This window comes from Paenibacillus algorifonticola, from assembly GCF_000971975.1.
Classification (GTDB): Bacteria; Bacillota; Bacilli; order Paenibacillales; family Paenibacillaceae; genus Pristimantibacillus; species Pristimantibacillus algorifonticola.
The window spans coordinates 173,015-230,685 of the sequence record NZ_LAQO01000003.1 but is presented as its reverse complement, the minus strand read 5'-3'; the positions used below and the strand labels follow the sequence as shown (position 1 = coordinate 230,685).

Genomic DNA, 57,671 nt, shown 5'->3' with positions numbered 1-57,671 from the left:
CGGCTGTCCAGCAAGCGATTAACGCGCTGGTAGCGGATAAAACGGTGATTTTGATCGCCCATCGCCTAAAGACGATTCAAAACGCAGATAACATTATCGTGCTTGATCAAGGGCGATTGGTCGAGGAAGGAACGCATGACAAGCTGCTGAACGGGCAGGGCATCTACTCCCGTCTGTGGCATTTGCAGCAGCAGGCCGAAGGCTGGCAGGTTAAAACTTAAGCTAAGCCATTAAATGATACATTTTGAGAGGGGAAACAACGATGAAAAAGGCAGTTATGATGTTAGTGTTAAGTTGTATGATCGTATTGGCGGGCTGTGGCAGCCAGCCAACGAATGGGCTGGAGGCGACTAGCAAGCCTGAAGCGACAGCAAGCAATGAAGCGGTAAACGCAACGAAAACGGTAAAAAACCCGAATGGGGAAGAGGTTGTTATTCCGCTCAAGCCCCGGCGCATTGCTGATCTTTCTGGGGCAACCGAGGAGCTGCTGCTGCTGGGCATTGAACCTATTGCTAGCGCAAATGCAGATTATGGCAATCAAAGCGAGCTGTCGCCGACCATTAAGGATCATATGAGCAAGGATACCATTAATCTGGACTGGTATGCAGAGCCCATTAATATTGAAACAGTAACAGCTGCAGATCCGGATTTAATTATTTTGGGTGCAACGTTTAATACCGAAATGTACGAGCAGCTCAGCCAAATTGCCCCTACCATTATTATTCCGCATGCCTATTATGAATGGAGAGAGCGCTTCAGTTTCCTGGCCGAGCTGTTTAATGAAGAGGAAAAAATGAAGCAATGGATAGCCGATTATGATGCAGCAGCAACGGAATGGAAAGAAAAATTAGCGCCGGTCATCAAGGATGAATCCTTCGGGATGGTTGAAACGTATCCGAACAACATCGTTATTTACTCTACTACGGGATCGGCGGAGCTCATTTATAAAGATCTAGGATTTAAACGTACGGAAGGCATACCTGATCCCGAAGATTGGGGTGGCAAGGAAATCAGCCTGGAGGGCTTGTCCACGATCAATCCGGATAATATGCTTATAATGGAAAATGCTGAAAATAAAATGGCAAACAGCAACGTTTGGAACAATATAACGGCTGTCCAAAAAGGAAACATTTATAAAATTACGAATGTCGATAACTATAACTATTCCTATACGGCCATTGGCCGACTGGAACTGCTTAACCGAGTGGGCCAGCTTATTTTGGACAATCATAAAGATTCGTAATAGCAGGCATAAAACAAAATACGAAGAAGCAAAATACTCCTTTAAACAGATAGATGTAAAGGAGGAGAATGCTGAAATGAAAGCCGATGCTGTTTTTGAAGGCGGTGGCGTGAAGGGCATCGCTTTTGTAGGCGCAATTGAAGCAATGGAGGCTAAGGGTTATACGTGGAACAAGCTAGCGGGAACCTCAGCTGGAGCGATCATCGCAGCTTTATTAGCCTGTAATTACACGAGTTCCGAAATTAAGCAATTGATGCAATCTCTAGATTACCTAAAATTACTCGGGCGCACAGGAATGAACAACTTGCCCATTTTAAACAAGACGCTTCCATTGATGGTGAAGTCCGGTATCTATAGCAACCATATTTTGGAGCAGATTATGACGGAGTGGTTGAAGAAAAAGGGAATTGAAACGTTTGGGGATCTTCCTGATGGAAAGCTGTCCATACTTGCATCAAATATCAGCAATGGAAAGATCGTTGTGTTTCCTAATGATTTGCCCCATTATGGCTTATCAGCTGCTACTTTTCCGATAGCGGCGGCTGTAAGAATGAGTACTACGCTGCCTTTCTTTTTTCAGCCTTATTTGTGGCAAACACCCATTAATAAGAAGCCGTATTATTTGCTTGATGGCGGCATGCTCAGTAATTATCCAATTTGGCTGTTTGATGTGCAGGGAATTCCGCGGTGGCCAACTTTTGGTTTCCGTTTATCGGAGAAACGCACCTATGCGCAATCCCAGAACATAAACGGCCCGGTATCGATGCTCAAAGCTATATTTAAAACGATGCTGCAGGCACATGACCAGCGGCATGTGGACGAGCATTCGGAAGAGCGAACGATTTTCATACCAACCGGAACGATAACGACGACAAAGTTTGATCTAACGGAAAGCGATAAGCAAGCGTTATTAGTGTTTGGTCAAGAAGCGGCGGAGAAATTTTTAGGAAAATGGGATTTTGAACAATATAAACATAAGTTTAGAGAGAAAGAAAATGCGGCTGCTATTTCGCTGCTGCCAGATGACAGCCAGCGACATGGTGAAACAACTGTGTACCACTAAAAAGCAAATGACGACAAGCAGGCTGTTGCTGCTGCAGATCCTTATTCTGTGGCAGCAACAGCCTGTTTTTTTGGAAAGCTAGCAGGGTTGTTTGGCAGGTTATAAAAATAAATAATTAAGCTGGAATTAAGCTACTGTTTTCTCTTACATAAGATTGAGAAACTATAATGAGGGGGTGATAAGGGGGATTCTATGTTTGTCATTCAATCATTGGATCATTTTGTATTGACCGTACAGGACATCGAGAAAACGGCATACTTCTATCAGAGGGCGCTGGGCATGAGGCTGATTGAGTTCGGAGATCACCGAAAAGCGCTTGTTTTCGGTCAGCAAAAAATTAATTTACATAAAGCGGGCCATGAATTCGAGCCAAAAGCGAAATCGCCGTTGCCCGGATCGGCCGATTTTTGTCTAATTACTGACTCGCCGATCGAACAGGTTATCGAGCATCTGGCGACCTGCAACGTTCCAATCGAGGAGGGGCCAATCGTTCGTACGGGTGCCGTTGGGCCAATTTTATCTGTATATGTACGTGATCCTGATGAAAAATCTAAAGGAGATCGCCTTGGATCGGGCAATCTCTTTTCCGCATTTATCGAGAAGAGCGAGTCCTCTTGTCAGTTTCAAATCAAGTTTAAAATAATTGCGGCTTGTGAGCAATGAGCATCGATTTTGTTTCACTATAGTTAAAGGATTATAGGGTGAATAAGAGTAATTCAATTTTACTTATAGTATAATGGTTACTTCAATAGGAGATGGAAAATAGGAAAAGAGGAAAAGAGGGACCGAATGCTTACTATATTGGTTGCTGACGACGATGCGAACATTCGCGAACTCGTCTGTTTATTTCTACGCAACGATGGATTCGCGACAGCCGAAGCTGCGGACGGCAAGGAAGCACTGACCGTCTATGCCTCAACGCATATCGATCTTGTCGTGCTCGATATTATGATGCCGATTATGGATGGTTGGACGTTATGCAAGGAGCTTAGAAGAGCCAATCCTGATCTTCCGTTACTTATGCTGACTGCGCGAGGCGAAACATGGGAGAAAGTGAAGGGTTTCGAGCTTGGGACGGATGATTATTTGACGAAACCATTCGATCCGTTGGAGTTGACGGCTCGTGTTAGGGCATTACTGAAACGATACCGGATTGGCACCACGCAGACGATCCAGTTCGGCAACGTCATCCTTGATCGGCAGTCCTATAAGGTGATGAGAGGATCGGAGTCGCTCACGTTGCCGCTCAAGGAGTTCGAATTGCTGTATAAGCTCGCTGGAACTCCCGGACAAGTCTATACGCGCGAGCAGTTGATTGATCAAATTTGGGGGATCAATTACGCCGGAGATGATCGAACGATAGACGTACATATTAAACGCCTGCGCGAACGGTTCGGGACAACAGCCGAATTTCGTATCGAGACAGTGCGCGGACTTGGCTACCGGCTTGAGGTTTACGAATGATCAGCTCCTTATATACACGTGTCGTACTCATATTTCTAGTCTCCGTAATCGGGGGCACGATCATTTCTTTTTATGTGGCAACTTGGGTATTTAAAGATAAATTGAACGAAAACTTGAAAATCCCCTTACTTTACTTCGGACAGGACATCGCCAGAATTTATGAGTCATTCCCGTTAGAAGAAGCAGAGACGTTCGTTAGTGGAATGAATCAGCTCAAATCTTATCATATTCGAATTTACGATGAAACGGGACAGTTCCAGACCTACGGAACACTTAACGGACATAATCCTGTGACTGTAACGATGGAACAAGTAAAAAAAGTACTCAGCGGAGAAGTTATTCAAGCTAATCCGACGGGTGTTTCTACTATTCTATTAGGATTGTCGTTGACAACTGACAAGGGAACAAAGGCGATGTTTATAGAACCGATCGCTCCTCCTTCCACCCCTTTTGTAATAAAATGGATTTTAAACTTTTCAACCTATTCGTTAATAGCAGGAAGCCTGTTGGTTCTGGTTGCTGCCATGTTCCTCGTCAGACCGATCAAGAAGCTGACACAAGCGACCAGACGTATCGCAGCTGGAGATTTCAACGTCAAGCTGAATATTAAGCAAAAAGGTGAGTTAGGCACTTTGGCTCGCAGCTTTGAAGACATGATGCACGATCTACAGCAACTTGAACAGATGCGTAGGGAGTTCGTAACGAACGTGTCGCACGAGGTTCAGTCGCCGCTCACCTCGATATCGGGTTACGCTATAGCGCTCAAGCAAGTAGACATCGCAGATAACGAGCGAAGCCGGTATCTCGATATTATCATCGCAGAAGCAGATCGGATGTCCAAGATGAGCGATAGCCTGCTCAAGCTGAGCTTGCTTGAATCGCAATCACAGCAACTGCGGCTCGACACGTTCAGCCTTGATGAACAGATCAGACGAGTCATCGTCGCGATCCAGCCGCAATGGTCAGCTCGCAGCATCCGTTTCGAGCTCAATTTGAAAGCCAATCGACTAATGGCTGATCATGATCTATTAAACCAAGTATGGACGAACATACTCGGCAATAGCATCAAATTTTCTATGGACGGCGGCGTTATTAACGTCAGCATCAAACAAGATATCAAAAATGTGATAGTCCGCATATCAGACACGGGCATTGGTATTTCCCTCGAGGATCAGAAGCGTATATTCGACCGTTTTTTTAAGGCCGATCGTTCCCATAGTCGTAAGTATGCCGGTAGCGGTATGGGACTTGCCATCGTTAAACAAATCGTATCGCTTCATCAAGGCGATATCCGAGTGGAAAGTGAGCCCGGCCGAGGAACGACCGTCATTGTCACCTTGCCAATCACAACGCCAACAGATTAGTTAAATTCACAAGATATCATTCGGACTGTCTAAACCGTATTTTCCATGCTGCCGCGCCACATGCAAGAAAGCTTGCATGTGGCGCGGCAGCATTTTTTTGCTTGCACATACTCAGGTCATATTGTCGTCATAGGGATTACATCTTCGACGTATAAGCTTTCCTTAACGGCTCGTTAAGGAAACCGAAATAAACCGATTAGGACAGGAGAAGATGCGAGTGGAACAAAGAGAGGTAATGAAAATGAGGATGGCTATGAGAATGAAAAAACGCTCATCATTATACTTAAATCAAGAGGAGAAGTACATAAGTCCTTTAAAAAGAGCCTAAAGCGAAAAGCTGGTTTTCCAGGACCGGGTTGCGAGAATCCAGACGATGAAACGTTTTTATGGCAAGCCTATTTTCGTAAAGATAGGTTTCCGTCTACTATTTATTGGACAAAAGTCCATTCTTCTAATTGTTTGATGACATAATATAGGCAAGAGTAATTAAATACGGTTCGACATAGATTTTAAGTAAATTCCTTACGAATACAAAAAAATGGGCACTGTACAAAGTGAAAGGAAAACGGAGGTGTTATTATATGTATTGCTTAAAGACCGCTAAAATAAAACGAAATAAATCTCTCCGAAAAACAAGAAAAAAAGTAGCAATCACAAATAAAAAGATGAATACTTTTCCTTCGAAAAGAAAAAATACAATAAAAAAATGCAAGCTAATACGAAGAAAGTCACGTATCCGAAAAAAAGTTCCTGTTCTAGTACCCTCAGGATTGCAAGGGCCATCTGGGTCTGAAGGTGAACAAGGGCTTATTGGATTGCAAGGGCCGCCGGGGCCTCATGGTGAACAAGGGCTTATTGGACTGCAAGGGCCGCCGGGACCTCATGGTGAACTAGGGCTTATTGGACTACAAGGGCCGCCGGGGCCTCAAGGTGAACAAGGGCTTATTGGACTGCAAGGGCCGCCGGGACCTCAGGGTGAACAAGGGCTTATTGGACTGCAAGGGCCGCCAGGGCCTCAAGGTGCACAAGGGCCGCCCGGCCCACTCCCCGAAGTCACCATCATACCTTCGGTAAATAGATACTTTTATACTCCGAGCTCAGACTTGGTTTTATCTGTCCCTGTAGCTATTCCAGCCAATCTGTTCACAGATGATGCTAATAACCTCATTGCTCTTTTTCCAACTCTCGGCATAAATAGTTATAGTAATCTTTTTATTAACGGGATATTGCAAGAAGGCGGCATGTATAGTGTAAGTACAGGTGCATTGAATTTTAACCCCCAGGGCGGCATTATTTATGGAGGCACACCGATAATTCTAGAGATCATGCAGTTCTTTGCTCTAGTCTCGTAAAATTGAGCTATTTTATCAATTGATTCGCCCTAGCAGTTCTCTATTATAAGCATAAGATAATAATGAAGAAAGGGGGGGATATCATGGCTATTGTTAAACCATTTATGGCTGCTAGAAGATTTACCGCCACCATTGCAGACGGTACAGGTACAGGCGCTACCTTTAATATTCTTGCTACAGCTACTACAAATGACGCCGGTGCCGCTGCCACTGCATTTCCGTCATTACCTGCGTATTACAATCTTTATATTAATGGGCAGCTCCAAACAGGTGATACTTCAACTGCTACTACTACTGCAATCACCATTCCTGATGGTGATGCACTCGATGCAGCGACTCCAATTCTCATTGAATTTGTTGTAAACTAATTGAATGACGAAAATGACGACAAATATTATAGTTTCTTAATAGCTATGGTTTGTCGTCATTTTTTCATTAAACATTTTTGTATTTTAATGTTATGATAACCATTCATAGAAGGAGTAGGCTTGTGTCTAATCATGTATGGGCTTACGCCAACAAAATGCAAATACCATACGCTAAGGAAAAATGAGTATGATCGCTGATTTTCGTTCGCCAAGGAATGCAGCACAATATTATCAAAAAATGACTAGACTCAAGAGAAAATGCCTTACATAATTTTAAAAAAGAACTTCGTGCGAAAATTAGAATTTGCGGAGACGATATGAAATATATAGCTGGCAATATGATGGAGACGCCCGTAGAGGAATTGTTACTTACTTTGGAGGAGTTGGGTATAGGCTTTGTTCCTTTCAGCCCATTGGGAAAAGGGGATACCTAACAGGATCTTTTGAAGCAAATCAAGTGTTGATTGATTTACTTCAAGAGTTATCAGAAAAAAAGGCGACTCTTGCTCAAGCTGCACTTGCATGGCTGCTTGCTCAAAAACCATGGATTGTTCCAATCCCGGGTACGCGGAAATTAAATCGTCTAGAAGAAAACTTGGGAGCAGCTAATGTTGAACTGACACCTGAGATTGGAGACATTGAACTAAGGACCACTGGACCAGTGGTCCTTTTCAGTCGAACGCTATTAAAACTTAAGGAGAATACGTCTTCGACAGGCATTAGGAAAGACTTATGTGACGGCTAGGTGTTTCGTACTCTACGTGTGAAAAATAACATAGGATAGACTTGCTGTAATCATGAAGTAGCCGTTTCCAGCATGCCTTCAAGATCCTTTTTGGTAAGATGGTAATGCTCGTTGCACAAATGGCAATGTGCTTCAGCATGTCCATCGGTATGGATCATATCTGCTATTTCCTCACTGCCTAAGCTGATAATGGCATTCGAAACTCGTTCCTCTGAGCAGGGGCAATAGAATTGCACAGGCATGGTTTCCAATATTTTAATATTGTCTTCTCCCAAAATCTGTCCAAGTATCTGCTCTGGCGTCAGTCCTTGCGTGACCATAGAAGAAATACTCGGAATGGCCTCAAGGCGTCTCTCAATAAAATGGATCACCTCTTCCGGCGTACCCGGCATTAGCTGAATAATAAATCCGCCAGCTGCCTGAATGGAGTTATCAGGATTGACAATCACTCCAGCTCCAACGGAAGAAGGGATTTGTTCGGATTGAACAAGATAGGAGGTGAAGTCCTCACCCAGCTCACCCGATATAAGAGGGACTTGTCCAACAAAAGGCTGCTTTAATCCGATATCCTTGGATACAATCAGTGATCCATCTGTTCCAACTGCTCTGGCAACATCTAACTTCCCGATACGATTAAGATCAAAATGAGTTTGTGGATTTTTTACATACCCTCTAACTTCTCCTTTGGCATTGGTATCAACAAGAATAGTGCCAATGGGGCCGCCGCCATTAATCCTGATCGTCAATTTGTCCTCATCTTTAAGCATGGCTCCGAGCATGACGCCGACCGTCATCGATCGTCCCAATGCAGCCGATGCTGTTGGCCATGTATGATGACGTCGTTGTGCTTCACTTACCGTCTCCGTTGTTCTGACGGCGTAAGCCCGTACCTGGTTATTGTAGGCAAGAGCTTTTACTAAATAATCATTCATGTTTATGATCCTTTCTGCTATTTCAAATGTTTTACAAAACCATGTGTTCCTGAATCCAGTTCTCCAAAGAAGTAATTTTGGAAGCATAACCTTCTTTATAAAAGTTAGCGTATACTGATGCGATGGTTTCCCTTTGCAGAACTGCCTTCCAGGACGCTTCCGCCTCTTCCATCAAATTTGTTAGCAGGCAGCACCCATCTTCTTCCTTTAATTCAAGCATATCGTTGTAAATACCGCTGGGGGAATAAAGAGTCTGTTGTCCTTCGATCGCAAGATAAATATCAAATACCCGAATATCCTCAGGTTTTTTCTTTAATTTAAACCCGCCTTTGACCCCGGGTACAGAAGTAATTAAATCGGAGTTGACTAATTTTCGTAACAGTTTATGAAAATAAGTTGGCGAAGCACCTAATTGCTTGCTGATCGCTTCTCCTGGCAAAACAGCTTTGTCTGGCAGCATTCTGAGTAGCAGAAGGGCGTAGACAGATTGTTCGATGCCTGTTTTCATATGCATTCGTATCACCTCTATACATTCAAAATCTATAATCAGGATAACGTGGATAATGATTATCCATTTAAGTGCATAATAAAGGATCTTCTCGTAAAAGTAAATTATTTTCTTGATGGTCTGTAAAGCCATGATCGGTCACAAAAGCGGAATTTATGAAGCTGATTAGGGGAGGCTCATAAACTCATGATATTCGTGGCTATTTTGGTATAAACGATGATCGAATCCAACTCCATGAGCAGGACCTGAAGCTATTACAAAAATGAACTTTCAAATCGAACAGATATTTTAATTATATATTCCTCATAACCCTTAACTGAAAGATCATCTAACAAGACATCTTCATAGAAAAATCCATGTAGATTTAAACCTTCATCATTAGCAAATTTCAACATTCGATTATAGGTTTCACTTATAGTGGAGTATCCGTTTGTATGATAAGCAATCAAGTACCTTCCTTTGTCTCGTTTAAAATTAGAAAAATTGGATTCTTTACTCACGCGAGTATAAAGATAATCATAATGGAACGCTTCATTAGCTAATACTCTTTTAGTGTCTCTCATCCAGCCTATGGTATGAGAAGCATCTATGCTGTAAATGTTCAAGTATTTTTCGTGTTTAATCATGGAATCGTAAATACTCTCATCATTTGTGTAAGGATCGGCTTCTGTTAAGACCAAAAATTCCTCATGCTTCTCCTCATAACCCATTTGAGTTGGTATTATTTCAATTGATGCTTTTGTAATTCGTTTTTTCTCTGATATAATCTTTTTCATTTTATTTAGTTTTTTAATTTTTGCATCTAGAAGTGCCTCTTCTTTTTCAAGCAGCACAATAAGTTTCTGGGGGGATCTTTTATTTAGATATTCCTTTATTTCTTTTAATGGCATATCTAATTCTTTTAGGATTGAAATCACTTTAAACACATCCATTTGATTCATTGAATAGTATCTATATCCATTTTCAGCTTTAATTTCAGGAGAAAGAATCCCGAGTCGCTCATAGTGGAATAACGTATCTTTGCTGATCCCCATTAGTTTTGCAAATTGCCCTGAAGACAGATGTGCTTGAAACTTCTCCATAAAAATCCCTCCTTGACTATGGTCTTACACCATACTTTATTATAACTGAGTCAACCTTAATTGAAAGTTGTTCTAATCGAATTAAGGTGATTCATATCGGATGCGATCCAGAAAGTTAGCCTGTCCGTTATGCAGACATTTATTTTTTATCTTAAGGAGGATAGCACTAATGAGAGTTTTAGTCACAGGAGCAACAGGAAGTGTAGGGAGGCATATTGTTGAACAACTACTGGCAAAAGGAATAGAAGTTAGAGCATTGTCAAGGAAGGAAGGGAACTTGCCCACAGGAGCGCAAGCAGTACTAGGAGACCTTGACATTCCCGTGACTATTGAGTCATACCTTCAAGATGTAGACAGCTTATTCCTGATCACTCAAAGTGACCAATCTGACTCCAAGTTTTTAAAAAACCAAAGCATAATTCAAATGGCAAAAAAAGCAAACGTCAAAAAAATTGTAGCTTTGATAGATTTTTTTAACAATCCAATTGAAGAGGTTATTCAAAATAGTGAAATGGAATGGACCATTCTAAGACCGATTGAGTTTATGAAGAATTCACTTTACGGATGGGCTGAATCTATTCAAAAAGAAGGTAAGGTTCGTCATGCTTTCCCTGACAGTTTGAGTGCCCGAATTCATGAAAATGACATTGCTAGTGTTGCTGTTAGAGCCCTTATAGAACAGGGACATCATAATAAAGTTTATAATTTGACGGGGCCGGAAGCCTTATCTATTAGAAGTATGGTTAAACAAATTTCTGAAGTCATCGGTAAACCTATAGATCTTATTGAACTGACTGAAGAACAAGCAAGACAAGAGTGGAAGGAACAAGGTTATGACGATGAATTCATTAATTACTTCATTATAGAAATGGGTAAAAACCCACCGATGGAGACTTATACCGTTCTGCCGACAGTAGAAGAAGTGACTGGAAAACCAGCCAGAACGTTTGCCCAATGGGTCAATGAGAACAAACAAAATTTTATCTAATACCAATTAGATAAAAAAAGTGTACATTAATTAATTTTAGGGAGATCCGAGAGATTAAAATTGGTTCTTGGATTTCCCTTATTTAAACTGAACTAGTGAGGTACTTAATCAAACAAGGCACTGCGCAAGTCCGTACATACATCATAGCACCAACCAATCTAAAAGCCTTCACATCCGTGGGGGCTTCTTGTTGTCTGGCTGCAATTTGCTAATGTCGAAGAGATTGCCGGAAAGAGTCATTCTAGCGTTAAAGTAGTGTCAAAGTAGTCATTCCAGCATTAGCGCTTTTTGCCATATTAAAGTAGGATAATTTATAGACAGATATTAGCAACATCGTGTTGGTCACTACATATGAGGAGTGATTAAATGCAAGCAAGAGGCTTGATTCACCAGTTGTTCGAGCAGCAAGCAGAACGCACGCCCAATCGTGAAGCCGTTAGATTCGAGGAGGAGTCGGTGACGTACGCCGAGTTGAACCGCCGCGCGAATCGGCTAGCGTATCGCTTGCGTGCGATCTGTGTCCGACCTGACGTACTGGTAGGAATCTGTATGGAGCGTTCGATTGAACTGGTTGTCGCCCTATACGGCGTCCTTAAGGCCGGGGGCGCATACGTGCCGCTGGATCCGGATTATCCGAAGGATCGGCTAGCCTACATGATCAAGGACAGCAAGGTAAAACGAATCATTACGCTGCGTCAATTCGCAGAACAGTTCGATGGGGTCGACGGTGATGTACTGATCTTAGACGAGTCAGAGCCATTGGACGGATACGGAGAAGAGGAGGGAAATCCGAATATTGCCTTGCATGAGAGCCACCTGGCTTACATGTTCTACACCTCTGGATCGACGGGGAGGCCGAAGGGCGCGATGAATACGCACGCTGCCATTCGCAATCGGGTGCTCTGGCTGCAGCACACTTTCGAAATGGGGGAAAATGATAAACTTCTTCAGAAATCTCCTTACAGCTTCGACGTATCGGTATGGGAATTTTTCTGGCCGCACATATGCGGAGCATGTCTCGTCATGGCCAAGCCCAAAGGCCATCTTGAAAACGCATACATGTGGGAGGTCATCAAGCGCGAATGTATCACGTTCGTGCAGTTCGTCCCGACGATGCTCCAGACGTTCTTGAGAGCGGAGCAGGCTGAGGACCTCCCCTTTCTGAAGCATGTTTTCTTATGCGGGGAGCCGTTGTCTGCCGCGCTGAACGAACGGTTCTGCCGCACGATGTCTGCGCAGCTTCACAACCTATATGGTCCGACCGAGGCAGCAGTGTTCATTACCTATTGGACCAGCGATCGCAGCCTAGATCGTTCGGTCATTCCAATTGGCAAGGCTGTCCCTGAAAATGCCATGTACGTCTTAAACGACCGCTATGAACCGGTCGCACCCGGTGAGATCGGTGAGCTCTTCATCAGCGGCATCGGGCTCGCGCGCGGATATTACGGCAGGCCGGACCTCACGGCCGAGCGATTCGTGCCCGATCCGTACAGCAAGGAACCGGGAGCACGCATGTACCATACCGGAGATCTTGGACGCTGGCTCACGGACGGGAATCTGGAATGTCTGGGCCGCAACGACGATCAGGTAAAGGTACGGGGCTTCCGTATCGAGCTGGGCGAAATTAGCACGGTGCTTGAACAGCATCCAGGCGTCCATCAAGCCGTAACGGTTGTCAACGAGGATCAGCCCGGAGACCAGCGTATTACCGCCTATTTCATTCCCAGCTCAGTATTCTCTCCTTCGATCAGCGAGCTGAGGAGCCATCTGCAGCAGCATTTGCCGGACTATATGGTCCCTTCTTATTTCGTCGAGATGGAGGCTTTCCCGCTGACGCCTAGCGGCAAGACGGACCGGAAACTCCTGCCGAGTCCGACGCTGTCCCGCCTGATGATTGGGCAGGCGTACGTTCCGCCGGAGACCTATATTCAGAAGGAGCTTGCCCTGATCTGGTCAGGCTTCTTCAGTTTCGATCAGATCGGGCTTGACGACGATTTCATCGACTTGGGCGGTCATTCGCTCGTCGCTACTCAAATTGTTGTCCGGTGCGAGCATGCATTCGGCGTGAAGGTATCGCTGAAGGATATGCTCACGCAAGGAACGACGATTCGCGCCCTCGCGTCGATTATCGAAGCCAAGCTGCTTGCGGAGACCGACGATGCCGAAATTGAAGCATTGCTGAGCGAGATGGAGCATCTGTCGGAAGAGGAAATTGAGGCGCTGCTGAAGTAACAGTCAGCAGACGTTCAGGAGGAGACGATTCGTGGCAAATTTCGTTCTTAGCACGCATATGACGAACGGAGATGTGCTGCCGTTTCTGCGGTTAGCGTCTGCACTTCGCCGGCGCGGTCACCAGGCGACCTTGGTGACGCACGGCGTATTTGCGCCGTTGGCCGAGAAGTCCGGCATCGCGTTTCGCGGCATCGATAAACCAGAGGAATATACCGAAATCATGAAGGATCTCTACATGATGGAGGATCCGCTGAACAAGCCCGACCTCTATGAAGATTACCAACGCAAGTATTATTCGAAAGAGAAATTTCAGCAGGAGTACGACATCCTGACGGAGTTGTGCCAAGAGGAGGGTTCCGTGCTTATCTGCAAAGAGCGTGACGGCTTTGTCGCGATGATCGTGTCTGAGATGATGCAGGTGCCGATTGTCACCGGCGTGCTTGCGCCCAGCTATGTGACACAGCTGCATATCTGGGAAGAGCTGGGACTGGACTTTGCGATATCACTTATTAACACATTCCGCAGCGATCTTGGACTTTCGCCGGTCTCGAGCTGGACGTCGTGGATGGGCGCCGTGAAAAAAAACATCGGTTTCTGGCATGAGAGCTTCGATGCTGCCGTCGAAGCTCCAGAATGGGCGCTGAAGGTGGATACCGTCGGATTCCCGCTCGCGGATGCGATCGAATACGAGCCTTTGCCAATCGATCTGCTAGATTTTATCCACGCAGGCGAACCGCCTCTCTTGATTACGGGCGGGACGGGGAAAATGATTAAGCCGAGCTTCTACCAAGCGGCGATCGAAGGCGTCAAGCTGCTGGGTCAGCGAACCATACTTGTTACGAGGCATGAAGAATTCATTCACGGGGAGCTGCCGGATCATATCCGCTGGTACAGGATCCTGCCGCTCGCCAGTGTCTATCCGCTAGTCGGCGGCGTCATCCATCACGGCGGGATCGGTACGATCACGGGAGCCATGACCGCGGCTGTGCCGCAGCTTGCCCTCGCGGCCGATACGGATCGGCCGGATAACGGAATGCGGATCAAGCATCTCGGCATCGGTGATTATCTGCCGCCGCTGCAGTGGGAGCCTACGCTGATTGCAAATGCCATGAAAGGCATTCAGACCAGCGCGGTGAAGGAGCGCTGCCGCCAGTTAGCGAAGGTCATGGAAGATCATGATACGATGGCAGCGGCCTGCACAGCCATGGAATCGGTAATCGGCAAGCCGGACTACGCCATTGCCTCGGATCAGCTTAGTGCTGATTACGTAGCAGCGCAGTTTCAGCAGTCCTCGCGGAGCGTAGTGACTGAGCCCGATCATCGCCTGGACGCGATAAATCAGTCACTATCAGCAGGCAAACGTTCACTGCTCTCGCAGTGGCTGGTGCAGCGCCAACTCGGAAATCATCCTCTGCCTTTGAAGGAGGCGCTCTATGAGTAAAACGATTGATCGAATCGAGCAGCTGTCGCCCGAACGACGGGCGCTCCTCGCACTGAAGGCCAAACAGAAGAAGGCAAAGGCCGCCGCAGCTTCGTCCGTTATTCCGCAGCTTCCTAGGCAAGCAGGAGAAAACAAGTTCCCTCTATCTTTCCCGCAGCAGCGAATTATGTTCTTCGAAGAGTATATGCCCGGGACGAAGCGGTACAATTTTGCCAACGGCTACAAGTTGATCGGGAAGCTGAACGTCACTGCTTTGCATCGCACACTGAACGAGATGGTCAAGCGCCATGAAATCATGCGCGCTGTTATTGCTTATGAGAACGACGATTACGTGCAGATCATTCGTCCCGAGCTGAAGATCGACCTCCCAGTTATCGAGCTCTCCGATGAAAACAAGGTCTATGAGCGTATGGAGAAGGAAGCCACGGCACAATATGATTTTCTGAACGGACCGCTTGTGAAGGCGATGCTCTTCCGCCTGGATCCCGAAAAGCATGTTCTCGTCTGGATGACGCATCACTTGATCTATGATGGCTGGTCGGCGGATGTGTTCGACGAAGAGCTTGCCGCGATCTATCGTTCCTTCGCGCTGGAAGAGCCGCTTTCTCTTCCAGAACTGCCGATTCAATATCCGGACTTTGCCGTTTGGCAGAGGCAGTGGATGACAGGATCGGCATACGAAGATCAGCTGCGCTACTGGACAAAGAAGCTGACGCCAGCACCGGCGACGCTGGATCTGCCGACGGATTATCCGCGCCCCTCGATTCAATTTGAGTGCGAACCTGGTTTCTTCAGCCTGACGCTCGATCCATCATTCTCGCAGCGTATCCGCGAAGCGAGCAAGCAGCTCGGCTGCACGTCATTCGTCCTGCTGCTAGCCGCTTACAAGGTGCTTCTCGCAAGCTATAACGGCAAGCAGGAGATTGTTGTCGGGACGCCCATGGCGAATCGAGGCAAGCAGGAAATCGAGAAGCTTGCGGGCTTCTTCGCGAATACGGTCGCCCTTCGCTCCCCGATTGACATGGGGGATACTTTCAGCGACTTTATCGCAGCAGTCCGCATGACGGTGCTGGAGGCGAATGATCATCAGGATTTGCCGTTTGACCGGATCGTCGAAGAGATGAATCCAGAGCGTATTATAGGCCATTCGCTTTTCTTCGATACCATGTTCCTGTTCGAACGGCATGGTCAGGCGCTGGTTGACCTGCCTGACCTCGAGATTGTACCGTTCGTGGGTGATCGCACGCGGGGCGGGATGCTGGACTTGACGATGACGGTATTCGAGAATCACAAGTTAGGCATGGAAGTCACTTTGACGTATCGCCTAGATCTATTCCGCGAGTCGACCATTCGGCAGATGGCAGACCATTACTGCATGATTCTGGAGCGCGTAATGGACAATTCCGCATTGCCGCTATATGCCGTTGCGGCGCTCTCGGGCGAACAGCTGCGGAAGGTACTGGTTGACTGGAATGCCGACGAGTCTACCGAGGCAAAGCTCCAATTGCCGCATCTCCTCGTGGAGCGCCAGGCGGCCCTTACACCTACGGCCGCGGCCGTATGCTCGGAGGGGCATATGCTTACCTACCGAGAACTAAATGAACGGGCTAATCGCTTGGCGCACTATTTGCGCGATCTGCAGGTTGGACCTAATACAACAGTCGGTCTCTATATGGAGCGCACCGTCGATATCATCGTCGGCTTGCTCGGCATCTTGAAGGCGGGCGGCGCATATGTACCGCTTGATCCTAAGCTGCCAGTGGAGCGTTTGCGAATGATTGCGCAGGAGGCTGAGGTGTCCGTCATCGTGACCGAGGAATCGTTCGCCGATCTGCTGCTGCAAAACGGCGAGAGTGAATCTAAGCCCATACCCATGGTTTCTCTCGACGGCGATTGGGATACGATAGCGCAAGAAGATGCGGGTAATCCCGAAGTCGTCTCGAAGCCGGGCGATCTTATGTATGTGCTGTTCACGTCCGGCTCGACGGGAAAACCGAAGGGCGTGGCGGTCGAGCACCGGAGTTATGCCAACTATTTGGAAGGCATCATGCAGCGTTTGGCGCTGCGGCAAGGCCTCCGTTTCGCCATCGTCAGCACGCTTGCTGCCGATCTCGGAACGCCGATGATCTGGGGGGCGTTCGGAACAGGAGGCACCCTGCATGTAATCCCGTACGAGCGGGCCGCTGATCCCGATGCTTTCGCCGCTTATTGCGAGGCGAATCCGATCGACGTCATGAAGATCGTTCCAAGCCATATGGAGGTGCTGCTCGGCGTATCAAACCCGAGCGTCATCGTACCGCGCGAATGCTTGATTCTTGCAGGAGAAGCCTCGCATTGGGGGACAATTGCAGACATTCGACGCCTTCGTCCGGGCTGTCGGATCCAGAATCATTATGGTCCTACGGAGACGACCGTTTCGGTGCTCGCCTATGAGGTTCCAGATGACGGAAGCGAGCAAGATCATCATGCGGTGCTTCCGCTTGGACGTCCGATACCGAACGCACCGGTCTATGTGCTTAACGCTAATCAGCAGCTGGTTCCTGCTGGCGCCATCGGCGAGTTGTACATCGGCGGTAGCGCCGTGACGCGCGGCTATTACGGCAGGCCGGACCTGACGGCCGAGCGATTCGTGCCGAATCCGTTCACAGACCAGCCGGGAGAAAGGATGTACCGTACGGGCGACCTCGTTCGCCATTTGCCTAACGGTACCATTCAGTTTATCGGACGAATGGACCAACAGTTTAAGATCCGCGGCTATCGGATCGAGATCGGTGAGATCGAGCATGTCCTGCTGCAAGTCGAAGGATTGCGCGACGTGGTCGTGACCATTCGCGAAGATGAACCGGGAGACAAGCGACTGGTGGCCTATCTGGTGCCGGAGCAGCGATTGGTTCAAGACTCTCAGGAGCAGGCTTTGCGTGGAGCGCGGCTCGATGTGAGCGCGATTCGAAAGCACATGAAAAGCATTCTGCCCGACTACATGCTGCCTTCAGCCTTCGTAGAGATCGAGCGGCTGCCGCTTAACGCGAACGGTAAGCTGGACCGTGCAAAGCTGCCTGAGCCTAGCGCTGAAAATCGTGCGGGCAATAACGGCTTTGCTGCGCCGGAGACCAAGGAGGAGCACCAAATCGCCGCTGTCTGGCGCGAGGTACTAGGGCTCGATCAGGTCGGCATCAACGACGAATTTTTCGACTTGGGCGGCGATTCGTTCAAGGCGATTAAGGTCGTACGCAAGATGGGCAATTCGTTCAGCGTAATGGATCTCTTCCAGTATCCGACGGTGCGTGAACTGGCCGAGCATCTCGCATCCGGCGCTACGCGGAGCGACGATCTTCTGATCGAATTCAAAAAGGCATCCAACATCGGGGGCAAAGCGATTACGCTAGTCTGCGTGCCTTATGGCGGCGGCAGCGCAATCACGTTCCAGCCGCTGGCCAAGGTTTTGCCGCCCAACTATACCTTGTTTGCCGTCGAACTGCCCGGGCATGATTACAGTCGGCCTGGTCAGTTGCTGGCCTCGCTCGAGGAAACGGCCGCTCGGATTGCGCAAGAAATCAAAAGCAAGGTCAAGGGTGAAGTCTATCTCTACGGCCATTGCTTAGGCGGGGCAATGGTGCTCCGTACCGCATTGCTGCTGCAGCAATCAAATGTGGAGGTAAGTGGAATCTTTATGGCGGGCACCTTCCCGGGAGCCAGACTGCCATTCAGGCTGACGGAATGGTGGCATCGTTTGTTCCCGCGGGAAAAGTGGACGTCCGATAAGTTCGCACGCGATATGCTCCGCGCTTTTGGCGGCTTCGATGACGAGATCTCTTCGGAGGAGCAGAAGTTCGTTCTGCGTAACCTGCGGCATGACGCACGAGAGGCGGAGAATTATTACACGGAGCTCTACGCACAGCCGAATAAGCCGAAGCTGAAGGCACCTGTATCTTGCATCGTGGGTGGTGCCGATCGAATGACCGAGTTCTACGAGGAACGTTATATGGAGTGGCAGGATTTCAGCGAGGATGTGCGATTGCATGTTGTTGAGCATGCCGGGCATTATTTTCACAAGCATCAATCAGACCATTCCGCGAAAATCATATCGCAGCAGATTCGTGAGTGGGAGGAAGAACGCGACTACGGGGCAAGCCGGTCGACAGTGAATGCTGTTTCTAAGACCCCGTCTGCTCCTCAGCATGTATGGGCACAAGAGCAGGAGCAAAAGGACGTTCAGCCGAGCGTGAAATCTTTTCTCACGGTGACGCTGTGCTTGATCATAGCCACAATCGGGACGTCACTGACCGGATTTGCGCTTGGCATCTGGGTATTTCAGCGTACCGGGTCGATTTCGGATTATGCGACGATTTCGCTTTACGCTATTCTACCCACGCTTCTGCTGCTGCCCGTGGCCGGTGCAGTTGTGGACCGTTATGATAGAAGAAAGGTGATGCTGGCGGGACAAATGTTAGCGTTATGCTCGGTGATCTTTCTCGCGACTATGCTCTATCTGGACGCGTTGTCGCTATGGGCGATCTATGTGGCTGCCGGCATTGGATCGATTTCAGGCGCTTTCACAATGCCGGCCTATCAGGCGGCAACAGCGCAACTCGTGCCGAAAAGGTACTTAGGACATGCAAACGGTTTAGGACAACTCGTCATGTCCTTGAACGGTATTATGGCGCCTGCGCTGGGAGGGGCCTTGGTCGTATTGATCGGTCTGCAAACAATTGTCATAATCGATCTGGTGTTGCTGAGCTTGTCTATCGTCATTCTGTCGCTGATCCGATTCCCTAATCTGATGTTCAAGAAGCGCGAGGAACCAATGAGCAGGGAAATCGTTGGAGGATGGAAGTACATTGTTCAAAGGAAGAGTATGGTCGCGATGGTCGTGTTTTTCGTCGTCGTCAATTTCTTCATGAGCTTATATAACGTGCTAACGACACCGTTTCTGCTTCAGTTTATGACCGCTGACAAGGTAGGCATTGTTATTGCGTTTGAGGGTGCAGGGCTATTTATCGGCTCAATACTTATGACGATATGGGGCGGCTTCGACCGCCGAGCGGACGGAATGGTCGGTTTCGTTATGCTGACCGGTTTATCGATAGCGGTTGCCGGCATCTATCCTTCACTTGTGACGGCTGCCATCGGCTTGTTCGGCTTTGGCTTGGCGCTGGCGCTTATCAATACGCACTGGCTGGCATTGATACAGACGAAGGTAGGGCTTGAGTTGCAAGGTCGCGTATTGGCAACAAACCAAGTCATGGCCTTCAGCATGCGTCCGCTTAGCTTCCTGCTTGCAGGTCCGCTTGTTGCGTCTGTTTTCGTTCCGCTTGCATCGGCACTGCCAGCTGGTACGGAGGCTGCAGGGCTGTTTGGAACGGGAGGCGGGATGGGCATCGGGCTGTTGATCACTTCGATTGGCGTCATCTTGTTCGTCTGGGGATTGCTCGGCATGCGTTATCGGCAACTGCGCCATATGGAGACGATCTTGCCCGATGCAGTGCCGGATGCCGTTATTATTCGAGATAAGGATCAGTTGCAGCAGCTTGCAGACCGCCAGATGGGCGTCGGAATCTAATTGTAGAATAGGGGAGTGAACTCTTGATGGAGAACCAAACGCTAGAAGTCAGCTACAAAGTAGTCGTCAATGGCGAGGAGCAATATGCGCTATGGCCATTGCACCTGCACAATCCAGCCGGCTGGAGCAATGCCGGCAAGAGCGGCACGAAGGAAGAATGCCTGGCTTACGTGAAGGAAGTATGGAGCGATTTGACGCCGCTAAGCCTGCGTCAAGCATGAGCTCTGTTCCAGCGATATGTGCGCTGCGCATAGATTGGCATTCGGTCCAGTAGGACCTTGGGCGTATTGCAGGGCTGCTATTAAAATAGTAGACCGAAGTGCTCCAAATTATATGTTTTTGCCGGGGCGTTGTTCTTAAACAGGCAGCGCATCATGCATTGTGCAGCCAGCCTGTTAATAAGCACGCTCGGATGTTCTATGTGATCTGGATGGGCAAAAGGTTAGGGTTAACCATTTCGAATGGTTAACCCTTTTTTATGCAATTGTCGACTATGGATTTGGGTAACTATGATTCAATAACAATTATTATGTTAACAAAGGGATGCTAATTAGATGAATGGTAGAGAATCATCTCCCGTATATTTTGAAGGATTAACAGCACATAGGATGGTTGCTAAACGAACAGTTTTGTTCTTGATTTTCATTTCTATTTGGAGCATCTCCTAGGTTACCTATGAGATGTACGATTGATAGTGGTCATTACATGCGAATGGTCGTATATTAATAGTATGTGGATTATGAGAGAGACCATGGACCACATTACGCAATGATAAACGATTCTACATAGAAGGAAGGGGAAAAAAATGGATTTTCAACCGCTTGTTTCATTTGTTGACCGTATCACTTCCTGGCGAGTTCCGTGGGCAGAGGTACTGGTGATGCATCAAAACGATATCGTTTTCCGTTACCGTAGCGGCTATGCTAACCTTGAGGAACAGACGCCTATCAGTGATAGAGCGATCTTCAATCTCTACTCCTTGACGAAAATAATGACCTGCGTGGCAGCGCTTCAACTGGTGGAGAGAGGCGATATGCTGCTAAGTGATCCGGTTTCCGACTATCTGCCGGAGTATGCCGAGATGACGGTGAGGAAAACTTTGCCGAACGGGGAAATTAGGCTTGAAAAAGCAACCAGTCTCATTACGGTACGCGACTTGTTTACGATGACTGCAGGGTTCTCCTATGATCTAGGTTCTCCATCTTTTAAGGAAGCAGTGCATAGCACCAACGGAACATTACCAACACGTGCTTTCGCGAAAGCGCTTGCCAAGGAACCCCTTTTGTTTGAGCCAGGTACGCATTGGAACTACAGCATGTGTCACGATGTGCTCGGGGCATTGGTGGAGGTTGTCAGCGGAAGACGCTTTGGTACGTATCTGCGGGAAGAAATCACCGGACCACTTGGCATGAACGATACAGCGTTCGATCTGAACGATGAACAGCAGACCCGACTGATTCCGCAGTATACGTACAATGACGAGCTTAAAAAAGCCGTACGTCTGGATGGAAACGGGTACCGGGTCGGTGCCGAATTGGAAAGTGGTGGCGCCGGATTGTTGTCCACAGTTAGTGATTATTCACTGTTCCTGAACGCACTGACTGGGTGCGGCACTAGTCCGGAAGGCGTGCGGATTCTGTCAAAAGCCTCGGTGGAACTGATGCGCAAGGACCATCTGAACGAGCAGACCCGCGGCGATTTTTCATGGGATCACATGAGTGGGTACGGGTATGGCCTTGGTGTCCGTACTCATGTCTCCAAGTCATTAAGCGGCTCACTGAGTCCGCTCGGCGAATTCGGATGGAGCGGCGCTGCCGGGTGCATGGCTATCATTGACCCGGATTCCAAGCTTACCGTTATGTATGCGCAGCACCTTCTGAACAGTCAGGAGCCTTACGTTCAGCGACGCTTGCGAAATGTCGTGTACTCCTGCTTGTAATGTGGAAGCTGAAGTCTTAGCGCGTCATATAGTTTGATTCGTATCGCTGGACAAGAGCTTGGTTTCGCTACTTTCCAAAGAGTAGAAGAAGGACTGCTAAAGACTATACTACTGGAGTATAGTCTTTGCATTTCCTAGATAATGGAACTGCAAAATGAAGATAAATTTAGTGATAACTTCTCTAAAGCGTGCTTGAGAATAGCCGGGAAGAGAAGTCAAGAAACTAATGTCCCTTGTTGGGACGAAATCGAAAAATTTTGTAATCCAATACAATTGTATCAGGACGAACTTAACAAAGAAGCAATTCAATCCATGATTTCTTTTACACCTCAGAAAATTGCGATGTTCGTTATGAGCAACCGAGATCCAGCTACAAAAGTCGATGGATCAATATGTAAAGAAATCGAATTTTTAAACCCGTGGAACTTTAATTCAAGATCAACGGGTTTTTGATTATATGAATAATGAAGGAAAATGAATGAAAATGAATGAAAGGAAAAAAATTTTATGGCAACGGGTACAAGTTCTTGTCCTTTAACGGTACATATTCTTGTAATCCGACAATTTAGTGGCACTGGACATTGATCGATAAATACTCACGATTCAATAATCCTTATATACATTTACACAAAACCCGTATTTCTTTTAGTTTAATTCCAATGATTTTTTGCTGTATAAATATAATATTTTTATATATTGTGACACAATTTATTTAAAAATCGAAAAAACAGGTGAAGATATGGAGGATCCGATCTCCATCGGCACCATCGGGCTGATCAAAGCCATTGAAAGCTACCGCCCGAACAAAGGAACGAAGCTCGCGACTTTTGCCGCCCGCTGTATTGAAAGCGAAATCCTGATGCACCTCCGCTCGCTCAAAAAGACCATTAAGACGTGTCTCTCCACGATCCGATTGGGACAAACAAAAAGGGCAATGAAATCACTCTGATCGATATACTCGGCTCTGAGGCCGATGATGTGATCAAGGAAGTCGATCTGAAGATGGAGAAGAGCAAGATATACCGCTGCCTCGATATTCTGGACGAACTGAATGACTGCCGCAGTGCAGTCATTTTCTGTTTGGAGTTTACGATTTTAATATTGCCGGCTGTTTGCCGAAAAGGTCGTTCAGAGTGTCCAAAATATCCTGCGAATTATCTTCGTTAAACTGAGTGATCGCAACCCGCAACGCAGTAAAGAGCATTGCTGCACGGATGTGTATGAAATACTGCCATTTCCTGTCGTCTAAACCAACATCTTCTTTAATGAATTTCAGTTTTTCTCCCATTACAAAGGATAGCTGGGTTTGAAACTCCCCATACAGATTTGCTTTTACCAAGGATAAAAAGAGCAGTTTGTGGGAAAGACAGAGATCAAATAAAGATTTAACTACCACATTGGGATCGGTACGGGGGCCCATACGCCGGATTAATTCATTGAATACCGATTCCATCTGGTACAGCACGACATCCGATTTATCGTCAAACAAACGATAAAAGGTGGCTCTGCCCACGCCGGACACGTTAATGATCTGCGTGACGGAGATATCATTATAATCCTGTGTTCGCATCAATTCTTCCATGCCGCTGCAAATGAGTATTGCGGATTGTGTTTTTCGCTTATCATTTCCGATACGATACATTTCCACCACTCCTGTTCCACTTCTCGATCTTGTATTGACTTCATTTATGATTATGATACATTTGTATCATATATTTGGTTGTTTTAGCAAGATAGAGCTGCCAAAAGCAGCAATTGGATGTACCAGGAGGAGAGAATATGCTGTTTACAAGACCTGTTCGCAACACTGTCCAAATGATAAAAGACAAATTTAAGATTAAGGAACTCATTGAGTTTGAGCGCTTTTGCAGGGATAACGCGCAATGTCATGAAATGCACAAATGTTTTACTCTTGATTCCATGGTGACAATCTCGTGGTTTACGGGAACTGGGGCCGAATTCGTGGACGCATCCATTAATATGAGCTCCCATGCGCCGCATAAGCTTTATAACACGGTGGTTGAACTGAACAACGACAGGGCCGTGACGGCGACAATGGCAACCATACAGACCCAGTTACGCGCATCTTTCATATCTCTTACAAAAAAGTGGATTTGAAGTGAATATGGATCTTCCGAGCATCGACAGACCGGAGTCTGTACAGCACATCTACGAAGAAGCGGAGAATTGGATCTATGAATAGCTCGTCTCTGATTCTGAATGATGATGATTCCCGTGTCGTTAAGGCGCGAAATGCGGAACGGGATTTGCTTTCGTATTACAAACTTGAAGCAAAAACCAGGTATGTCCCGTTCGGGGATTCCGGCTATAAAATCAGAGTGACTGAGATCGGCAACGGCAAGCCCGTCGTGCTTGTTCCCGGTAATACCGGCGACGTCTTTCCGCTCATCCCCTTGATGGCTCGCTTGACAGACCGGCGCATTATCGCCATCAACCGTCCGGGTGGAGGAATGAGCGACAGCATGGACCACCGGAATATTGATTTCAGAAAGTTTGCGGTTCAAACGGTTATAAGCGTGTTGGACGAACTCAAACTCGACAAAGTGCCCATCATAGCCCATTCCATCGGTGGACACATGAGTATACTGACGGCGATCGACCATCCGGAACGTGTTTCCACACTTGTGCTGTTGGGCGTGCCCGGGAACCTGATCAACACAAGCCCACCTGTCGCTCTCCGTGCGCTTTCTATACCAGGTCTCAACAGTTTATTGTACAAGCTCGTCATGCCCAAAAAACCGGACAAATCGCTGGAAAGCCTGCGTTTTATGGGCCATTCTTCGGAAAGACTGACGAAGCTTCCCAGTGAATTCTCAGACTGCTATTACTATTTTCAGCAGCTTCCCAACTATAAAATTTCAAGTCTCAGTCTTATGCGGCGAATTAATTCCATGAGAGGTTCTCAGCCGGATGTCTTGCTTCACAAGGAAGAATTGAATCAAGTAAAGCAGCCGGTTATGTTCCTATGGGGTACAAATGACCCGTTTGGCACCATAGAAATAGGGCGGAAGGTTGCATCTTGCTTCCAACAGGCGGAGTTTCATGCAATACAGGATGCCGGGCATCTTCCTTGGCTGGATAGGCCGGAGGAATGCGGTTCGCTAGCAATGTAGTTTATAGAACATTGCTGATCTAAGAATATACTTTGGATAGGCTTGGAAGGTATCCATCTCTTGCTGTACAAAGCAGGAATGAGAATAATGAAAAGGAAAGGTACATATATGGAGCAAAGTAGAAAAAGAAAAATTCTAAAGATGGTTGGATTTATGTTTTTATTAGTGTTATTATTCGGGATTGTTCTAGTGCTGATGATCAGCAGTGATGAACGTTGGTTTGCATATCTGATTCTGACAGCCTGCATCGGCTCGCTCGTTATGCTAAGAAGGACGGAATTCTGGCACGGGTGGCGTGTTCCGCTCTGTTGGGTAGTTGCGCTTGTGGTTGCATGGATCGGTTTGTTTGCCGGTCAGCCTTCGGCAGATATTCAGCCCTATACCACTGCGGAACTGGAACAGCCCAGCGCTTCCTATCAGCTTTTATTGAATAACTTGACAATTGTGGATACACGTACTGGTAATTTAACTTCTAATGTAAGCATTCTGTTTGCAGATGGGAAAATTATAGACATTGCACCGGCTGGGAGTATCAAGGCTGACAAAGACATGAAGATTGTTGATGCTACAGGAAAGTATGCGGTTCCCGGGTACCTGAACATGCATATGCACTTGATAGGGGAGAAGCACACCTCTGACACAATGGATCTGCTGCTTGCCAATGGCGTAACCGGATTCAGGCAGATGAGCGGCTCGGCTGAACTCCTGAAGGAATGGAGATCCGGCGCATTTACCAGTTCCACGGATCAACCGGCACTGCTCACGATGCCCAGCGATGTCTTAACACCGATTAACGCGCCCACACCCAAGATTGCCGTGGAATTGGTCCGCCGGCAGAAAAAGGAAGGGGCCGGCATTATAAAAGTGGGGGGCGTTTCTCCGGATGTATTTAATGCTGTTCAAGCGGAGGCGGATAAATTAAATATTCCATTTGAGGGTCATGTGCTTCCTGATATGGACTTGAAAGAGGTTGCGGAAAATGGATTCGCCAGTGTCGAACACTTCGGAATCAACAACGGGGCACTGATATCCACCTCAACAGACGAGAAGACCTTGAGGGCAGAGGCGACTGGGGTTCCTTCAATCACAGAAAATCCAATCTTCGTGCAATTCATGAAGATAAAAGGTCTTAGAGATTTTGTGAACGAGCAAGCCATCAGTTTAGCCATTAAGACTTCTGGAGGAAAAAAGGATTCCGCGCAACTTCAACATTTAATTGACACTTACAGTGAAGAAAAGGCAATTGAGCTTGCGGATGTATATGTTGAGAACAACACCTGGCAATGCCTGACACTGGTACGGATGCATTTAGGTCTGTTCGCTGATGGTAGTAATTCCATTGAGCAGGAACTCTACGACCTTTATTTGAAACTGGCAAAGACATTTGATTCAGAAGGCGTAAAGATGATGGTTGGCACAGATGAAGGCGGCGGAGCTAATTGGCGTACCGCAGGTTACTCCATTCATCAAGAATTTGATGAACTTGAAAAAGCAGACATCTCACCCCTCCATGTTCTGCAAATGGCCACACTTAACGGGGCTGAATTTCTGGGGCGCATGGATGATATGGGCACCGTGGAAATAGGTAAGAATGGCGATGTAGTGCTTCTGGACGAAAATCCCTTAGAGAGTGTTCAGAACCTTCATAAGATAGACGCTGTTATACGCGCAGGTGCTTATCACAGCAAAGAAGAACTGGATTCTATTAAGAAAAATGCAATAGTCAAATAAAAAATGAGAAATAGAGAAGACGATGGAAAGTTCTACTCTGCCGGATAGTGGCACATGGATTGGCATGGTTTGGAACTTGACCTCACCTTGTTGGACAGCGTGTGCGCTAGCGGCGACTCAAAAAAAGCACTGATATAGAAAAGGTTTTTCAATCCGTTAACCTGGTTAATATATCTATTATCCTTATCATATATCGAATAGAAAAAAGGACTTTTAGATGCCAGATTGAAACGAGTCGGAGACCGCAATAGCTTTCAACGACTCATTAACCAGTCTAGGCAATTTAGCAAGTAAGAACTGTAGCTCAACAGCCTCTACACCTTAAGGCTGTTGAGTGTCAGCACTGAACACGATTCTATGCGGTTACAATGGCCCGCTCAAAATCCGTAGACAAATTTTTTGAGGTCGATCGATCTGTCGAGGGACAAGAACATTGTCTCATTGAAAGTCGCTATTTTAGCGGTTTTTTTGTTTTATCGGTATAAGTTCTTGTCCCGAGCCAAGGACAAGAACTTAGTATTAACACGTTTTTCTATTAACTACCGTATTACCAAGGCAGCTCTGTGTCCATATGAAAGAACTTGCCTGTCGGTCCGTCCGAAGGCAACGTGGCAAGCATTACGCTTGTCTTACCGCCATCTTCAAGATCCATATCAGCGTATTTTCCGCCCAGTGGAGTCTTCACCCAACCAGGGTAAGCAGAATTCACTTTGATTGGTGTATCCTTCAGCTCATGTGCAAGATGGGTCGTAAAGGTATTCATTGCCGCCTTCGAGGCATCGTAAGCAAGAAGCTTGACATCATAAATTTGAGCAGCGGGATCGGAATGGAGTGTATTCGATCCAAGCGCACTGGATACATTAACAATTCTTCCGGCTGGCGCTTTGCGAATCAACGGCAGCAGTAGCTGAGTTAATTCAACCATGCTGAAGAAATTGGCATCGAAGGTTTCACGCATAACGACCGGCGAAACGGTACTTGTTTCATTAATGGGTGCAAGATCTTCAATCTCTATCTGTATCCCAGCATTATTAATCAACATATCAAGCTTACCGTACCGCTGTTCAAAAAAATTGTAGGCAACTTGAAGGTCTTCGGCTAGATTGACGTCCAATTTGATATTCTCCGCTTGGATTCCCTCCGAACGAAGTGTATCCACAGCAACCTTCCCTTTCGCCAAATCGCGTGACCCAATAACGACAGTGGCGCCAAGCTTACCTAATTGACGTGCCGTTTCCAATCCAATGCCACGATTTCCTCCAGTTACAAAAGCAACTTTGCCGTCCATGTTTATAGTCATTTTTAAATTCTCCTTTAAGATTTATTTTATACAGTCCTTTGACTTAGCCTTGATGATTTTAGGATTGGCATCACACCTAAAATTAATGCCGCTTTCGATTTAAATCAAGAACGATCATTCTAATTATGTTAAAAAATTTATCCCAGGACTGCTAAAGTTGTATTAATAATGCTTTCCAGCTTTTCTTTGTCTTCTGTCGTTTTAATCATTACACGCAATCCCACCCAAGCATTATGCAGATAGAGGGAAAGGCTCACAGCATCATAATGTTCGGGAATTTCTCCCGTTTTCTGACCGCTCACCAGCAAATCATACAACAATTGCTCTGAAGCAAAAAACTGCTCATGAATTTTAACTGCCACTTCTGGATCGAGCAGTGACAGTTCAACGGCCGCATTTACCGTTAAACAGTGGTTGATTCTCTTCACAACTGACTATCATTTCAAACAACTGCCGGATAGCCTCTTTGGCAGAATTTGAGCGATGAATGCGATTCGTAATATTTGAATTCAAAGTCGAAGTATATCGGTTCAAGACATCCATAAATAACTGATGCTTGTCTCCGAACGTATCATACAAGCTTCTTCTGTGAATACCCATGCCCTGAACAAGCTCCTGTATGGAGGTTTTTTCGTAGCCTTGACGCCAGAATAAGTCCATTGCCTTGTCTAATACCACGTTGATTTCAAACTCTTTGCTTCTCGCCATGATCATTCTCACGCCCTTTTGCTGCCCCACCTCCTGTCTGCAAATTCATATTATCATATTGAGAACGATAGGTAAAGTATTGTTTTGAATTGAGCTGCAGCCCGCAGCAATGGGGTTTATGTGTACATTACGGATTGCACCGTGAAGAAAATCGTTTCCATTTTATGATTACTTTCCCTTATATATGGTCACTAAAATATATAGGCATTTTACTAATGAATGACTGTACTTCCTCAAAAGTAAGTCTACTATACGAAGTTTTAACAACTAGGATAGATAGTTTATTAAAATCCTTTGAGTCTTGTAAACTTTCTTTTCTATAAAGATGAAATGGAAGATGTTGATATTTGATAGTTTTCTCTATCAATTGGATTTCCTTTTTATGATTTGAATGAAATAAAATTCGGAATTCTTCTGATGATGTAGAGTAAACGTTTATAATGGCTGGGGTGAATAATAACAAAGCTACAGCGATACTCGTGTTAATAATAATAAGTACTTTTCTTGCTGTTTTGATCCAGAGCGCTAAATATAGGGTTTGTTATGTAAAAAGCCTTCACGCTATTTAGAACAAAACAACCGTCTCTTGTACACTAATGTGTGGAGAGGCGGTTGTTTGTTTTTTTTCTTTTCCCCCTTTGTGGCTGTGCGAGACTGGTTAGGATTAAATTCTAGCACGAAGATTCGGCCCTGACCGCCAATGGCAAGATATAGCATCAGCTCGCAGAGTACACCAAAGCTCTCCTTCAGGCGAAAGCCAGCCTTTAACACTGTACAGATTCTACCCCTCTTTCATACGTTCGATCTGTAAAATGCTGAGTGTGAATATAATTGTGTTTGACATCGCACCCGTGTCCATAACCTCAAGAAATTCGACAACACCGGTGAAGACATGGAGGATCTCATCTCCATTGGTACCATCGGGCTGATCAAGGCCATCGAAAGCTACCGCCCGAACAAGGGGACGAAGCTGACTACTTTTGCTGCCGTTGTATAGAGAATGAAATCTTGATGCATTTGAGATCGCTTAAAAAGACCAAAAAGGACGTATCCCTGCATGACCCTATAGGGACGGACAAGGAAGGTAACGAGATCACCCTAATCGATATCCTTGGTTCCGATGCAGATGATATTGTTAAGGAAGTCGATCTGAAGATCGAGAAGAGCAAGATTTACCGCAATCTCGACATTCTGGATGACCGGGAGAAGGAAGTTGTAGTGGGGCGGTTTGGCTTGGACACCGGCGGGGAAGAGCGGACGCAGCGGGAGATTGCGAAGGAGCTGGGGATCTCGCGGAGTTATGTGTCGCGGATTGAGAAAAGAGCGCTGATGAAGCTGTATCATGAGTTTTATAAGGTGAAGCGGTAAGAAATGAAATGATAATTACAAAGTAGTATTTTAAAATAAAAACGTTAAAAAACGACTTGTCTGCGGTTAAGTTGCTTTTGTTTTTTAGGTGAACCCCTGATGAATGCGGATTAGTATATCCAACTGCTATATCTCTACGAAAAAAAGGGATTCACGATGAATTTGGAATTCGACGAAGCTCCAAAAAGGGTTTGGACATTCTTGGTTTTAGAGAGAGTTCTTTTGCGGTTTTTTTGAATCCAACTAGAGGTTTGGATTCAGAGACCCTGTTTGATTAAACTCCAGATGCGTTCAAACCTGTCCTGGTAGTCTGGTAAATTCCAGGATTCTTTGAAGGACGGGAGGCTAAACACCGCAAACGCGGAGAGAATCGCTTCTGCCCGTTCCAAGTGGGGATCGTGATAGTCCATGAAGCCGTCAATAATTTGGTAGGAATCCCAGAGAACGTCACGTAATACCAGTGGATTGCTGTCAACATATTGCGTATTCAAGGCGAACATTTTGGCATTCTCGTTATAGGCACGTTTTTTTGCGTTAGCAAATGCCCAAAGCCAATCGTGGAGCAATTCCTGTGGATTAGCCATATTAGTCATGTCTATTTTGATTTGTTCTGAAATCATCCGGTTGAACCAGCTCTTCGACACGGCTGCCCAGAGCTCTTGCTTATTTTTAAAGTGTTTATAAAGCGCTGCGTGGGTGATACTTAATTCATCCGCAATTTGTGAGAGGGTCACTTCGGATTTTTCCGTGCGTTCAATTAATGTCTCCGCTGTTTCAATAATGAGCTCTTGTGTGATTTTAGCCACTGTGCTGCCAACCCTTCTTTCTTCAATAAATCCCCAATAATCGTTTATACACCTGCCTGTATTTTAGCATATAAAACAATGAGTAACAATTGTTGACTTTTGTAACCTCTGGCATTATGCTTGTCACATAAGTTACAAAAACAAATAAATGTTACTTATTATTCAGCGCATAGGAGGCTATTAATTATGAAAGCAGCACAGATTACCAAATATTCAAAAAAATTCATAGTAGAAGTCAATGATATTCCAGTCCCGGAAATAAGTGATAACGAAGTCTTGGTCAAGGTGAAAGCAGCGGCGGTTAATCATTTGGAATTGCTCATTGGTACCGGGAGCGTGAAGCTGATCCAGGATTATGAGTTCCCGTTGGTACTGGGTAACGAGCTGACAGGTGTTATTGAAAAGGTTGGTAAGAACGTCCAGGGATTTAAAGTTGGCGATGCAATTTACTCACGCCTGCCACTACAAAAAATCGGTGCCTTTGCGGAATACGCGGCGATTCATGCGGATGCCATCGGGCACTTGCCCGCTAATCTCGATTTTGTGACCGGTGCTGCTGCGCCATTAACAGGATTGACTGCTTATCAAGGTTTGCATGAAGAATTGGCTGCCAAAGCTGGCGAAAGCGTGTTTATTCCCGGGGGTTCTGGTTCATTTGGCCAAATGGCCATTCCTATCGCCAAAAGCATGGGGCTGAGGGTCATCGTTAGTGGAAATCCGCAAGCGCGTGAACGGACAATGGCGACTGGAGCAGACCAATATATTGATTACACGACTGAGAATTATTGGGAGCAGCTTAGTAATGTAGATTATGTGATGGATACGTTGGGACCAAGCGAATTTGATCATGAACTTTCCATTATTAAAGCAGGAGGTCGCCTTCTTTCTCTGCGGACCGGCCCTAACAAACGTTTCGCCGAGCATATGGGCTTGCCAGGTTGGAAACAAAAGCTCTTCACCATTGCCGGGGCTAAGTATGATCACAAAGCGAAGAAAAAGAAGATTCAATATCATTTCATTTTTGTTCGCAGTGATGGCGAACAATTAAAGAAAATTACGAAGATTATTGAAGATAACGGGATTGTACCAGCGGTGGACCCGACTGAATTCCACATTGAAGATATTAATGAGGCTCTGAAGCTTGTTGCGACTGGTCATCCTAAAGGAAAAGTCATTATCCGATTTTAAGGGGAGCACCTAATGAAAGCTGCACAAATTTCTAGATATTCCAAAACACTTGAAGTGGAAATCAACTCAGTCGATGTTCCATCAATCACATCAACTCAGGTTCTGATCAAGACTAAGGCAGCCGGTGTTGATCCACACCTTGTCTTGGCGATTACAGGAAAAGTTAAGTTGTTCGATCATTACAACTTTCCATTGACTCTAGGCAACGAGTTGGCTGGAGTTGTGGTTGAAGTCGGTACCGGTGTCCAAAATTTCAAAACAGGTGATTTCGTGTACACTATGCCACCGCTAGATACAATGGGAGCGTTCGCTGAATATGTCGCAGTAGATGCATCTATTGTGGCTAAAATACCAGCTAATCATTCCTTTACAGAAGCAGCAGCCGTACCATTGTCTGTTTTGACGATCATCCAAGCACTTGATATTTTAGGTGCTCAACAAGGCAATAAATTATTTGTCTCTGGAGGTACGGGGGGCTTTGGACAGATTGCCATACCTTACGCGAAGTCACAAGGACTGTTTGTGACCGTCAGTGGTAGTGGATCAGCGCGTGATTTGGCCAATCGACTCGGTGCAGATGAGTTTATCGACTATGAAACGCAGGATTATACTCACATACTGAGAGGCTATGATTATGTTATTGATACCCGGGGCGCCAGTGAAATTAGTAAACAAATTAAAATATTAAAGCCCGGTGGTAAATTATTGTCGTTAAATGCTGGTCCCAATGCCCGTTTCGCTAAACGAAGCGCAGACTTGTCAACGGCGAAGAAGATTCTTTTCAGTTTACTGGGGTTGCCTTTTGATGGGCTAGCGAAATGGCATAATAAAAGTTATGATTTCATATACGTTCAACCAAGTGGCAAGCAATTAGCAGCTTTCACACAGTATCTTGAAAAAGCAAAATCTAAGCCGGTAATTGATTCTGAGTACCCCTTTGATCAAGTGAATGCCGCAATTACTAAAATTGCGACAGGCCATAGTCAAGGGAAAGTCATATTGAAAGTAGATGATGAAGAATGAAATTGAATAATAGAACGATACTGGTGACAGGCGGCACGTCTGGAATTGGCTCTGCTTTTGCAAAACGTTTTCATGAGATGGGAAACACAGTGATCATCACAGGGCGCTCACAAAAACGCATTGATCAAGCAGTAAAGAACAATCCTGGAATCATTGGGATGGTAGCTGATGTTAGTGATGCTAAAAGCGTTGAGCAACTTGCCAAAGAATTAGCTAAACATTATCCCAAACTGGATATTGTTTTCAATAATGCTGGTATCATAAACGAGTTTGACTTATTCGATGAAAGTATTACCTACGAGTATCTTATTTCAGAAATCAACACAAACTTGAATGGTACAATATATGTGACCAAGGCTTTGTTGCCACTGTTAGCCAAACAAAGAGAGGCAATGATTGTTAACGTTACTTCACTACTTGCTAATATTACAGTAGCCAACGCACCGACTTATTCTGCAACGAAGGCTGGCATACACATGTTCAGTGATGCATTACGTGAGCAAATCCGTTACAAAGGAAAAAATATTCATGTGATGGAGCTTTGTCCACCAGTTATTTCTGAAACCAATCTCACGGACACTTATGATGAAGGATTGATGAATAAATTGATCTCTTTCCCCTTAACAAAGCTTGTTAATGTTGGTATTAAAGGCATGTTGAGAAATAAACTACGCGTGAACGTAGGTTTTACCAAAGTTATGCGCTTTTCAATGAAGTTCGCCCCGGATTTTATCACGCATACTTGGGGTCAAATGATTCTTAAGCAAGGTAATAAGGAAAACTAATCTTATACATTTTTTACGGACTATAGTTCGTTTTCATTGCTTGTGATATTGAATGGATTAGCAATAACATTTTTATTCTTTACCGATCGTTCTCAATATGTTATATTGAATACGGGAGGAGGGAACCAGAATGGCACGTTACAAAGAATTTGAAGAAAATGTAGTACTAGATAAGGCAATGAAGCTCTTTTGGGAACAAGGTTATGAAAAGACATCAATGACGGATCTAGTTGAGCATATGGGTATCCATCGGAGAAGTTTGTATGACACCTTTGGCGACAAACATACGTTGTTTCTGAAAGCAATGGATCGATTTCGAACTAAAATAAATAGCGAGCTTGCAGGAGTAGTTAAAGGCTCTGAGACGGCTGTTGAGGCTCTTCAATTGATTATTAGTTACATGATATATGGGAATGAAGATTCACCTTCTGGTTGTTTAATGGTGAATTCTGCCGTGGAATTAGCTATGCGCGATGTAGATGTGGATTCAAAGGCCACTGAATCATTTACACTAGCAGAGCAACTGTTCAAGGATATTATTTTGTGGGGACAGGAGAATGGAGAATTAAACCTAGATTATGATGCCTCAGTACTGGCAGAACATCTGAATGTGGTGGGTATTGGGTTGAGGGCAATGGCGAGAACTTCCATTCCTAAAGAGAACCTGCAACGTACAGCCAACATCTCTATAAAACTTTTAACTAAATAGTTATAGGTTAATTGTCCTTTATGTATCAATGTTTATAATTTTTAGAATGATCGTTTTAATATATTGAACCAACAAAGTTTTCTTCTTGAAGAGATCCTTCTTTTTACCAAATATAGAATGATCATTCTTATACTATAAAACATATCCCTCCATCTAATAAGAAATTGTATCTTCGTAATGAGAAGAATCCAGAAAATGTTGTTTTGGAATTGGAATACTATACTACAAAATAAAAAGGAGTAATAAAAATGAAAATTTCTGAACAAGTCGCATTTGTTACTGGTGCCAACCGAGGTCTTGGTCGATATCTAACGCTAGAACTTCTGTCCAGAGGAGCAAAAGTTTATGCAGCAGCAAGAAATCCAGAATCTATTGATATCCCAGGTGTAATCCCCGTGAAACTGGATATTACCAATCCTCAAGAGGTGATTGAAGCTGCTAAGATCGCTCAGGATGTAACACTTCTAATAAACAATGCGGGATCGTCAACAGGTGCTTCTTTACTTGAAGGAGATCTAGATCAAATACACTTAGAATTTAACACGCATTTCTTTGGTACTCTTTCTATGGTTCGTTCTTTTGCACCACTTATGACTAAAAATGGCGGTGGTTCGATTCTGAATATTCTTTCCTTATTGTCTTGGTACAGTTCGGGTACTGTGGGCGCTTATACGGCTGCAAAAGCTGCAGAATGGGCATTGACGAACGACCTACGTTTAAATCTCCACTCTCAAAATATTCGAGTAGCGGGGTTACATGTGGGCTATATGGAGACAGACATGACATCGGGCTTAGAAGTTCCCAAAGTTAACCCCTTGGACGTTGCAAAAGCAGCGATTGATGGTATAGAATCTGACAATTTTGAAATTATTGCGGATGATGCTAGTCGTCAAGTACAAGGTGGACTTGCCGGTGGTGTAGCTGCACTATACCCCCAACTTTCCTAAAATAAGGGGCAGTAATAATAAGGAATTTCACTTAAAAACAGAACAAAGGAGACAATAAAAATGATAATTTCTGAACAAGTAGCATTTGTTACTGGAGCAAACCGGGGATTTGGCCGCCATCTTGCCCTTGAACTTCTATCAAGAGGGGCGAAAGTGTATGCAGGTGCAAGAAACCCGGAGACTATTGATATTCCAGGTGTTACACCAGTTAAGTTGGATATTACCAAACCTCAAGAAGTTGCAGCTGCTGCTATGATCGCTCAGGATGTTACCGTGCTAATTAACAATGCAGGTTCATCAACAGGGGCGTCTTTACTAGACGGTGATTCTGAAAAAATAGGTTTGGAATTTAATACACACTTTTTCGGTACACTGTCCATGGTTCGGGAATTTGCACCGATCATAGAGAAAAACGGGGGAGGATCAATCTTGAATATTCTTTCCGGATTATCATGGTTTAGTTCGGGAACTTTAGGCGCGTATACGGCTGCAAAGGCTGCAGAGTGGGCATTAACGAATGATTTACGATTGAATTTATATCCACGCAATGTAAGAGTAGCTGGTCTACATGTTGGCTTTATGGAGACAGACATGACTGCCAACGTAGACATGCCTAAATCCAATCCTGCAGATATCGCGAAAATAGCTATTGACGGCATAGAATCTGGCAGCTTTGAAATTATCGCAGATGAAATTAGTCGTAAGCTACAAGGTGCACTTGCAGGTGGGGTATCAGCGTTATACCCACAACTTTCTAAATAAAAAACTAATTTAAACTACAGAGGAGTTGTTCGAAATGAGTAAATTGTGGACTAAAACAAAAATCGGAAAAATGGAATTGCCTCATCGTTTAGCTATGGCACCAATGACACGTAGCAGAGCAGAAGAGGACGGTACACCAGGTGAACTAAGCTCCCTTTACTATGCTCAAAGAGCATCTATGGGGTTAATCATTAGTGAAGGCACACAACCTTCTGATGATGGGCAAGGTTACTTGAATTCACCTGGTATCTATACTGAAAAGCATATAGAAGGTTGGAATAAGATTACGAATGCAGTGCATAAAGCTGATGGTTATATATTTATCCAATTAATGCATGTGGGCCGCATGTCGCATCCAGATAATACACCCCATCATCGTCAACCTGTTGCTCCATCTGCAATCGCGCCAGGTGTGGAGATGTTCACCGCTAAAGGAATGCAGGATATCCCGGTTCCGCGGGAGTTAAGTAAAGAGGATATTCAAACAACCATTGCTGATTTCCGAAAAGCAGCAGCAGCGGCTATAAAAGCAGGAGCAGATGGCGTCGAAATTCATGGAGCGAATGGTTATCTGATTAATCAGTTTCTTGGAGAGAATTCAAATACACGGACAGACGAATATGGAGGCTCTATAGAAAATCGTAGTCGCTTCGCGATCGAAGTAGCGAAAGCTATTATCGAAGAAATTGGAGCAGAAAGAACCGGCTTCCGTATTTCGCCAGGAACACCTCTTGGAGGAATACAAGATGGGGAACAAGGTCCTGAACTTTATCTCCACCTCGTAAAGGAATTAGCTCAATTGGATTTAGCTTACCTTCATGTCATGCATCTTGGAAATGAGAAGCTTCTCCAAGACATTCGCACAAACTGGACAAACGCATTATTGGTCAACAGAGCAGGGCGTGCTATTGATGATATTAGTGTAGATATTGATAGTGGCACAGCTGATCTGGTACCCGTTGGTGTATGGTCTTTGGCTAATCCAGATTTTGTGGAACGTCTCAAAGTAGGGTTCCCTTTAAATGAAGTTGATCGTAATACTTTATATGCTGGTACCGGAAGTAAGGGTTATACAGATTATCCTACGATGGATGAAGTGAAAGCTCAAAGGCAGTAACACAGCAGTAAGAACATAAATACCACATGGCGTGCCACTGTAATGGCACGCCATGTGGTATTGTAGATGTCGGGGGACAAGAACATATTCCCATTGAAAGTCGCTAATTTAGCGGCTTTTTTTGTTTTATCGCAAGTTCGTGTCCCGAGCCAAGGACAAGAACTTGTACCGATTGCCGTAATGGACAAGAATATAGTCCGATTACCGATTAGGCATATGTCTAATCGATTTTCGCCAGCTAATTCATTTAGCTGACGGTCAGGATAGCGTAACTATGGCGATTTGAAAAACTGGAACCGCAATCAATATATATTCGCAAATAAGGTTCCTTTTAAAGCATCTTCAAATATAAAAAGAAAGTTTTAGTGACCTTTCTTTATAAAGAATGATGCCAACATCAGTGATTGTCGAGCAAGATTTAAATTTTCTCTTCTATTATAGAGGTACTCTCATTTGTTCGTTGGTGCAGTTCAACATGTAGTGCTTTGATTTGGTCAGATAACTTAGGTATAGGACCATCAACTTTCACATTGCGAATGATCTCCTGAATGTACAAATTGTAGATAGGCGCTGGGGGGACGTTTAGTTCATTCATCCATTGAACTAGTTGAGCAGAGGAACTCGCATATACAATACGGCCTAATCCAACCCAAGCATGAGCAGTTGCACACATCGGGCAATGTTCCCCAGAAGTATATACAGTTGCTTGTGCGAGCTCCTCTGGTGTCATATGCTTAGCAGCCCATCGTGCCAAAGCAAATTCTGGATGTTGGGTAGGATCACCCCCAGAAACATGATTAAAGTCTTCTTCCAACACATTACCTTGTTGATCGACTAGAAGGGAACCAAACGGTTCATCTCCGTTTACTAGTGCAACTCGCGCAAGTTCCACACAGCGTTGTAAATGCTTCAAGTCTTGTTCTGAAATCATTATTTCATCAATTTCTTAAATTTTGGATTTTTGATATATGTGTAACGATGGAATTCACCTATAACTTTCTCCTTCATACATCGCTAAGTCTAAAGAGATGTATATTCCTTCATTGAAGATTGTGGTCTTGATCCTCTTTGTCTTATGCTGCTAAATGAGATACCGCATAAAATAATAATAACTCCAAGCCATTGAGACCAACCTACGAATTCTCCTAGTACAAGTGAAGACATTATAACGGCCATGGGTAATTCAGATGCGGTCATAATTGTACCCATTCCTGATCCAATATGTGGCATACCAATAGAGTACAAAAGCGGAGGTAATACAATCAAAAGACTCCAAGAGTGGTAGCAACTAAACTAAAGAAAAAAAACTTAGCTTCCTCAGCGATCCTGCGAACCGGATGGGATGAACAAGGCTACACCTATATAATTACGTAAAATAATAATTTGACGAATAATTATGCGTGATATATATTTAACTATAGGAGGTTCTTACATATGGACAAACAAATGAAGCTTCATTACATGAATCGCATAGATGAAAAAATAAATCAATTGCCGTGGTTCGTGACTGAATTTATTGATAGCCGTAAACGCAAGCTTTCTCCAACAACGCTTCTTAATTATTGCCATGATTACATTATATTTTTTGACTGGTTGGTTGCAGAAAACTTAACAACGGCCAGCCGTACAGAGATTAGTTTAGCTTCATTAGAAACGCTGACGATCCGTGAAGTAGAGAATTTTTTATCTTTTTTAGAGTATCAGCTGGGTAATACAAATCTCACGATTAATCGCAAGTTATCGTCACTGAAATCCTTGTTTGATTACCTGCAGAACAAGGCTGAGACCGCTGAGCTAAAGCCATATATTCAGCGTAATGTCATGGCCAAAATGGATTTAAATGTCGTCAAGGAAAGCCAGGAAACCATTGCGAACCGTATTGAAGGGAAAATTCTCAGAGAAGACGAATTTGAGGCGTTTAGACAATTTGTAGCCCATGATTTCGGAGAAGTAAATAAAGAGAATAAACGGATATATCATTTCCATCAGATGAATCGTGAACGGGATACAGCGATCGTATCTCTTATTTTAGGCTCCGGACTTAGGCTTTCTGAGGTTGCCGGCATTAACCTGGAAGATCTGGATTTAAGTAAAGCTATCGTACGAGTGATACGCAAAGGCAATAAAGAACAATACGTTTACTTCAGCAAGCAAGCATTATTAGATGTGGAAAGTTATCTACAAATTCGAGAATCAAGATACAAACCAGAAAAACTGGAACCCTTTTTGTTTATTGCAGCTCCTATCGGCCGTAAAGGAAAAAGCCGGCGCTTAACGCAAAGATCCATTGAAAAACTAATCGAAAAATATGCAACTGCTTTTGGGAAACCAGCTTTAACCGTACATTCACTAAGACATTCTTTCGCAACACGATACCATCTAGAGAACAATGATGTCCCGAGATTAAAAAATCAATTAGGACATTCATCGATACAAACAACAATGATATATACACATCTAACAGATGAAGAGATGAGGAAAGCTGTAGATAACATGGACCGATAAACCCGCGTGGTTACGCGGATTCTCACAGACATTTTCACAAAACCCGTATTTTATACATATGTATATAAATAGACTCAAAGCCTTACCACGACTGGTTTCTTTTGTGTTGTCTAATGACTCAAATCCCTCCCAATGACGACTCAACAATACCCTCAATAAGGGTTTTGACACAAATGTGCCCTCAATCAACTAAATGATTGAGGGCACATTTGTGTCATTGTTCTGGTTTGCTTACAAACCCAAAGGCATTCCATAAATAGTTAATAATCGTTGATAAAATCACTTCTAGATCTAGATTTGCAATCGGATCAATCATAGTTTCTGGCAGCTGAAGTAAATCATCATCGATTGCTTGAGGAGCTGAAATGTAATATGCCCCATATGAATGTCCTATTACTCCACTCGCCCCAATTAGGTTAACGAATATGTAAAAGGGATCTTGCATGTTCAGCTGTTCATAATTCCTTATTTGATTAAGAATTGAATCTCTTAGTGAATTTTCAAAATGTGTAGTGCTAAAAAACTCTTTACGTGGCTCTTCATAGCTTTTACGATAATTAAACGACATATTTGACACTTGTTCTATAATAGCATTCCGAAATATTTGGGTATGCCCCCTATAACCATTGGTTCCTATAGATTGATAGTATAATCCATGGGCATTTATGCCCTGGTTATATCCTGATCCACCTAACACAGAAAGATTAATACTACTTCGCCTTTCGACTATAGGATAATTTGATTCAATATTAAAAGCAGAAGTCGGTAAGAAGTGAACTAGTACAAAGGGCGTCTCTTGTTTATATATGTTTAATGTTTTTTCTATACGTTGTACACGAAATCGATTGTATTGATCAAGAAAATGATCTCTAACATTCATCATTCTTCTAATATCAGATGTACCTGCAGGGACTTTAGCAGAGGCTGTACGTAACATAAACTTAAAATTCTTAACCATATGTGGCCCATTCCAGCTCCTTGGTACGCGTATATGGATAACGTGCCCTCCACCGGTCAAGGAAATATGTCTGTACAATATATTTGTAAGAGCTGGATCAGTATTAGTTTCTACCCATTGCTTATACTTTAAAATTTCTTGATCGGGGTTGATATCAATGCCGGTAACCTCAATCGGAGTTCCTTCCCTTTCCTTCACTCCAATAAATAGATCTCCACCTTGTGTATTTGCAAATGCAGCCACCTCTTCAACTAGACTAATGTTATTTGAAATCGTTTCTTTAAATTCGAGCTGTAACCCTTCTGTAGCTCCACTTTCAATAAAAAATTTCAAATCGTCTTCGTTCACTTCATCGAAAGTTTTGTGAAAAGTTGACATTTTTTCTTTGCCCCTTCTGTTAATTTTTTTAATTTTGTCCCTCATGCTTCTTCTTGATCTGAGTTATTTCAAGGAATTCTTGAAGTTTTGCTGGGAAGATCTCCTCTCCAAAATGAGAGGTCTTTTTAAGTGTGTTCCAAATTCCAACACTGCTTTTGTCATTAGAGTCATAGCCTATAACTGACTCTAGTTTTGGAATGTTAAAATGTATTTTCGCAGGAGATGATTCCGAAATTAATCTCCAATTTGTTGTTATCATTGAACGTTTGGTTTTAGCATTCATTGCTTCACCTTTGGAATTAAAAACAATGATTTCTTCTAATCCATCGTTATATAGATGGCTTTTTTGCAACTCATCGATTGATGTAAAGGTGAGTTCTGAGACAAAATCTTGTTCAAAGTCGAAATCATTAATCACAAAATAATCAATTCCAAAATGTTTGCAGAGCTTGATTAAAATTGAAGCAGTAATTTTACCATGATGTGGAATTATTGAGATATTATTAAAATTCAAATATGTAGCAGCATACTTATCATCAGCAGTGATATCCAATACATTTCTTCTGATAATTTCTTTATACGTCATCAGGTCATTGGGACCTTCTACTAGTAGCACTTTTTTACTGAATATTATTTTATTAAGATTTGGATCAATTAGCTTAATATAATTGTAATAGTCTTTTATTTCAGAAAGTGCTTCTTCATCTGAATCTTCAAAAATTTCTTTATCATGTTTGTTGTATTTCAGAACAGTTTGTTTGGTTATTTCATCAAATTCAAAACGAATCAAGCCTCGGGTATCAAAGATATCCAACATTTTATCAGAATGTGTTGTATAAATTACTTGATGTCCCTTTTCCGCTAATCCACAAAGAACGGTTTTGTAGAAATATTCTTGGTGATTTTCATGTAGAAAGCTCTCAGGTTCTTCAAATAAAAACAGGCACTTGTCGGTTCCGTTGCTCTCTGCTATTGCTTGAATTACTGCCATAACAAACATAGAAATGTAACCATCGCCGAAATGGTCGATTGGCACCAGATTATCCATGTCTCCGTTAAGACCCACTTTAAACATCATCTCTAAAAATATATCTTCATAATCAGGTAATCCAAATTCAATGTGGCACTGATTCTGCCTTAAATTTGTTGAATAATTAATTTGTATTTTTCCAAGAAATTCATTTAATTTAGAGTCTGCAAGAACTTTATCAGTCGCGCTTTTTACTTCTCCTTTAAAAACATCTTTTTTTCCAACCATAATATTATCTGTATCCACTATGCTTCTGATATGCTTTGCAAGAAAAGAAGACAGGTTTCCCCAACTCGTTTTCTTTGTCGATATTTCTTTTTTTATTTCATGGAAGTTTATGTAGAATATTTTAAAATACTTTGCTGCACCGAAAGCGCTAGAACTCCTGCTACTTTGATTGTAGTCATCATAGGAACTAATTTTTGTGCTCTCTATTTCATGACCATCGAGTTTGATTTCTAAAAAATGATATCCAGTGAGATTTGCAGTCCCCCATTCAACTTTAGGCTCGCTACTACTGCTTACTTTAGTTACAATTTTAGGTATATTGCTAAATTTCCTTTTGTGAAAGTCGTTAATTGTAAAGGTGTCTTTAGTCACATACTTTTCTGTTATTCCGTACAAAATTGAATTAAGAAAATTCGTCTTACCTGCATTATTGTACCCGACTATTGCTACTGGTTTTTTAAAATCGCTATTAGGAAAATGAACTGTTACTGCTTGGCCAAATGACCTGTAATTTTGGACTTGTATGCCCTCTATACGAATATGGCTCATTGTATGCACCTCTAGTTATTTTGGTGAATGTACCAATCAATTTACGAAAAAACAAATTCAGGCTATTGAACACCATTTCTTAAAATAATAATCCCAAATCTAAATTATCTCATTCATTTTATTAAGCCGCATATTAGTCATTTCCGTATTCGGGTTCATAATCAGGCTCAATAGTAATTGTTTTCTCAAACGTATGATCTATGCCGGCGGCCGTTACCTCGTCTAAACTATTTAGTTTCAAATCGCAAACTCTACACTTTAATGACGTGATTTCATATTGATTATCCTGGTATGTTATCCACGGCTCTTCCTCGTCGATATACTCTGGTCCTTCATCTAAAATTTCTCCGTATATTACAGCGTGGCTGCCGCAAGAAGGGCATGTAGTGGTTTCCTGATCATCATCTGATAATACAGGGATCACTTTCAACACATCACGAGGAACAGGACCTTCGTATTTTATCCTCACTTCTGTACGATGTCTCTGAATTCGAGCTTCAATTATCGCCTTCAAACTGACGGACCGAGCTTGAATAATCTCTTCTGTCGCTCTTGCCTCTCTTGGTCCGAGCAGATCACGTAACGATTTGTTTTGAAACTCAAGAAGCATTTTACATACATCCCAAAACTTTGGCAGCCAGTGGTCCATACTCATTCCTACGAAAGGAAGTGCTCCCGAGTGCAATTCCTCGTTTCTGTGATTTGCTAGAGTCATGCAAAATTTCTTTGTATCAGCATCAAAACGGGGGACATTTACTAAGTTTTGAAGGCGTTCAAATACTGTTTTTGCTGTAATTGTCTTAAAATCTGTGCTCTGAGACTCGTTAATAGCAACCAAGAATCCGTGTGGAGTGTTGGGATCAACAATCAATGACGGGTGCTTATATGCTAATGCAGCCTTCCCTAAGAGTTCCAAAAAAAGAGATGCCCAGAGTTGAAACTCAGCGAAATCCCCTTCGTCACGTTTGTTAATTGCTTTTCCCATGTATAATTTAGATTTGTTCCATAAGGATTCGTAATCTATCATAATGGCCTCCGTATTTCTTATTGTATTGTAACTCTTTCTATAACCCGAACTGCTTTGGCGCTCGAATTAGCTACTCCTCGTCCATGCAAACAACGCCAATTATCTATGATCAATATATCGCCTTGAGTCCAGTTTATTGTATCCAATGTAACTTTGGAGATCGATTCATTAAGCTCGTTTATTGTAACAGTTGATTCCTTATTCGTTGCGAGCATACAGCTTGTATCGAACCTGATCCAGTTCTTTCTGTGAGTATTGCTATATCCACGTAGAGTAGCCAAGAAACTATGCCGACTATTTATAATGGTGTATAAACATCTATCTAAACGCTCTTCAAGATCTTGAGAAAACTTAATTTTCTCAAGATCTATTAAAGTTGTTGACTGAACTTCACCCTCAATTTGCTTTGCATACAATAAAATATATCTTGCTGGAACTTTTTTATAAGCAGTATCAGTATGTAATGGAAAATGACCTGTCCCATATAATGCGCTCAATGAATTTGGTCTTGCCTTCTTCGTATCTACAGGCATTAGTGTATCAACTAGGGTACCAGTTGCCCTCGATGGAATTGGTTCACCCAAGGTGTTTGCTAGTTTTAGTAGATTATCTTGTTTCAGTGACTTCTCTCCCCTTAAGAAAATCCATCCGGTATCACGCAATTTGTTTAAGTCAATATCCATACCATACGCTCCATATTTAGAAATTAGGAAACCATAAGATGGCTTGAAATTAGCTGCTGTAGTTCGAGCTTATTCATAACTTCACTACGAACAGATTATCCGAAACCAGTTTTGAATGGGCACACCAAATGGGGCTTGTTTTGATCATGGTCCTTAAGCCACCAATGGAACTCTAGTTCCTTTTCATTGTCACGAGGTAGTTTGATAAGAAAAAACGGAACGTTTTCGTAACGAAAAGGAACATTATCAAACTCCAAGCCAAGTGATTCCGTATTCTTAGCGATTTCTAACCAGCTGTAAAAATGATTGAGAGCGAAATGAGCAAGCACTCTGTTGATAATCCAAATTGTTGCTGTAAGATGTTTATACTTCCAATAGGGCTTGCCATATTCCCACTTGGTGATAATATCCCATAATGCCGAGTCGTCTTGTTTTGAGATGAACTCCATTTCATATTTGCTTCGTTCTCTTGAAGGCCGATATTTATTGTCTACCTGTCGCGTATGTGTATGTCCTTCAATAAATTTTTTCCAATTTACATATGCAAACGCATAAGGGCATTTGGTATCAAACAGTTCTAACTTTCTAACACAAGCGATATGATCCCGAAGGATTGTAGCTCTCAAGTGTTTAGCAATCGCATAGAAGGTGCTTCTATTGCTCTGGTAAATCAGTTCGTTTATTTTTTCAATGAATCTGAGGTACCTCTCATCACTGCCAGACTCTCTAATGGATTCGAATTCTTTATTATAATTTCCGTAAACCATGATTCTTGACGGCGACTTAACCACATAATGTTTTTCGGGCTGAATTGATTTATAACTTGGATCGACTGCCTGCAAAATAAAATCCATGCCACCTTGTAAATTACGAAACGAAATTTCACTGGACAAAATGAGATCATTAAAATTGATCTTTTGTTTATAGTGCATGGATATCCAATCAGCCACTTCGGTTGATTGGATTACGGGTTTGGATTCCCATAACTCCGAATAATTACAAGTACCGCTTAAATATTGATGGCCACAGGAACATTGAAACGGTGCAGTTAACGCATCATCACCGAGACGATACGGATAAGATTTATCGCATATCGGACAGCGGTCCGACAATGGATCTCCATGGATAGGACATACATGAATTAACGAGAATTGGTTTAATATGCTGTGAAAGCCTTTCTTCATGCACGTTAAGCAGAATGTAAGCTGTTTGCGAAAAAAATCTTGATAAGGACGATGTCTCGGAACAAATGCCATCAGGTTCATAAACTCTTGATTTCTAGCTTTTACGTCTAATTTCAAGATGTTTGTAATACTTTCATTGTTCAATCGGGGCATATCAATTAGATTGCAATTCTGTTGACTGTAACTTATGGATCTTCTACTTAATACTTCCTCATTACCGAATTGGAACAGAATATCTTTTGCCGTAACGCAATTTGCGTACTTAAATTTTTCGAAAATTCCCCAAGGTGATTCGTAATCTGAGATCCAGTCCGGATTCCAAGTGAATTGCCTCTGTATTTCTTTATACTCAGGAAAAACACATTTTAGTTTTCTCATACCACTTCGTGGTATGTCTCGGCTTCAATGTAACCAGAGCTAGTAATCGAGGATTTCCATTGCTCATTGTTCAGCCAGTGAAGATCCTCTCCATTTGCTCCAAAATGACGAAGTGCATTTTCAACTGTTAGCGTTAAATATTGCATTGGTATTTCAGTTGCTCTTGTAAGTCCGTGTTCTTTGCGAAGATTCGTAAATATGCTAAATAGATCCTTTGCACAATTCTCAAGACGACATCCATGATGATCAAACCCATCTGGAAAAAAGTAACGTGTAAAGGACCATCCGCTATTTTCAGGATATTCTGAAATATTGTCGTAACCGGACAAACAAACAGCCATATCATCGGCGTCGACTATTCCTTTAAAATTGAATTCGTGAACCATAAATCTTCCGATGATCTGAGCTTTCTTGGCTTGAATAAATGCGCTGCGTTGATGAACAAGTTCCTCCTGTCCAACCAAGATAACTGTCATGCTAATGCCTGAACTATCAAGTTCGTTGTAAATATCCATCAACCAGCCATATTGAATTTCAAAAAGACGTTGAGCATCATCGATGAACAAAATAATACGTTTTTGAGCTGAGCGTTCAGCCTTTTCTACAAAGTATCGATATAGTCGATCTCTTTTTAAATTGGCTTTTCCGTTAAAGGGCAAAGCGTGCCCTACATCATTCAATATATCTTCAAAGAAGCTACTCTCACTCGGTTGTTTGTATTGTCGACATTTCATAGTAAATATCGGGAGATGATTACCGAATTCATTCGGAAGTTCGTATGAAAGATACGTAATGGCTCTTGATTTCCCGAGTCTCGGTCTGCCGTAAATCATCCCGCCGGGTGAACGATTTGTGATCCATTGGGCAACGGTATCATACATACGAATAATTTCGTTCGTCGGCAGCAGGTATCTTCCGGTCTCAATGGGATGAGTACCTTGAGCCACATACGGTCTTGGCGGTGACAAGGCAGAACTTTTTTCGATGGGACTAGGTTGATTTACCATGACTCTCCCTCCGCTAATAAGTAATGGTCCTAAACCGTTTTCGATCTATATTCATACTCTTTTTAGTGGATGCTTCTATTAATGGAACAACATTTTCGCTCTGAGTATCATCAGGAAGAACCTCTTTGGAGACCAATTTCTCTTTCTCCTTTTTTTTACTTCGTTGAAGTGCAGCTAACCGATTACGATCCGATCGGCTCGTTTTAGCCTGTTCTTGCAAATATCTGTGATAGCATTCAATTGGATCATCGTAATTGGTGAAATGCAGTATTTTCAACTTTTTTAATTTGTTTATCTGTTTTCTAACTTGAAGTGAATGCGGCGTAATACCCCATTTTCCATTGGCCGTAAGTGTGCCAAACTCACTTCCATCAGGCAAAAATGCTCTAATTACTCGGAGATCGTCGATATTCACCAGTAGATCTAATGGGGTACCAATAAGTTCAGGACTTCGTGATAATACTTCATTACGATATTCAGTCCCCTCGTAATAAATAAAAGGACGCTTTCCTTGGCTAATGTTTCCTTGAACAACTCGATTTGCTGCAAGAGAAAGAAAAGCGATTTCCTGTCTCTTTTCCTCAGTCATAACTCGTGGAAGTAAACCTCTGTTTAAACGTTGTTCTAAACATTGCAGCGGTGTCAAAAGATTTATTCCTTCATGTTTCGTTCCGTTGTAGTTGGATATGAGTACATCTGTCAGTTCTTCTATGTGCTCAGCGGTAATCCGATATTTCACTGCTTTTTTCTCCGGATCTTGCCGTCGTGGATCTTTTGGGTTGCTGCCGGTTGTGTTTACTAGACGATGGAACCCATTTTCTTCTAACGTTTCGAAAAACCTTTCAATTATTCCTCTTCTCATTGGCAATGCCACAGGACCAGCATTAACCGAGCAACCTATGGTTCGTTTTAGTCGATCTCTGACTTGATTCGCTAAATTAGATTTACCATTATCAAGATGAAACTCATCCCACAAAGCCCATTCCATTTCAGGAAACAGCCTTGATGCATAACCGCCATTCGGGTGATAAGTTAATCCTGGGATTGTTAATTGAAGCACTTCTTTGGGCATGACAGCTTTTTTAATGCAATGCAGTACATCGCTAGCGGAATACTCCTTATTAAAGCTAAGATGGTGACCCAAGATGATTCTTGTCGCAACATCAATGATGCAGAGTAACCAAAGGCGATCCATTACCTCCACAATTTCGTCGCCTTCTGGCGTGTGGAACACGATGGCAATTGAACAATCTATTCGATGTCCGTCAAATTGAACACGTTCCAAAGGTCTAACTGGTGAAGGGGCATTCGGAGCGCCTATTCCTGTATGTCTTGCTTTTTGACTTGCATTCTCACCGTAGCGTTTAGCGGCTTCGCCAAAATGCCATTGTTCAAGAATATCGACATAACGATATAACGACCGTTTTCCTAAATCTCCACTTATAAATGGATATTCACTGGATGTAATACCTGCCTTCGTACAGGCATCCAAGAGTTTACCATGAAGATCTTTCACACTAATTTTAGGGGATCGTACTTCTCGTTTTGTATTTCTACCCAAATACAAATTGTCAATCGTTTCTTTAACGGTAGGATACTGCTTTAATAGCAATGTAAAAGCGCCCGTCATTTTGGATAGCTCGTCCTGCGTTGATAATATAGGTAGAGACTTGCGTTCATATTGTTTTAAACGTTTCCTGGGAATAAGTGCTCTATAACCCCAGATTCTACCTTGGTCATCGTAAGAAAGGCATCTCTTCACAAATGCCAATATATCTTTCCTGTCAATGAGTGTAACGGCGCTAATTTCATGGAGTGGGCGCTCATTCTTCATATACATGTCGATGGCCTTTTTTCTCGCAAAAAAAGTCTCTTTGTCATTAGAATCCAATTTATCTTCATGAACAATCGGCCAGATTGATGTATCTAAATGTGCCGGATCAATTTTCTCATTCTCAATCCATCTTTTTTTAGGCATTGCTCCACACCTCTGTTTTTGAATCTAAAGGTTTGTGAGTGATTGTAGAGTCAATCATTCCCCGATAAATCAGCTGATACACAGTTTCCCGAATCCGTTGACGACCAAGAACCGGAAGCGCTTGTTCTATCCCTTCTATCGTGGTTTTGGAGGTCTTACCTAGAACATTCATAATTTGATATTGGACCGTTTCCACAAGAACAGGGCGTTGTTGAATGTATGGTATGATAGTTTTCAAATTATTCAAATAAATCAAGTTTGATCGGATGTCTTTATCGGTTCGAATGAGATGATTGTAACCATTTTCTTGGCACCATTTTGCTTGAGCATTCGTTTGTTTATAAGATCTTGATGAAAATCTTTTGTCGTTAGGGTCAAGTTCAGAAGCGTATTTCACTTCCAAGAAGCACTCCGTTCCGTTCATTCGCTGAATCCACATGTCAAAAATGGATTCTACCAATTCTCCTTGCCATTCGACTTGTATTCGCTTGGGCTGTTCACAGAAGGCAACAATGTCCGAATCAGCTTCAACGAGAATCCAATGATCGTATTCCAGGTCACTAAAAAATCGTACATCTCGATTCATTTTGACGCTGAATGCTTCCCAATAATTATTACCGTATCGAGTGCTGCGCTTCATGGGGATTGGTGTGTACACGCTTTCACCTCATTTTCGTAAATTGTTCATCTTGTCGCCGCTGATCAGCGGTAAGAAAACTCTTTATTTGAGGGAAGTATTGTGACGAACTCTTAATTCGGGGGTATATTTGTGTCATTTTATCTTGACACAAATATACCCCCAATTCACTGATATGTCCAGTAAATTCTGGAAGTGAATTGGGGGTTGTTTTGTGTCATTGGACATGTGTGTCGGTTGTCGGAGGACAAGAACATAGTACCTTAAAAGACAAGAACATATATACTTAACTGTAAAAGCGGTCAAACTTACATCCCTTTTACTCGAAGAAAAAATCTTCATTCTGAAAAAAGCTTTTTACTGCAAAAAATTTCATCACAAAAATAGAACAACCGATGGAAAATCAGGAGTGGTTACCTGTATTCCATCGGTTGTAAGAGACAACTTATGAAAGAAGACGAGTTTAAACCCCTCTTCAAACTTGGCAGCTTCTTTCCTGCTCGAAAATGGTTTCAATCATGGAGTGACTTAGCAAGACTTCTTATATTCAACTGATCAAGTATCGGGATCAGTCTCCACTCGAAATCGTTCTGCTGTATATTTCTTTTTTGTTTATCATTCCGTTCAAATTAAAAGACCCTATTCGTTCTCCAATTCATAATCTTTCAAAGCATCTTGACACTGCTAATCAGCACTAAAGAAACCACCAATTGACCGAAGAAGTAACATAAACCAGTTTTCTTTCTCCACTGTTCGCTCAGTGATTAAATCAACAGTTCTTAATTGTACGACGCTTTGCCCTTTGACTACGTAAGTAAATGTCGCCGTTCCAGCTTTTGTACCAGCTACCACAGGGGCAGCGAGCCCACCTGGAACTAAATTGACTGTAGCAATAGGTTGTGTAGATACATCTGATTTCGGGAGAATAAAATAAACATCATCTTTTGTTACTATCTGAACATTTTTTTCTTTCCCGCCCTTGACAGGAGATGTTTCCATCCCAGTGACTAAACTCCCAGCAGGAATTACTTGATTCATTGTAAAGTGATTGAATCCATAGTCTAATACCTTTGCCGTCTCTTCGAAGCGGCTCCCCATCGATGGAGTCCCCATGACAACACTGATTAAACGCATACCATTGCGCTCTGCAGTTCCGGTAAAGCAATAGCCTGCGCTTTCGGTATATCCTGTCTTGAGCCCATCCAAGCCCTCATAAGCATAACTCGGAATAGCTTTGTTAGTCTCTAGCATCCGGTTTGAATTGACAATTGGATCTTTATCGGACTTACGCATCTTGTAAAATGGAATGGATGTGACATCAGCATAATCTGGTTCATCTTGAATAAGGTTTTTCGCCAATGTGGCCACGTCTTTTGCTGACATCAGCGTTTCTCCCATTTCATCAGGGCGAAAGCCTTCTGGCATGTCGGCGCGGCTCAGTCCGGTAGCATTGATAAAATGGGTTTTAGTCAGTTCCATGCGTTTGGCTTCCTCATTCATAAGTGTTACAAAGTTCTGTTCTGTGCCCGATACATGCTCAGAAAGAGCAATCGCAGCATCATTCGCGGATCCCACTGCCATTGCGGTGTACAGTTCTTTTACCGTATGCTGATCTCCTTCTGCAAGAAATGCACGGGTACCTATGCTTTTAGATGCATGATCGCTGACTGTAACGATGTCATCCCAGGATAGTTCTCCTGTTCTAACTTTTTTGGCAACAATGTACTCTGTCATCATTTTGACCATACTTGCCGGCGCAAAGCCCTGATCGGCATTGATGGACAATAGAACATCTCCTGTAGTTTGTTCAATGAGAATGGCGGATTTAACATTAAGATGCAATGATTCCACAGTCGGTATGTCAGACATCCCCGATGAGTTAAGTGTTCCTTGGTTCGTGGCTGAAACTGAGAGCGGTAACACATATATTGCCAGTATACAAACGACGATTACTGTGATTAATGGTTTGAATATTCTAAAAATCAATGTTCTCTATCCTCATTTCTGATCATTGGACGTTCCAAATCGATGTGTCCCATTAAGCTTTCTTTATGTTCTCCATCAACCAAAAGTTCAATAGAACTCACCTCACCAAATTGAAAAAATTAGACTTTGCATGGAGCGAGTCTCGTAACTTTGCATCGGTAAAATTTCACGAAGCATAGTTTTACTAACACACTTCATAGCGATATCCCTCTCTTCCGATGATAATTTGTGATTCGGTTCAGCTTATCGGGTCTATCAGCGAAAAATCCGGCGCGGAGCGAAATCGCTAAACCTGCCCATATCCAAAGGCTAAGACCAACTTATAACAGCTCATCTGCGATCATTTTTGCCTTTTCCGCAAGCTCCCTCATATCATCGGCCGGAACAAGCTCGGCTAAATCGTAGGACAGCGGATTACGGGAAAACTTGTTCAATTCATCCCGAAGCAGGTTTCTTTTTTCTTCGGAGGCATCAATATAAAGTTTGCGCGGCTGCCTAGCCTCATCCAAATCATGCAAATCGACATAGCCTGATTTAAGACTCTCCAGCACAATGGCTGAAAGATCGATTAGAGCACCGCAGGCAATATCAAGTTCTACCCGAAACATGCCGTTAGCACTTCTCATATCAAATCCAATATTTCCGCCGTTTTTCAAGTCCCCCTCAGAAAGCAAAATATCGAAACCAAGGTCCTTTAAAATCTGAATGAGCGTCACATCCGTTAAGTCCAATTGTTCCAAATAGTCTATTAATGCAAGCGAATCATCGGAACCGCCAATTAAATCTCCCCACCATTTGCTTATGTACATGTTCATCTCCACTTTCTTTTAGGCATTCTAATTTTCCAAATAAGATAGTTTCTTTAATACACCTGGAATGCCCTTTCATTTGTTTGTTCTACATATTCAATGATTTTTCTAATTTTATTTCTCTTCTCAGAAAAAAAGATATACTAAAAAATTAGATAATAGTCCTGCAAAGGTCCCTGAAACAATTACCACTGAAAATCCTGACACCTCAGGAAACCAAGGCCGTTGAAATGATCGTAGAGGGACATTCGAATATGGAATTTGCTCAGCTTTTATATAATTAGTGAATCGACGGTAAAGAAGCACCTCACGAATATATTCCGCAAATGGGATATCAAAAGCCGGACTCAGTTAATTATTTATGATATGAAAATACGTAAACAGCTATTTGTTGAGGACTAATAAGTTATTTAATTTAGTAATCGTTTCCTTAGAAACTTTTTTACGGTATAGGTCTTCATTCTGCTTCCAATATAGTAATGTCTTTTTCATAGAGATGGCGAACTCAGGATAAGCAAGATTGTAATGGACTCCAATGCCAACTGTAGCTAGTAGGCATTGTGTGTATTTAGGGAGCTCGCCCACAATTGTGAAGAACTTATCGTTATACTCAAAATAAGAAGCACGCTCTTTAGCATGATCATAGCTCAACGGATAGGTAGAAATGCGGGCAGTCTTACCCTCAAAGGCGGCATACTTGTTTGCCTCTCCCCATACTCCCTCCCAGCTGAAGTTGGTCAGGCGAGAGGCTAGAAAATCGTTATAATCGGGTTCAGAGTGCTGCTCAATATCGGTGAATGCTATGCGCATTGAACCTCGGTTACGATAAAAGGCGCAGTCGATAATGATAATGCCACCGTATAAGCCACTGGGATATTGAAAAGTAAGGCAGCTGCCATTGTGATAATCACTTTCAAATTGCGTAGGTGGCTTGACCCTCTTTTTTGCTATACTTTTGGGTACGCTAATTTTGGCGATAAATGTATGTAAATACTTTTTTCGCTGGTTAATAAATGGTACATTTGCTCCAAGCTGTTCACAGACAGTTAAGTCACTCCCACTCTCAATGATCTGAGCGACTTGCTCTAGCAGCGAATCCTCTAAGCATTTGGTTTCCCAAAGGCAATAGGACAACGCAAATAATACATTGTTTCTATCATCTGTACTATTTAAGCTATAAGTAAATTTCTCTTGTAATTCGCTGACAATCTCAGTAACTTCAGAACCCCGATTATACTGCTCATAGAAATATTCCTTGATCTCACACGAGGTGTCATTACCAAAAACCTCAGCACTCCATGTTCCCATACGGTCATCACCTCTAGAATGTTGGATCGGCTAATGTCATTTCATTGCAACTGAGGATACTGTTGTACCTTGATATTTCCAATTAATCTAATTCAGCTCGTGAAAATAGGTCTTTTATTAATGAGTCATCTTCACATGCTTCCTTAAAGGCTATTGCAAAACTAAGTATTGCTTCTCTATTGTCTGTATAAGCAGCGAACATATCGGCTTCAGGGTCAAATCGCACGATATCAACTAAATGAGGCATTTTTTCTTCAAGAAACACGGCTGCTAATGAACCCCAATCATAGCCATTGCCCTCAAATCCTTCTTCGGCTCGTGTTTTAAAAATTTCATGCTTATATTTGCCAACACTTAAAATCATTGATAGGCTTCCGTTATTATGCGAAACTAGCCCAAATGGATTTATTTTTTCATTAACTTCTAACAAACCCTCATCCTGTTCAACTTTAACTATAGGGATGGTTTCATTTCCTGCTCTACTAGCGGCGTTGCGGCTCATTTCTAAAAACGTCCTGCCATGTGTATCTTCAGGGTCTAGTGCTACAGCTTGTTCAAAAGCAACGATCGCTTCCTTATACTGTTCAAGGTAATAATAAGCATATCCTAATCGATAATGCCAAAGAGGGTCATGCTCGCCTTGCTTTTGCACAGATAAAAAATATTTAATCGCTTCATTATAATTTTCTTGATTATTCAATGCTCTTGCCAAATGGCAAACTAAGTCATAGTCCCTGTCTGCTTCGGGTATTTCCATAATTTTGTTAATGATTTTCTCATACTGGTCCTTGTTATGCCAAAGAGTGAGCTGTTTTAATAGATCCTTATCCATCTTTGTATTCTCTCCTCTAACTTTAATCAAGAAATGATTTCACTATTAAAAAATGCATATATCGTGGTATTTAAAGAAAGCAAAATGATGAAAGCTTAATCGGATTTTAAGCAAGTTATTTCAATTTGGGTGAGGTTTTCTAAGTTGATTTCAATTTGTAATTCGGTATGCTCATTAATAGCGATTAGGATGTTATCTTTAATTTCCAAGTTTTTTATAGGGTTTGAATTTTCAAAAAATATTCCCCATACTAAACGGTCTTCAGCATCCGTACAAGCAATAAATCCTTCATTGCCCATCTGACCATCACCGCCATAGATTTTCCCGTCTTGATAATCAATACTGACCCATTCATCAACGACCGTCCAATATTCATCATTATACTTTGCTATGCTTTCAATGGTTGTGTCACACAAGGGAGAGCAAAAAATTTTACTTTCTTTTGTGTTGGGGTTATATGTGCTGTAATAATTTAAAATGGTTACAGTGCCATTTGGAAAGATGATGCAATTAATGCCGGGTAGTTCATGCTTTTCAAGATTCCAATGCTCCGCAATAAAAATATTCATAATAAATCCCCGTTTATATCCTATTTTAATATTACATCATTCTGTACTTCGCATTATAAGCTCTGGGTCGCTGTAAGTGACGAAAGATAAAAATTTTCTTTAAGTCCCTTTGAAATGTTCGATAAAAAGATTGTATTTGTTTGTTAGGATTTTTTGACATCATACGCATTTGTATAAGTTCTCGACTTTTATAGGTTTCTCTGCCGCCTTTAACTTCAATAGAATAGGAGCTTGGTGTATCATAAAAATATCCAAATTCTTTCATTTGGGTTATATCTTCTATGGGGTAGCAGGAAAAGAAAAAAGAGTTATATGCAGTATCATTAAAATAACTGGAGAACAAATCGTTATTTTCACTTTCAAAAGATGAATATTGACGTTCACCCTGTGCGTTAACAAATATTTCGGCATATAGTTTAACTCCATGACTCAGCATTGCATTATGGCTCTCAGTAAGAAAATCCATAACAGGCATTGAAATATTAAAATAGATAGCTATATACGTTTCCTCCTCATCCCAAATATAATTTATAGTGCGTTATAGCACAAATCTTTGTATAGCTACTCTATTTCCCCAACAAACTACCAATCACGTTCACGAATGGCTGCTTCTGTTTCTATTTCGATACCAAAAAAGGCTAAAATATCTTCAACAGTTTGTGCAATTGATTCTCTCGCAACGGTTTCAATTTCGCTGTCATTTTCATCAAACTCTTCTGCAATATCATTGATTGCATTGATGGCGATATCAAGCTTTGCTTGAATTTCTTCGATATCTTGATTTCCTTGTTCCAAAAATTCAACAACTTTAACTAGCTCAGCTTTGACTTTATCCACAAGAAAATTAGGGAAATATCCATCAATATACATTTCTTTTAAATATTCAAATGACGCATGACTATTATCTTGCACTCCTAGCGCAACTGGATTAATTTTGTCTGCAGCATATACTACAGCTTCAATGGGAACTTCACTTGCTTCGTTAACCGTAGTTTGTTCGTTCATAACTTTCAATGTGGCAGATTGATTAAGTTGCTTTTTCTTTTGGTCGACTTTACCTCGGCTCCAATCTAATAATGTCAAAGTAGATCTATCTCCTGGATCTAGCTTATCTGTAATTTCAAATTCTCTTAATGCTTCCTCATATTGTTCAAGATAATAGTAGGAGTATCCCACGCGAAAATGCCAAAGAGGGTCACCCTCACCTAGTTTTGCAATAGTCAAAAGCTGTTGAAGAGCTTCATCGTAACGTTCCAGATTATTCATAGCTCTTGCCAATAAACTGACCGTATCATAATCTCTGTCTGATTGGGGAATTTCCATAATTCTATCTACTATTTTTTCATGTTCATCTTCTTGATGCCAAATCATAAGTTGTGCGTAAGGGTCTTTTTCCATCACTCTGCCTCTTTTCGTTTGTAAGATAGTAACACTTCCTAATCATTTTACCAACTAAGCGTCGTGTTCCACAATGCATCAAAACAATCATTATCGAACTGATAAGATTAGCTTTAATCTTCGTTATTCAAACGATCTCGAACCTCGGTTAATGCGAAGCCAAGCAAATTCTTACCTTTCCAAAACAAAGGATTATTTACGTGGGGATGATCTTTTGAAAGTCCAATCCCCCAAATCCGATCCGCTGGACTAGCTTCTACAAAAACCCTGTTTTTACTTGTCTTCATAAAGTTCAAAAGTTCTGGGTTTTGTCTGAACTTGGCTAGGTTTCCTTGAAGTACGATATCATAACAACGACTTTCCCATAT

At 43.0% G+C, this 57,671-nt stretch carries 49 protein-coding genes and 5 pseudogenes (2 of these 54 running past the window's edge); 29 read left to right on the top strand and 25 right to left on the bottom strand.

The window, feature by feature from the left end; all coding sequences use genetic code 11:
• The 9 genes and pseudogenes from WH37_RS13010 to WH37_RS37380 form a co-directional block, all read left to right on the top strand.
• Positions 1–221: the final stretch of an ABC transporter ATP-binding protein gene (locus WH37_RS13010; protein ID WP_046231000.1), read on the top strand. The gene continues 1,525 nt to the left of window position 1, outside the view; only the last 221 of its 1,746 coding nucleotides appear in the window; the start codon falls outside the window, past its left edge; its stop codon occupies positions 219–221.
• A gap of 41 nt (positions 222–262) precedes the next feature.
• Complete coding sequence (locus WH37_RS13005) at positions 263–1,243, top strand: ABC transporter substrate-binding protein (RefSeq protein ID WP_046230999.1); 981 nt, start codon at positions 263–265, stop codon at positions 1,241–1,243.
• Positions 1,244–1,319: 76 nt separating this feature from the next.
• A complete protein-coding gene (locus WH37_RS13000) occupies positions 1,320–2,306 on the top strand; it encodes a patatin-like phospholipase family protein (RefSeq protein ID WP_046230998.1) in 987 nt (328 codons plus the stop codon).
• A 192-nt stretch (positions 2,307–2,498) separates the two neighbouring features.
• Positions 2,499–2,969, top strand: coding sequence for a VOC family protein (locus tag WH37_RS12995; protein WP_063838016.1), 471 nt, complete (start codon positions 2,499–2,501; stop codon positions 2,967–2,969).
• Between the two features lie 126 nt (positions 2,970–3,095).
• Entirely contained in the window at positions 3,096–3,770 is a 675-nt protein-coding gene (locus WH37_RS12990; protein ID WP_046230997.1) for a response regulator transcription factor, read from the top strand.
• Positions 3,767–5,134: a sensor histidine kinase gene (locus tag WH37_RS12985; RefSeq protein ID WP_046230996.1), complete on the top strand. Its 1,368-nt coding sequence runs from the start codon at positions 3,767–3,769 to the stop codon at positions 5,132–5,134. The genes WH37_RS12990 and WH37_RS12985 overlap by 4 nt, the downstream gene beginning before the upstream one ends.
• A 581-nt stretch (positions 5,135–5,715) precedes the next feature.
• A complete protein-coding gene (locus WH37_RS12980; protein WP_052736956.1) occupies positions 5,716–6,486 on the top strand; it encodes a DUF4183 domain-containing protein in 771 nt (256 codons plus the stop codon).
• An 83-nt stretch (positions 6,487–6,569) separates the two neighbouring features.
• Positions 6,570–6,854, top strand: a complete 285-nt coding sequence (locus tag WH37_RS12975; protein WP_046230995.1) for a DUF4183 domain-containing protein — start codon at positions 6,570–6,572, stop codon at positions 6,852–6,854.
• A gap of 350 nt (positions 6,855–7,204) precedes the next feature.
• A pseudogene (locus WH37_RS37380) lies at positions 7,205–7,482 on the top strand (aldo/keto reductase); the annotation flags it as partial.
• A 167-nt stretch (positions 7,483–7,649) separates the two neighbouring features.
• Here the strand turns inward: WH37_RS37380 and hslO are convergent.
• The 3 genes from hslO to WH37_RS12955 form a co-directional block, all read right to left on the bottom strand.
• On the bottom strand, positions 7,650–8,531 hold the full coding sequence (gene hslO, locus WH37_RS12965; RefSeq protein WP_046230993.1) for an Hsp33 family molecular chaperone HslO: 882 nt from the start codon (positions 8,529–8,531) through the stop codon (positions 7,650–7,652).
• 31 nt (positions 8,532–8,562) lie between these two features.
• On the bottom strand, positions 8,563–9,045 hold the full coding sequence (locus WH37_RS12960; protein WP_046231134.1) for an Rrf2 family transcriptional regulator: 483 nt from the start codon (positions 9,043–9,045) through the stop codon (positions 8,563–8,565).
• 248 nt (positions 9,046–9,293) lie between these two features.
• Positions 9,294–10,121 carry a MerR family transcriptional regulator gene (locus WH37_RS12955; protein ID WP_046230992.1) on the bottom strand — a complete coding sequence of 276 codons (828 nt, stop codon included), beginning with the start codon at positions 10,119–10,121 and terminating at the stop codon, positions 9,294–9,296.
• Between the two features lie 169 nt (positions 10,122–10,290).
• On the opposite strand from WH37_RS12955, the gene WH37_RS12950 reads away from it, so the two are divergent.
• From WH37_RS12950 to WH37_RS12915, 7 genes and pseudogenes are all read left to right on the top strand, one after another.
• A complete protein-coding gene (locus WH37_RS12950) occupies positions 10,291–11,109 on the top strand; it encodes an NAD(P)H-binding protein (protein ID WP_046230991.1) in 819 nt (272 codons plus the stop codon).
• A 366-nt stretch (positions 11,110–11,475) separates the two neighbouring features.
• Positions 11,476–13,341 (top strand): non-ribosomal peptide synthetase, encoded by a 1,866-nt coding sequence (locus WH37_RS12945; protein WP_046230990.1) that lies wholly within the window; start codon positions 11,476–11,478, stop codon positions 13,339–13,341.
• Between the two features lie 31 nt (positions 13,342–13,372).
• Entirely contained in the window at positions 13,373–14,782 is a 1,410-nt protein-coding gene (locus WH37_RS12940) for a glycosyltransferase (RefSeq protein WP_046230989.1), read from the top strand.
• The gene (locus tag WH37_RS12935) at positions 14,775–20,342 is read left to right on the top strand and encodes a non-ribosomal peptide synthetase/MFS transporter (RefSeq protein ID WP_052736955.1); all 5,568 of its coding nucleotides are present in this window, start codon (positions 14,775–14,777) and stop codon (positions 20,340–20,342) included. Before WH37_RS12940 ends, WH37_RS12935 begins: the two co-directional genes overlap by 8 nt.
• 26 nt (positions 20,343–20,368) lie before the next feature.
• Positions 20,369–20,563: an MbtH family protein gene (locus WH37_RS12930; protein ID WP_046230988.1), complete on the top strand. Its 195-nt coding sequence runs from the start codon at positions 20,369–20,371 to the stop codon at positions 20,561–20,563.
• Positions 20,564–21,147: 584 nt separating this feature from the next.
• A complete protein-coding gene (locus tag WH37_RS12925) occupies positions 21,148–22,281 on the top strand; it encodes a serine hydrolase domain-containing protein (RefSeq protein WP_046230987.1) in 1,134 nt (377 codons plus the stop codon).
• Between the two features lie 721 nt (positions 22,282–23,002).
• A pseudogene (locus WH37_RS12915) lies at positions 23,003–23,328 on the top strand (sigma factor); the annotation flags it as partial.
• Between the two features lie 40 nt (positions 23,329–23,368).
• On the opposite strand, the gene WH37_RS33560 reads toward WH37_RS12915, so the two are convergent.
• Positions 23,369–23,923 carry a TetR/AcrR family transcriptional regulator gene (locus tag WH37_RS33560; protein ID WP_052736954.1) on the bottom strand — a complete coding sequence of 185 codons (555 nt, stop codon included), beginning with the start codon at positions 23,921–23,923 and terminating at the stop codon, positions 23,369–23,371.
• 137 nt (positions 23,924–24,060) lie between these two features.
• Between WH37_RS33560 and WH37_RS12905 the strand changes: the two genes are divergently transcribed.
• The 3 genes from WH37_RS12905 (at position 24,061) to WH37_RS12895 (ending at position 27,146) form a co-directional block, all read left to right on the top strand.
• Positions 24,061–24,399, top strand: a complete 339-nt coding sequence (locus WH37_RS12905; protein ID WP_052736953.1) for a hypothetical protein — start codon at positions 24,061–24,063, stop codon at positions 24,397–24,399.
• A gap of 77 nt (positions 24,400–24,476) precedes the next feature.
• A complete protein-coding gene (locus WH37_RS12900; protein WP_046230985.1) occupies positions 24,477–25,415 on the top strand; it encodes an alpha/beta fold hydrolase in 939 nt (312 codons plus the stop codon).
• Between the two features lie 108 nt (positions 25,416–25,523).
• Positions 25,524–27,146 (top strand): amidohydrolase family protein, encoded by a 1,623-nt coding sequence (locus WH37_RS12895; protein ID WP_177217889.1) that lies wholly within the window; start codon positions 25,524–25,526, stop codon positions 27,144–27,146.
• Between the two features lie 547 nt (positions 27,147–27,693).
• Here the strand turns inward: WH37_RS12895 and WH37_RS12890 are convergent.
• Complete coding sequence (locus WH37_RS12890) at positions 27,694–28,446, bottom strand: SDR family oxidoreductase (RefSeq protein ID WP_197091363.1); 753 nt, start codon at positions 28,444–28,446, stop codon at positions 27,694–27,696.
• Positions 28,447–28,583: 137 nt separating this feature from the next.
• A pseudogene (locus WH37_RS12885) lies at positions 28,584–29,154 on the bottom strand (TetR/AcrR family transcriptional regulator).
• A gap of 856 nt (positions 29,155–30,010) precedes the next feature.
• Between WH37_RS12885 and sigK the strand changes: the two are divergent.
• Positions 30,011–30,522, top strand: a pseudogene (gene sigK / locus WH37_RS12875) (RNA polymerase sporulation sigma factor SigK); the annotation flags it as partial.
• 257 nt (positions 30,523–30,779) lie between these two features.
• On the opposite strand, the gene WH37_RS12870 reads toward sigK, so the two are convergent.
• Complete coding sequence (locus WH37_RS12870) at positions 30,780–31,328, bottom strand: TetR/AcrR family transcriptional regulator (protein ID WP_046230982.1); 549 nt, start codon at positions 31,326–31,328, stop codon at positions 30,780–30,782.
• A gap of 186 nt (positions 31,329–31,514) precedes the next feature.
• Here WH37_RS12870 and WH37_RS12865 point away from each other — a divergent pair, with 186 nt between their 5' ends.
• The 7 genes from WH37_RS12865 (at position 31,515) to WH37_RS12835 (ending at position 37,859) form a co-directional block, all read left to right on the top strand.
• Positions 31,515–32,516 (top strand): NADP-dependent oxidoreductase, encoded by a 1,002-nt coding sequence (locus WH37_RS12865; RefSeq protein ID WP_046230981.1) that lies wholly within the window; start codon positions 31,515–31,517, stop codon positions 32,514–32,516.
• A gap of 12 nt (positions 32,517–32,528) precedes the next feature.
• Positions 32,529–33,539, top strand: a complete 1,011-nt coding sequence (locus WH37_RS12860) for an NADP-dependent oxidoreductase (RefSeq protein WP_046230980.1) — start codon at positions 32,529–32,531, stop codon at positions 33,537–33,539.
• The gene (locus tag WH37_RS12855) at positions 33,536–34,324 is read left to right on the top strand and encodes an SDR family oxidoreductase (RefSeq protein ID WP_046230979.1); all 789 of its coding nucleotides are present in this window, start codon (positions 33,536–33,538) and stop codon (positions 34,322–34,324) included. Before WH37_RS12860 ends, WH37_RS12855 begins: the two co-directional genes overlap by 4 nt.
• Positions 34,325–34,454: 130 nt before the next feature.
• Entirely contained in the window at positions 34,455–35,033 is a 579-nt protein-coding gene (locus WH37_RS12850) for a TetR/AcrR family transcriptional regulator (RefSeq protein ID WP_046230978.1), read from the top strand.
• 248 nt (positions 35,034–35,281) lie between these two features.
• Positions 35,282–35,980: an SDR family oxidoreductase gene (locus WH37_RS12845; RefSeq protein ID WP_046230977.1), complete on the top strand. Its 699-nt coding sequence runs from the start codon at positions 35,282–35,284 to the stop codon at positions 35,978–35,980.
• Between the two features lie 60 nt (positions 35,981–36,040).
• On the top strand, positions 36,041–36,742 hold the full coding sequence (locus WH37_RS12840; RefSeq protein ID WP_046230976.1) for an SDR family oxidoreductase: 702 nt from the start codon (positions 36,041–36,043) through the stop codon (positions 36,740–36,742).
• Between the two features lie 34 nt (positions 36,743–36,776).
• Positions 36,777–37,859, top strand: coding sequence for an alkene reductase (locus tag WH37_RS12835; protein ID WP_046230975.1), 1,083 nt, complete (start codon positions 36,777–36,779; stop codon positions 37,857–37,859).
• A gap of 418 nt (positions 37,860–38,277) precedes the next feature.
• On the opposite strand, the gene WH37_RS12830 is transcribed toward WH37_RS12835, so the two are convergent.
• On the bottom strand, positions 38,278–38,790 hold the full coding sequence (locus WH37_RS12830; protein ID WP_046230974.1) for a nucleoside deaminase: 513 nt from the start codon (positions 38,788–38,790) through the stop codon (positions 38,278–38,280).
• A gap of 89 nt (positions 38,791–38,879) precedes the next feature.
• A pseudogene (locus tag WH37_RS34620) lies at positions 38,880–39,122 on the bottom strand (EamA family transporter); the annotation flags it as partial.
• Positions 39,123–39,293: 171 nt separating this feature from the next.
• On the opposite strand from WH37_RS34620, the gene xerS reads away from it, so the two are divergent.
• On the top strand, positions 39,294–40,364 hold the full coding sequence (gene xerS, locus WH37_RS12825; RefSeq protein ID WP_046230973.1) for a tyrosine recombinase XerS: 1,071 nt from the start codon (positions 39,294–39,296) through the stop codon (positions 40,362–40,364).
• A 214-nt stretch (positions 40,365–40,578) separates the two neighbouring features.
• Here the strand turns inward: xerS and WH37_RS12820 are convergent, their stop codons facing one another.
• The 10 genes from WH37_RS12820 to WH37_RS12775 form a co-directional block, all read right to left on the bottom strand.
• Entirely contained in the window at positions 40,579–41,700 is a 1,122-nt protein-coding gene (locus WH37_RS12820) for an AlbA family DNA-binding domain-containing protein (RefSeq protein ID WP_197091362.1), read from the bottom strand.
• A 28-nt stretch (positions 41,701–41,728) separates the two neighbouring features.
• Positions 41,729–43,507 (bottom strand): ATP-dependent nuclease, encoded by a 1,779-nt coding sequence (locus WH37_RS12815; protein ID WP_046230971.1) that lies wholly within the window; start codon positions 43,505–43,507, stop codon positions 41,729–41,731.
• Positions 43,508–43,640: 133 nt separating this feature from the next.
• Positions 43,641–44,534 carry a hypothetical protein gene (locus tag WH37_RS12810; protein ID WP_046230970.1) on the bottom strand — a complete coding sequence of 298 codons (894 nt, stop codon included), beginning with the start codon at positions 44,532–44,534 and terminating at the stop codon, positions 43,641–43,643.
• Positions 44,535–44,551: 17 nt separating this feature from the next.
• Positions 44,552–45,217 (bottom strand): TauD/TfdA dioxygenase family protein, encoded by a 666-nt coding sequence (locus WH37_RS12805; protein ID WP_046230969.1) that lies wholly within the window; start codon positions 45,215–45,217, stop codon positions 44,552–44,554.
• A gap of 95 nt (positions 45,218–45,312) precedes the next feature.
• Positions 45,313–46,779 carry a hypothetical protein gene (locus WH37_RS12800; RefSeq protein WP_046230968.1) on the bottom strand — a complete coding sequence of 489 codons (1,467 nt, stop codon included), beginning with the start codon at positions 46,777–46,779 and terminating at the stop codon, positions 45,313–45,315.
• Positions 46,776–47,786, bottom strand: coding sequence for an ATP-binding protein (locus tag WH37_RS12795; RefSeq protein ID WP_046230967.1), 1,011 nt, complete (start codon positions 47,784–47,786; stop codon positions 46,776–46,778). Before WH37_RS12795 ends, WH37_RS12800 begins: the two co-directional genes overlap by 4 nt.
• A gap of 13 nt (positions 47,787–47,799) precedes the next feature.
• Positions 47,800–49,764 carry a DDE-type integrase/transposase/recombinase gene (locus WH37_RS12790; RefSeq protein ID WP_046230966.1) on the bottom strand — a complete coding sequence of 655 codons (1,965 nt, stop codon included), beginning with the start codon at positions 49,762–49,764 and terminating at the stop codon, positions 47,800–47,802.
• On the bottom strand, positions 49,757–50,422 hold the full coding sequence (locus WH37_RS12785; RefSeq protein WP_046230965.1) for a TnsA endonuclease N-terminal domain-containing protein: 666 nt from the start codon (positions 50,420–50,422) through the stop codon (positions 49,757–49,759). Before WH37_RS12785 ends, WH37_RS12790 begins: the two co-directional genes overlap by 8 nt.
• Positions 50,423–51,085: 663 nt before the next feature.
• Entirely contained in the window at positions 51,086–52,387 is a 1,302-nt protein-coding gene (locus tag WH37_RS12780; protein ID WP_046230964.1) for a D-alanyl-D-alanine carboxypeptidase family protein, read from the bottom strand.
• Positions 52,388–52,707: 320 nt separating this feature from the next.
• On the bottom strand, positions 52,708–53,196 hold the full coding sequence (locus tag WH37_RS12775) for an imm68 putative immunity domain-containing protein (RefSeq protein ID WP_046230963.1): 489 nt from the start codon (positions 53,194–53,196) through the stop codon (positions 52,708–52,710).
• Positions 53,197–53,457: 261 nt separating this feature from the next.
• Here WH37_RS12775 and WH37_RS37375 point away from each other — a divergent pair, with 261 nt between their 5' ends.
• Positions 53,458–53,598, top strand: a complete 141-nt coding sequence (locus WH37_RS37375) for a LuxR C-terminal-related transcriptional regulator (RefSeq protein ID WP_177217888.1) — start codon at positions 53,458–53,460, stop codon at positions 53,596–53,598.
• On the opposite strand, the gene WH37_RS33555 is transcribed toward WH37_RS37375, so the two are convergent.
• From WH37_RS33555 to WH37_RS12745, 6 genes are all read right to left on the bottom strand, one after another.
• Positions 53,581–54,504, bottom strand: coding sequence for a hypothetical protein (locus WH37_RS33555; RefSeq protein ID WP_052736952.1), 924 nt, complete (start codon positions 54,502–54,504; stop codon positions 53,581–53,583). The two genes, WH37_RS37375 and WH37_RS33555, sit on opposite strands and share 18 nt — an antisense overlap.
• Before the next feature lie 82 nt (positions 54,505–54,586).
• Positions 54,587–55,336, bottom strand: a complete 750-nt coding sequence (locus tag WH37_RS34610; RefSeq protein ID WP_074904645.1) for an Imm51 family immunity protein — start codon at positions 55,334–55,336, stop codon at positions 54,587–54,589.
• A 95-nt stretch (positions 55,337–55,431) separates the two neighbouring features.
• Positions 55,432–55,905, bottom strand: a complete 474-nt coding sequence (locus WH37_RS12760; RefSeq protein ID WP_074904643.1) for a hypothetical protein — start codon at positions 55,903–55,905, stop codon at positions 55,432–55,434.
• A 31-nt stretch (positions 55,906–55,936) separates the two neighbouring features.
• Complete coding sequence (locus WH37_RS12755) at positions 55,937–56,341, bottom strand: hypothetical protein (RefSeq protein WP_156182309.1); 405 nt, start codon at positions 56,339–56,341, stop codon at positions 55,937–55,939.
• Between the two features lie 146 nt (positions 56,342–56,487).
• Entirely contained in the window at positions 56,488–57,303 is an 816-nt protein-coding gene (locus WH37_RS37640; RefSeq protein WP_046230962.1) for a DUF5713 family protein, read from the bottom strand.
• 113 nt (positions 57,304–57,416) lie between these two features.
• A protein-coding gene (locus tag WH37_RS12745; protein WP_046230961.1) for an NADAR family protein crosses the window boundary here: on the bottom strand, positions 57,417–57,671 show its 3' portion. Its footprint extends 300 nt past the window's final position; 255 of the gene's 555 nt are visible here — the last part of the coding sequence; its start codon lies off the right edge, out of view — the gene reads right to left on this strand; its stop codon occupies positions 57,417–57,419.

Coding starts and splice junctions, on each gene's coding strand:
- WH37_RS12975 (WP_046230995.1), top strand. CDS start 6,570: ATGGCTATTGTTAAACCATTTATGGCTGCTAGAAGATTTACCGCCACC.
- WH37_RS12990 (WP_046230997.1), top strand. CDS start 3,096: ATGCTTACTATATTGGTTGCTGACGACGATGCGAACATTCGCGAACTC.
- WH37_RS12935 (WP_052736955.1), top strand. CDS start 14,775: ATGAGTAAAACGATTGATCGAATCGAGCAGCTGTCGCCCGAACGACGG.
- WH37_RS12800 (WP_046230968.1), bottom strand. CDS start 46,779: ATGAGAAAACTAAAATGTGTTTTTCCTGAGTATAAAGAAATACAGAGG.
- WH37_RS12795 (WP_046230967.1), bottom strand. CDS start 47,786: ATGGTAAATCAACCTAGTCCCATCGAAAAAAGTTCTGCCTTGTCACCG.
- WH37_RS12890 (WP_197091363.1), bottom strand. CDS start 28,446: ATGACTATAAACATGGACGGCAAAGTTGCTTTTGTAACTGGAGGAAAT.
- WH37_RS12995 (WP_063838016.1), top strand. CDS start 2,499: ATGTTTGTCATTCAATCATTGGATCATTTTGTATTGACCGTACAGGAC.
- WH37_RS12930 (WP_046230988.1), top strand. CDS start 20,369: ATGGAGAACCAAACGCTAGAAGTCAGCTACAAAGTAGTCGTCAATGGC.
- WH37_RS33555 (WP_052736952.1), bottom strand. CDS start 54,504: ATGGGAACATGGAGTGCTGAGGTTTTTGGTAATGACACCTCGTGTGAG.
- WH37_RS12805 (WP_046230969.1), bottom strand. CDS start 45,217: ATGGATATTGACTTAAACAAATTGCGTGATACCGGATGGATTTTCTTA.
- WH37_RS34610 (WP_074904645.1), bottom strand. CDS start 55,336: ATGGATAAGGATCTATTAAAACAGCTCACTCTTTGGCATAACAAGGAC.
- WH37_RS12835 (WP_046230975.1), top strand. CDS start 36,777: ATGAGTAAATTGTGGACTAAAACAAAAATCGGAAAAATGGAATTGCCT.
- WH37_RS12755 (WP_156182309.1), bottom strand. CDS start 56,341: ATGCTGAGTCATGGAGTTAAACTATATGCCGAAATATTTGTTAACGCA.
- WH37_RS13005 (WP_046230999.1), top strand. CDS start 263: ATGAAAAAGGCAGTTATGATGTTAGTGTTAAGTTGTATGATCGTATTG.
- WH37_RS12985 (WP_046230996.1), top strand. CDS start 3,767: ATGATCAGCTCCTTATATACACGTGTCGTACTCATATTTCTAGTCTCC.
- WH37_RS12905 (WP_052736953.1), top strand. CDS start 24,061: ATGCTGTTTACAAGACCTGTTCGCAACACTGTCCAAATGATAAAAGAC.
- WH37_RS12900 (WP_046230985.1), top strand. CDS start 24,477: ATGAATAGCTCGTCTCTGATTCTGAATGATGATGATTCCCGTGTCGTT.
- WH37_RS12955 (WP_046230992.1), bottom strand. CDS start 10,121: ATGGAGAAGTTTCAAGCACATCTGTCTTCAGGGCAATTTGCAAAACTA.
- WH37_RS12790 (WP_046230966.1), bottom strand. CDS start 49,764: ATGCCTAAAAAAAGATGGATTGAGAATGAGAAAATTGATCCGGCACAT.
- WH37_RS12860 (WP_046230980.1), top strand. CDS start 32,529: ATGAAAGCTGCACAAATTTCTAGATATTCCAAAACACTTGAAGTGGAA.
- WH37_RS12775 (WP_046230963.1), bottom strand. CDS start 53,196: ATGTACATAAGCAAATGGTGGGGAGATTTAATTGGCGGTTCCGATGAT.
- WH37_RS12820 (WP_197091362.1), bottom strand. CDS start 41,700: ATGTCAACTTTTCACAAAACTTTCGATGAAGTGAACGAAGACGATTTG.
- WH37_RS12950 (WP_046230991.1), top strand. CDS start 10,291: ATGAGAGTTTTAGTCACAGGAGCAACAGGAAGTGTAGGGAGGCATATT.
- WH37_RS12960 (WP_046231134.1), bottom strand. CDS start 9,045: ATGCATATGAAAACAGGCATCGAACAATCTGTCTACGCCCTTCTGCTA.
- WH37_RS12850 (WP_046230978.1), top strand. CDS start 34,455: ATGGCACGTTACAAAGAATTTGAAGAAAATGTAGTACTAGATAAGGCA.
- WH37_RS33560 (WP_052736954.1), bottom strand. CDS start 23,923: ATGTATCGTATCGGAAATGATAAGCGAAAAACACAATCCGCAATACTC.
- WH37_RS12925 (WP_046230987.1), top strand. CDS start 21,148: ATGGATTTTCAACCGCTTGTTTCATTTGTTGACCGTATCACTTCCTGG.
- hslO (WP_046230993.1), bottom strand. CDS start 8,531: ATGAATGATTATTTAGTAAAAGCTCTTGCCTACAATAACCAGGTACGG.
- WH37_RS37640 (WP_046230962.1), bottom strand. CDS start 57,303: ATGGAAAAAGACCCTTACGCACAACTTATGATTTGGCATCAAGAAGAT.
- WH37_RS13000 (WP_046230998.1), top strand. CDS start 1,320: ATGAAAGCCGATGCTGTTTTTGAAGGCGGTGGCGTGAAGGGCATCGCT.
- WH37_RS12830 (WP_046230974.1), bottom strand. CDS start 38,790: ATGATTTCAGAACAAGACTTGAAGCATTTACAACGCTGTGTGGAACTT.
- WH37_RS12855 (WP_046230979.1), top strand. CDS start 33,536: ATGAAATTGAATAATAGAACGATACTGGTGACAGGCGGCACGTCTGGA.
- WH37_RS12815 (WP_046230971.1), bottom strand. CDS start 43,507: ATGAGCCATATTCGTATAGAGGGCATACAAGTCCAAAATTACAGGTCA.
- WH37_RS12945 (WP_046230990.1), top strand. CDS start 11,476: ATGCAAGCAAGAGGCTTGATTCACCAGTTGTTCGAGCAGCAAGCAGAA.
- WH37_RS12895 (WP_177217889.1), top strand. CDS start 25,524: ATGGAGCAAAGTAGAAAAAGAAAAATTCTAAAGATGGTTGGATTTATG.
- WH37_RS12760 (WP_074904643.1), bottom strand. CDS start 55,905: ATGAATATTTTTATTGCGGAGCATTGGAATCTTGAAAAGCATGAACTA.
- xerS (WP_046230973.1), top strand. CDS start 39,294: ATGGACAAACAAATGAAGCTTCATTACATGAATCGCATAGATGAAAAA.
- WH37_RS12840 (WP_046230976.1), top strand. CDS start 36,041: ATGATAATTTCTGAACAAGTAGCATTTGTTACTGGAGCAAACCGGGGA.
- WH37_RS12810 (WP_046230970.1), bottom strand. CDS start 44,534: ATGATAGATTACGAATCCTTATGGAACAAATCTAAATTATACATGGGA.
- WH37_RS12865 (WP_046230981.1), top strand. CDS start 31,515: ATGAAAGCAGCACAGATTACCAAATATTCAAAAAAATTCATAGTAGAA.
- WH37_RS12980 (WP_052736956.1), top strand. CDS start 5,716: ATGTATTGCTTAAAGACCGCTAAAATAAAACGAAATAAATCTCTCCGA.
- WH37_RS12845 (WP_046230977.1), top strand. CDS start 35,282: ATGAAAATTTCTGAACAAGTCGCATTTGTTACTGGTGCCAACCGAGGT.